The 54,950-nt window shown below is 71.8% G+C and carries 56 protein-coding genes (1 of these 56 running past the window's edge); 21 read left to right on the top strand and 35 right to left on the bottom strand.

Going from position 1 to position 54,950, the window contains the following annotated elements; all coding sequences use genetic code 11:
- The first annotated feature begins 509 nt into the window (after positions 1-509).
- Positions 510-1,748, top strand: coding sequence for a hypothetical protein (locus DB32_RS43850; RefSeq protein WP_053238633.1), 1,239 nt, complete (start codon positions 510-512; stop codon positions 1,746-1,748).
- Here DB32_RS43850 and DB32_RS43845 read toward each other — a convergent pair.
- Together DB32_RS43845 and DB32_RS43840 are read right to left on the bottom strand one after the other, a co-directional pair.
- The gene (locus DB32_RS43845) at positions 1,705-2,139 is read right to left on the bottom strand and encodes an LIC_13387 family protein (RefSeq protein WP_053238632.1); all 435 of its coding nucleotides are present in this window, start codon (positions 2,137-2,139) and stop codon (positions 1,705-1,707) included. The two genes, DB32_RS43850 and DB32_RS43845, sit on opposite strands and share 44 nt — an antisense overlap.
- A 13-nt stretch (positions 2,140-2,152) precedes the next feature.
- On the bottom strand, positions 2,153-2,515 hold the full coding sequence (locus tag DB32_RS43840) for a VOC family protein (protein ID WP_053238631.1): 363 nt from the start codon (positions 2,513-2,515) through the stop codon (positions 2,153-2,155).
- A gap of 100 nt (positions 2,516-2,615) precedes the next feature.
- Here DB32_RS43840 and DB32_RS43835 point away from each other — a divergent pair, with 100 nt between their 5' ends.
- Together DB32_RS43835 and DB32_RS43830 are read left to right on the top strand one after the other, a co-directional pair.
- Positions 2,616-2,963 (top strand): ArsR/SmtB family transcription factor, encoded by a 348-nt coding sequence (locus tag DB32_RS43835; RefSeq protein WP_053238630.1) that lies wholly within the window; start codon positions 2,616-2,618, stop codon positions 2,961-2,963.
- Positions 2,964-3,061: 98 nt separating this feature from the next.
- Entirely contained in the window at positions 3,062-3,553 is a 492-nt protein-coding gene (locus DB32_RS43830; protein ID WP_075097770.1) for an SRPBCC domain-containing protein, read from the top strand.
- A 7-nt stretch (positions 3,554-3,560) separates the two neighbouring features.
- On the opposite strand, the gene DB32_RS43825 is transcribed toward DB32_RS43830, so the two are convergent.
- The gene (locus tag DB32_RS43825) at positions 3,561-4,427 is read right to left on the bottom strand and encodes a M50 family metallopeptidase (protein WP_053238628.1); all 867 of its coding nucleotides are present in this window, start codon (positions 4,425-4,427) and stop codon (positions 3,561-3,563) included.
- 15 nt (positions 4,428-4,442) lie between these two features.
- Positions 4,443-4,925: a metallophosphoesterase family protein gene (locus DB32_RS43820; protein ID WP_053238627.1), complete on the bottom strand. Its 483-nt coding sequence runs from the start codon at positions 4,923-4,925 to the stop codon at positions 4,443-4,445.
- A gap of 146 nt (positions 4,926-5,071) precedes the next feature.
- Here DB32_RS43820 and DB32_RS43815 point away from each other — a divergent pair, with 146 nt between their 5' ends.
- Positions 5,072-6,034, top strand: a complete 963-nt coding sequence (locus DB32_RS43815) for a hypothetical protein (protein WP_053238626.1) — start codon at positions 5,072-5,074, stop codon at positions 6,032-6,034.
- Positions 6,035-6,131: 97 nt separating this feature from the next.
- Positions 6,132-7,130 (top strand): helix-turn-helix domain-containing protein, encoded by a 999-nt coding sequence (locus tag DB32_RS43810; RefSeq protein ID WP_053238625.1) that lies wholly within the window; start codon positions 6,132-6,134, stop codon positions 7,128-7,130.
- A gap of 3 nt (positions 7,131-7,133) precedes the next feature.
- Here DB32_RS43810 and DB32_RS43805 read toward each other — a convergent pair whose 3' ends face one another.
- From DB32_RS43805 to DB32_RS43795, 3 genes are read right to left on the bottom strand one after another with little or no spacing between them, the layout of a single operon-like run.
- Positions 7,134-7,589 carry an SRPBCC family protein gene (locus DB32_RS43805; RefSeq protein ID WP_053238624.1) on the bottom strand — a complete coding sequence of 152 codons (456 nt, stop codon included), beginning with the start codon at positions 7,587-7,589 and terminating at the stop codon, positions 7,134-7,136.
- Positions 7,586-7,921, bottom strand: a complete 336-nt coding sequence (locus tag DB32_RS43800) for an ArsR/SmtB family transcription factor (protein WP_053238623.1) — start codon at positions 7,919-7,921, stop codon at positions 7,586-7,588. Before DB32_RS43800 ends, DB32_RS43805 begins: the two co-directional genes overlap by 4 nt.
- Complete coding sequence (locus DB32_RS43795; RefSeq protein ID WP_053238622.1) at positions 7,918-8,619, bottom strand: glutathione S-transferase family protein; 702 nt, start codon at positions 8,617-8,619, stop codon at positions 7,918-7,920. The genes DB32_RS43800 and DB32_RS43795 overlap by 4 nt, the downstream gene beginning before the upstream one ends.
- Before the next feature lie 52 nt (positions 8,620-8,671).
- On the opposite strand from DB32_RS43795, the gene DB32_RS43790 reads away from it, so the two are divergent.
- Positions 8,672-9,607 carry a tetratricopeptide repeat protein gene (locus DB32_RS43790; RefSeq protein ID WP_053238621.1) on the top strand — a complete coding sequence of 312 codons (936 nt, stop codon included), beginning with the start codon at positions 8,672-8,674 and terminating at the stop codon, positions 9,605-9,607.
- Here DB32_RS43790 and DB32_RS43785 read toward each other — a convergent pair whose 3' ends face one another.
- A complete protein-coding gene (locus tag DB32_RS43785; RefSeq protein WP_053238620.1) occupies positions 9,608-10,063 on the bottom strand; it encodes a Fur family transcriptional regulator in 456 nt (151 codons plus the stop codon). It lies immediately after the preceding gene.
- Between the two features lie 98 nt (positions 10,064-10,161).
- On the opposite strand from DB32_RS43785, the gene DB32_RS43780 reads away from it, so the two are divergent.
- Complete coding sequence (locus DB32_RS43780; RefSeq protein ID WP_053238619.1) at positions 10,162-11,409, top strand: hypothetical protein; 1,248 nt, start codon at positions 10,162-10,164, stop codon at positions 11,407-11,409.
- A gap of 122 nt (positions 11,410-11,531) precedes the next feature.
- Here DB32_RS43780 and DB32_RS43775 read toward each other — a convergent pair whose 3' ends face one another.
- From DB32_RS43775 to rsgA, 4 genes are all read right to left on the bottom strand, one after another.
- On the bottom strand, positions 11,532-11,927 hold the full coding sequence (locus tag DB32_RS43775; RefSeq protein ID WP_053238618.1) for an STAS/SEC14 domain-containing protein: 396 nt from the start codon (positions 11,925-11,927) through the stop codon (positions 11,532-11,534).
- Between the two features lie 14 nt (positions 11,928-11,941).
- Positions 11,942-13,144, bottom strand: a complete 1,203-nt coding sequence (locus DB32_RS43770) for a hypothetical protein (RefSeq protein WP_053238617.1) — start codon at positions 13,142-13,144, stop codon at positions 11,942-11,944.
- Between the two features lie 305 nt (positions 13,145-13,449).
- Positions 13,450-14,655 carry a hypothetical protein gene (locus tag DB32_RS43765; protein ID WP_053238616.1) on the bottom strand — a complete coding sequence of 402 codons (1,206 nt, stop codon included), beginning with the start codon at positions 14,653-14,655 and terminating at the stop codon, positions 13,450-13,452.
- Between the two features lie 36 nt (positions 14,656-14,691).
- Positions 14,692-15,615: a ribosome small subunit-dependent GTPase A gene (gene rsgA, locus DB32_RS43760; RefSeq protein ID WP_053238615.1), complete on the bottom strand. Its 924-nt coding sequence runs from the start codon at positions 15,613-15,615 to the stop codon at positions 14,692-14,694.
- Positions 15,616-15,700: 85 nt separating this feature from the next.
- On the opposite strand from rsgA, the gene DB32_RS43755 reads away from it, so the two are divergent.
- Positions 15,701-16,066 carry a DnaJ family domain-containing protein gene (locus tag DB32_RS43755; protein ID WP_053238614.1) on the top strand — a complete coding sequence of 122 codons (366 nt, stop codon included), beginning with the start codon at positions 15,701-15,703 and terminating at the stop codon, positions 16,064-16,066.
- Positions 16,067-16,195: 129 nt separating this feature from the next.
- Entirely contained in the window at positions 16,196-16,444 is a 249-nt protein-coding gene (locus tag DB32_RS43750; RefSeq protein WP_053238613.1) for a hypothetical protein, read from the top strand.
- 3 nt (positions 16,445-16,447) lie between these two features.
- Here DB32_RS43750 and DB32_RS43745 read toward each other — a convergent pair whose 3' ends face one another.
- From DB32_RS43745 to DB32_RS43700, 10 genes are all read right to left on the bottom strand, one after another.
- Positions 16,448-17,623, bottom strand: coding sequence for a DUF4419 domain-containing protein (locus DB32_RS43745; RefSeq protein WP_053238612.1), 1,176 nt, complete (start codon positions 17,621-17,623; stop codon positions 16,448-16,450).
- A 21-nt stretch (positions 17,624-17,644) separates the two neighbouring features.
- Positions 17,645-18,709, bottom strand: coding sequence for a DUF4419 domain-containing protein (locus DB32_RS43740; RefSeq protein ID WP_053238611.1), 1,065 nt, complete (start codon positions 18,707-18,709; stop codon positions 17,645-17,647).
- Positions 18,710-18,757: 48 nt separating this feature from the next.
- Positions 18,758-21,703, bottom strand: coding sequence for an ArnT family glycosyltransferase (locus DB32_RS43735; RefSeq protein ID WP_053238610.1), 2,946 nt, complete (start codon positions 21,701-21,703; stop codon positions 18,758-18,760).
- A gap of 81 nt (positions 21,704-21,784) precedes the next feature.
- Positions 21,785-22,672, bottom strand: coding sequence for a hypothetical protein (locus DB32_RS43730; protein ID WP_053238609.1), 888 nt, complete (start codon positions 22,670-22,672; stop codon positions 21,785-21,787).
- Positions 22,672-23,145, bottom strand: coding sequence for a hypothetical protein (locus DB32_RS43725; protein WP_053238608.1), 474 nt, complete (start codon positions 23,143-23,145; stop codon positions 22,672-22,674). Before DB32_RS43725 ends, DB32_RS43730 begins: the two co-directional genes overlap by 1 nt.
- A 23-nt stretch (positions 23,146-23,168) precedes the next feature.
- A complete protein-coding gene (locus DB32_RS43720) occupies positions 23,169-24,431 on the bottom strand; it encodes an ABC transporter substrate-binding protein (RefSeq protein ID WP_053238607.1) in 1,263 nt (420 codons plus the stop codon).
- Positions 24,428-26,452 carry a serine/threonine-protein kinase gene (locus DB32_RS43715; protein ID WP_169791747.1) on the bottom strand — a complete coding sequence of 675 codons (2,025 nt, stop codon included), beginning with the start codon at positions 26,450-26,452 and terminating at the stop codon, positions 24,428-24,430. Before DB32_RS43715 ends, DB32_RS43720 begins: the two co-directional genes overlap by 4 nt.
- Before the next feature lie 225 nt (positions 26,453-26,677).
- Positions 26,678-28,348: an alpha-amylase family glycosyl hydrolase gene (locus DB32_RS43710; RefSeq protein WP_053238605.1), complete on the bottom strand. Its 1,671-nt coding sequence runs from the start codon at positions 28,346-28,348 to the stop codon at positions 26,678-26,680.
- A gap of 5 nt (positions 28,349-28,353) precedes the next feature.
- Positions 28,354-30,156: an acetate/propionate family kinase gene (locus tag DB32_RS43705; RefSeq protein WP_053238604.1), complete on the bottom strand. Its 1,803-nt coding sequence runs from the start codon at positions 30,154-30,156 to the stop codon at positions 28,354-28,356.
- A 683-nt stretch (positions 30,157-30,839) separates the two neighbouring features.
- Complete coding sequence (locus tag DB32_RS43700) at positions 30,840-31,607, bottom strand: metallophosphoesterase family protein (protein ID WP_053239166.1); 768 nt, start codon at positions 31,605-31,607, stop codon at positions 30,840-30,842.
- A gap of 103 nt (positions 31,608-31,710) precedes the next feature.
- On the opposite strand from DB32_RS43700, the gene DB32_RS43695 reads away from it, so the two are divergent.
- From DB32_RS43695 to DB32_RS43685, 3 genes are read left to right on the top strand one after another with little or no spacing between them, the layout of a single operon-like run.
- A complete protein-coding gene (locus DB32_RS43695; protein ID WP_053238603.1) occupies positions 31,711-32,523 on the top strand; it encodes a nucleotidyltransferase in 813 nt (270 codons plus the stop codon).
- A gap of 47 nt (positions 32,524-32,570) precedes the next feature.
- Positions 32,571-33,428, top strand: a complete 858-nt coding sequence (locus DB32_RS43690; RefSeq protein WP_157070398.1) for a YdcF family protein — start codon at positions 32,571-32,573, stop codon at positions 33,426-33,428.
- Complete coding sequence (locus DB32_RS43685) at positions 33,425-33,829, top strand: hypothetical protein (protein ID WP_053238601.1); 405 nt, start codon at positions 33,425-33,427, stop codon at positions 33,827-33,829. Before DB32_RS43690 ends, DB32_RS43685 begins: the two co-directional genes overlap by 4 nt.
- 2 nt (positions 33,830-33,831) lie before the next feature.
- Here the strand turns inward: DB32_RS43685 and DB32_RS43680 are convergent, their stop codons facing one another.
- Together DB32_RS43680 and DB32_RS43675 are read right to left on the bottom strand one after the other, a co-directional pair.
- Positions 33,832-34,143, bottom strand: a complete 312-nt coding sequence (locus DB32_RS43680; RefSeq protein WP_157070397.1) for a hypothetical protein — start codon at positions 34,141-34,143, stop codon at positions 33,832-33,834.
- A gap of 216 nt (positions 34,144-34,359) precedes the next feature.
- On the bottom strand, positions 34,360-36,720 hold the full coding sequence (locus DB32_RS43675; protein WP_083458434.1) for an alpha-amylase family glycosyl hydrolase: 2,361 nt from the start codon (positions 36,718-36,720) through the stop codon (positions 34,360-34,362).
- A 163-nt stretch (positions 36,721-36,883) separates the two neighbouring features.
- On the opposite strand from DB32_RS43675, the gene DB32_RS43670 reads away from it, so the two are divergent.
- A complete protein-coding gene (locus DB32_RS43670; RefSeq protein ID WP_053238598.1) occupies positions 36,884-38,356 on the top strand; it encodes a hypothetical protein in 1,473 nt (490 codons plus the stop codon).
- A 38-nt stretch (positions 38,357-38,394) separates the two neighbouring features.
- Positions 38,395-40,131: a pectate lyase family protein gene (locus DB32_RS43665; RefSeq protein WP_053238597.1), complete on the top strand. Its 1,737-nt coding sequence runs from the start codon at positions 38,395-38,397 to the stop codon at positions 40,129-40,131.
- Between the two features lie 12 nt (positions 40,132-40,143).
- On the opposite strand, the gene DB32_RS43660 is transcribed toward DB32_RS43665, so the two are convergent.
- The gene (locus DB32_RS43660; RefSeq protein WP_157070396.1) at positions 40,144-41,712 is read right to left on the bottom strand and encodes a hypothetical protein; all 1,569 of its coding nucleotides are present in this window, start codon (positions 41,710-41,712) and stop codon (positions 40,144-40,146) included.
- Between the two features lie 86 nt (positions 41,713-41,798).
- On the opposite strand from DB32_RS43660, the gene DB32_RS43655 reads away from it, so the two are divergent.
- Positions 41,799-43,724 carry a hypothetical protein gene (locus tag DB32_RS43655; RefSeq protein ID WP_053238595.1) on the top strand — a complete coding sequence of 642 codons (1,926 nt, stop codon included), beginning with the start codon at positions 41,799-41,801 and terminating at the stop codon, positions 43,722-43,724.
- Here the strand turns inward: DB32_RS43655 and DB32_RS43650 are convergent.
- A complete protein-coding gene (locus DB32_RS43650) occupies positions 43,721-44,131 on the bottom strand; it encodes a thiol-disulfide oxidoreductase DCC family protein (protein WP_053238594.1) in 411 nt (136 codons plus the stop codon). The two genes, DB32_RS43655 and DB32_RS43650, sit on opposite strands and share 4 nt — an antisense overlap.
- Before the next feature lie 93 nt (positions 44,132-44,224).
- On the opposite strand from DB32_RS43650, the gene DB32_RS43645 reads away from it, so the two are divergent.
- The 6 genes from DB32_RS43645 to DB32_RS43620 are packed head-to-tail and all read left to right on the top strand — an operon-like array spanning position 44,225 to position 48,540.
- Positions 44,225-44,965, top strand: a complete 741-nt coding sequence (locus DB32_RS43645) for a DNA-methyltransferase (protein ID WP_240481333.1) — start codon at positions 44,225-44,227, stop codon at positions 44,963-44,965.
- Positions 44,966-45,010: 45 nt separating this feature from the next.
- On the top strand, positions 45,011-45,484 hold the full coding sequence (locus DB32_RS43640) for a PD-(D/E)XK nuclease superfamily protein (protein WP_053238592.1): 474 nt from the start codon (positions 45,011-45,013) through the stop codon (positions 45,482-45,484).
- Positions 45,481-46,095 carry a GNAT family N-acetyltransferase gene (locus DB32_RS43635; protein ID WP_053238591.1) on the top strand — a complete coding sequence of 205 codons (615 nt, stop codon included), beginning with the start codon at positions 45,481-45,483 and terminating at the stop codon, positions 46,093-46,095. The genes DB32_RS43640 and DB32_RS43635 overlap by 4 nt, the downstream gene beginning before the upstream one ends.
- A 42-nt stretch (positions 46,096-46,137) precedes the next feature.
- A complete protein-coding gene (locus DB32_RS43630; protein ID WP_053238590.1) occupies positions 46,138-46,983 on the top strand; it encodes a lysophospholipid acyltransferase family protein in 846 nt (281 codons plus the stop codon).
- Positions 46,980-47,990, top strand: a complete 1,011-nt coding sequence (locus DB32_RS43625) for an NAD-dependent epimerase/dehydratase family protein (protein ID WP_053238589.1) — start codon at positions 46,980-46,982, stop codon at positions 47,988-47,990. The genes DB32_RS43630 and DB32_RS43625 overlap by 4 nt, the downstream gene beginning before the upstream one ends.
- Positions 47,991-48,003: 13 nt before the next feature.
- Positions 48,004-48,540 (top strand): P-loop NTPase family protein, encoded by a 537-nt coding sequence (locus DB32_RS43620; protein WP_053238588.1) that lies wholly within the window; start codon positions 48,004-48,006, stop codon positions 48,538-48,540.
- 4 nt (positions 48,541-48,544) lie between these two features.
- Here DB32_RS43620 and DB32_RS43615 read toward each other — a convergent pair whose 3' ends face one another.
- From DB32_RS43615 to tatB, 9 genes are all read right to left on the bottom strand, one after another.
- The gene (locus DB32_RS43615) at positions 48,545-48,919 is read right to left on the bottom strand and encodes a VOC family protein (RefSeq protein WP_053238587.1); all 375 of its coding nucleotides are present in this window, start codon (positions 48,917-48,919) and stop codon (positions 48,545-48,547) included.
- Between the two features lie 36 nt (positions 48,920-48,955).
- A complete protein-coding gene (locus DB32_RS43610; RefSeq protein WP_053238586.1) occupies positions 48,956-50,284 on the bottom strand; it encodes a HAMP domain-containing sensor histidine kinase in 1,329 nt (442 codons plus the stop codon).
- On the bottom strand, positions 50,277-50,975 hold the full coding sequence (locus DB32_RS43605) for a response regulator transcription factor (protein ID WP_053238585.1): 699 nt from the start codon (positions 50,973-50,975) through the stop codon (positions 50,277-50,279). Before DB32_RS43605 ends, DB32_RS43610 begins: the two co-directional genes overlap by 8 nt.
- Before the next feature lie 33 nt (positions 50,976-51,008).
- Positions 51,009-51,236 (bottom strand): hypothetical protein, encoded by a 228-nt coding sequence (locus DB32_RS43600; RefSeq protein WP_053238584.1) that lies wholly within the window; start codon positions 51,234-51,236, stop codon positions 51,009-51,011.
- 35 nt (positions 51,237-51,271) lie between these two features.
- Entirely contained in the window at positions 51,272-51,811 is a 540-nt protein-coding gene (locus DB32_RS43595; protein ID WP_053238583.1) for a periplasmic heavy metal sensor, read from the bottom strand.
- A 162-nt stretch (positions 51,812-51,973) separates the two neighbouring features.
- On the bottom strand, positions 51,974-52,648 hold the full coding sequence (locus DB32_RS43590; RefSeq protein ID WP_053238582.1) for a hypothetical protein: 675 nt from the start codon (positions 52,646-52,648) through the stop codon (positions 51,974-51,976).
- Between the two features lie 430 nt (positions 52,649-53,078).
- Positions 53,079-53,507 carry a response regulator gene (locus DB32_RS43585; RefSeq protein WP_053238581.1) on the bottom strand — a complete coding sequence of 143 codons (429 nt, stop codon included), beginning with the start codon at positions 53,505-53,507 and terminating at the stop codon, positions 53,079-53,081.
- Positions 53,504-54,364, bottom strand: a complete 861-nt coding sequence (gene tatC / locus DB32_RS43580; RefSeq protein WP_053238580.1) for a twin-arginine translocase subunit TatC — start codon at positions 54,362-54,364, stop codon at positions 53,504-53,506. The genes DB32_RS43585 and tatC overlap by 4 nt, the downstream gene beginning before the upstream one ends.
- Positions 54,364-54,950 carry the 3' portion of a Sec-independent protein translocase protein TatB gene (gene tatB, locus DB32_RS43575; RefSeq protein WP_053238579.1) on the bottom strand. Its footprint extends 58 nt past the window's final position, so the window shows 587 of its 645 coding nt (coding positions 59-645); its start codon lies beyond the right edge, outside the window; its stop codon occupies positions 54,364-54,366. The genes tatC and tatB overlap by 1 nt, the downstream gene beginning before the upstream one ends.

Genomic DNA, 54,950 nt, shown 5'->3' with positions numbered 1-54,950 from the left:
TTCGCCTTCGGCTTATACGGCGCGCTTCGCCCCGACGAGGGCTGCGCAGACGGGCCTCTCGTGTTCCGCGCTTCTCCGTGATCGCGTGCTGCGCCCCATACCCCGCCGAGACTCGATGCGCGCTCCGGAACAGACGCTTCGAGCGTGGCCTTCGCCGTGAAATGAGCGGCTCGGCTCTCGGATTGTTCATCTGACGAGGCTGCAGGCTTCACTTCATGTTGCGGCCCGCGATCTTGCTCCCCGCTGCACAGCTCTCGCTGCCTGACGGGCTTTCGACGCCCCGCTCGGGACGACGGGATCTCTCCCGACGCCCGGGGCCTGCTACTCGGCGCTCCGGCGCCTACCGAGGCGGGACTCTCACCCGCAGGAGAAGCGCAGCGCGCAGACGTCGGCCCTACGGCTCGACCTTCGTCTGCGTCACGACGCACCATCGCGCGCGAAGATAGCGCGAACGTGATGGCTTGCCGGCGAGGAGAAGACCGCCGCGCGCTCGGCGTACGCTCCGTCGCATGACGGATCTCGAGGCGCTCCTCGCCGGCGACCGGGCTGCGGTCGCCGCGCTGCACGAGGGCGACGCGACCGCCTGGAAGGCGCTGCTCGCGCACGTTCGGGCCGGCGATGCGGCGCCGGCGCCGCTGGTGGACGCGATGCTGGCGCTCGATCCCGAGCTCGCGTCGTGGCGGAGGCGCACGGCGCGTGGGATCGACGTCGCGATCGACACGATCTCCGCCGCAGCTGGACGGGAGGCGCGAGCGCGCGTGCAAGCGTGGATCGCCGAGGGCGTGCGGCGCGCGCGTCCCGCCGACGATCCCGCGGTGCTCGATCTCCGCCTCCAGGAGGCGAAGGCCCGCACCGGACCGGACGCGCTGCCCGCGCTGCGCGCGCTCGTCGCGGACCTGCGCGGCGCGAGCGCGACGATGCGGTTCGAGGCGCTGATGCTCGTCGCTCAGCGCGCGCACGAAGCGCGCGCGATCGACGAAGGGCTCACCGCGGTGCGCGAGGCCGCCGCGCTCGCGGGCGGAGAGCCGAGGCGAGCGGCGCGCGCGCTCCGACGCGAGGGCGCGCTCCTGCTCGTCGCGCGACGCGTGGACGACGCGATCGCGCTGCTGCGGCCCGCGATGGCGACCCCGGGCCCGCTCTTCGGCGGCGATGGCAAGATCGTGCTCGGCGCGCCTGCCGACGACGCCTTCGACGAAGCGCTCGACGAGGCCGCGACGATCGCGACGTGGGCGACCTGGAGGACCCCCGAGTGGGTGTGCGCGCTCGGCGGCATCGCCGAGACGTCGCGAGAGCGCGAGGACGCGCGACAGGCGCTCTTCGTCGAGGCACTCGATGCGATGACCGGCGCGTCGCAGACGCCGGTCGCCGATCTCGAGGTCGTGGTGCGACAGGCGTCGCAGCGCGGGCTGACGCGCACCGCGGACACCGCGGTGGCTCGCCTCGTCGAGCGGTTCGCCGACGATCTACGAGCCGCGTCGGTCGCGGGCGCGCACCTGCTCGCGACGGGCCGCGCGCGTGATGCGTGGCGCGTCCACGAGCGCGCGGCGCGCGCGACGGTCGATCGCGACGAGGCGTCGCTCGCGCTGCTGCGCGCGGCCGAGATCGCGTGCGGCACCGGCGACCTCGACGACGCCGAGCGTCTGCTCGCGCTCGTCCTGCCGCGTGACGAGGATCGCGACCGCGTGCGCCTCCTGCGGCTCGAGCTCAGCTCGCGCGCCGCGCGAGCGCGATCGCCGCAACCGTGCTGACGACGATCGCGACCGCGAACATCGTGGGCAGCGCGAAGAAGTAGAGCTGCGAGAGCACCGCATTGACGGCGAACGAGATCGCGATCGTCGCGGCGATCGGGCGCACCCGCAGCGCGTCCTCGCGCGCGAGCGTGCCGAGCTGCCAGAGCACGACGCCGAGCGCGATCATCAGCCCGCTGATGATCACGCCGAAGCCCACGTAGAAGTCCCAGTACGTGCGGATCGCCCCTTCGGCCTCGAAGCGCAGCGTCTGCATCTGCTCGATCACCGGGGCGTGCTCGGGCCCGAGCGCGGGCGTCCACGGATAGCCCGAGGTGTGGCCGAGCGCGTAGAGCACCGTCAGCACGGCGGCGAGGCGCAGGAAGAGCGTGGTCGTGAGGCGATCTCGCATCGTACCGCTCCTCTCAGCCGCGCGGCTGCGCCCAGAGCCCCACGCGATTGCCCTCGGGATCGCGGAGCACCGCGAACCGACCGAAGCCCGGCACGTCGTAGGGCTCCTGCAGCACCTCGCTCGCGCCGAGCTCGCGCGCCCGCGCGAGGTGCGCGTCGACGTCGTCGACCTGCACGTAGATCGCGAGGCCCGGCGCCAGCCCGGTGCTCGTCCCGCCGAGCCCGCCGTCGATGCCGCGGCCCTCCCCGGCGCGGATCATCGCGTAATCCATGCCTTCCTGGTCCTCGGCGCGCCAGCCGAAGAGCCCTGCGTAGAAGCGCTTCAGGCGCTCGGGGCTGTTTGCGATCAGCTCGAAGTGCATCACCGGATGGCTCATCTCGTCCTCCTCACTGGTTAGTCATGACTTACGTGTTCGCGCGGCGAGCGTCAAGCGAATCGTGGTTGCGAGCGCCACTTCGCTCCTCCACGCTGACGGCATGGACGTGGGAACCGTGATCGCCGCGATCGCCGATCCGACGCGTCGCGCGATCCTCGAGTCGGTGCGTCACGGGCCGCGCTCGGTGGGCGACATCGCGACCGACTTCGACGTGAGCCGCCCCGCGGTCTCGCAGCACCTGCGCGTGCTCGTCGACGCGCAGCTCGTGCGCCCGCAGCGCAGCGGCCGTCACAACTTCTACGGGCTCGATCTGCGCGGGCTGACGCTGCTGCGCGGCTACATCGAGGGCTACTGGGACGACGTGCTCACCGCGTTTCAGAACGCCGCGATCGCCGAGTCCGAGGCCGCGTCACGCGCGCCGACGCCCCGCGCGCCGAAGCGACGCTGAGCGCTCGCGCGATCCTCGAAACCGCGGGGGTCCTCGACCGGCGCGCGGCGCGGTCGATTTCGGGACATTCTAGGGGTCTCCAGGAGGAGACTTCGCGTATGTCGTTGCCCCCGCTCCGTCGTTCCGTGGACGTGCCGCTCGCCCGTGATGCCGCGTTCGATCTCTTCGTGCGGCGCCTGCCCGAGTGGTGGCCGCTGCGCACACGCTCGGTGGGCCTCGAGCGCGCGCTCTCGTGCCACGTGGAAGCGCGGGTCGGCGGTCGTCTCTACGAGCGATCGGACACCGGCGACGAGTCCGACTGGGGCCGCTTCCGCGTGCTCGAAGCGCCCGCGCGCGCGGTGTTCTCGTGGCACCCGGGTGCGCCCGAGACCGCCGCGACCGAGGTCGAGGTCCGCTTCACGTCGACCGGTGACACGTCGACGCGCGTCGAGCTCGAGCATCGCCAGTGGGAGCGGCTCGGCGCGCGTGCGTCGTTCGTGCGTGGCCTCTTCGAGGGCGGCTGGGGCCCGGTGCTCTCGCGCTTCGAGGCGCTCGCGCGCGGCGAGCACGATCTGCCGCCGGTCGAGGGCCCGGGCTGCGTGCCGCGCTGAGCGAGGCTCAACGCCGACGCGCGCCGACGAACGCGATCGCCGAGCCGATGCTCGCGACGATCGCCCACAGCGGCGCGACCGCGGTCCACGCGAGCGCGATCAGCGCGACGCGCGTCGCTCCGTCGAGCGCGCCGTCGCGCGCGCCGCGCAGGCCCACCGGGCCCACGATCGGCTCGGTTCCGTCGTGATCGTCGGGCGCGACCGACGAGATCAGGTTGCGCCACAGCCCGACCACCGCGCGCGCCGACACCGCGATCGCCTCGCCCACCCCGACTGCGCGCCGCTCGGGTCGGGCGCGCACTCCGATCACGGCGCGATCACCGATCGAGAGCGGCACGAGCGCGACCTCGCGCCGCGTCTCGCCGCGCCGGACCACGACCGGCGTCTCGATCCCGCCGCGCGCGCGCACGGCGTCGATCAACGACGCGAGGGTGTCGATCGCGCGTCCGTCGACCGACTCGACGACGTCGCCGGGCGCGATGCCCGCCACGTGCGCGGGGGATCCCTCCTCGACGAAGCCCACGACGAGCGGCGGACCGGGATCGATCTCCTCCGCGCCGCGCTCCACCACCGCGACGACGAGGATCGCCGCGGGCAGCAGCAACATCGCGATCGGGCCGACCGCGAGCGCGGCGACGGCGCGGCCGAGCCCGCCACGCACGTCGACGATGCGCGCCGAGACCCACACCGGGAGCGGCCGGAATTCGATCGGCCCCGGCTCGCGATCACGCGGCCCGATGCGTGGCCCGGTGCCGAGCACGAGGCGCGCCGGCACGCCGAGCATCGCCGCCGCGCCACGCTGCGCGAGCGCACCGACGAGCGAGAGGACGATCGCGGACAGCACGAGGCCGAGCACGGCGCGAGCGTACGCCATGCGCGGGCGGATGCATCAGCGCTTCCGAGCCCTGCCGCGCGGCGGTGCGACGTCGAGCGTCACGATGCGCGCGTCGCGCACCACGCCGCGCACGATCTCGATGCGCGCGATCGTGATCGGCAACGAGAACCGGCGCGGCCCCGCGCTGCCCGGGTCGATCCACGTGACTCCGTCGCGCGCTTCGATCGCGGGCCGATGCGAGTGACCCGTGACCACGAGCGCGACGTGCTCGTCGAGCGCGACGTGCGCGCGCTCGTGCACCACGTGGACGCGCGCGCCACCGAGCGTGATCGTCGCCCGCTCGGGCAGCGTGCGCCCGAACGCGTCGTCGTCGTTGTTGCCGCGCACCGCGGTCACCGGCGCGATCGCCGAGAGCGCGTCCAGAACGTGCCGTCCTCCGACGTCGCCCGCGTGCACGACGCGCGCGACGCCCGCGAGCGCGGCGAGCGCCTCGGGGCGCACCAGCCCGTGAGTGTCGGAGATCAGACCGACCTGCATCTCCAGCGATCTAAGGCCGCGATGGTGACGGACGTGCACGCTGGAGCGCGTCTGCGCGCCCTAAACGTGCATCTGCGTCGTTGACCCGCGCGCGCGAGTGGTCCACGCCAGAGGTCATGACGCGCTTTTTGCGACTCACGTGCTGCGTGCTCCTCCTCTCGGCGTGCGGCGACGACGACGGCGCCGCGACGCCCGACGCCTCGGTCGCGATCGACGCGGGCAGCGATGCCGGCGCGAGCGACGCGGGCGGCTCCGACGCGGGGAGCGACGCCGGCGGATGCGGCGCGCGCGTGACCGCGACGATCGGCCCCGAGGGCGGCACGCTCGCGCACTGCGACGGCGCGTCGCTCGTCGTCCCGCCGGGCGCGATGGCGAGCGCGGCCGAGCTCTCGATCGAGCGCGTCGCGAGCCCGCCGGCTCCGCTCGCGCCCCACGTGCTCGCGGGCCCCGCGTTCATCTTCGATGCGCCCGGCGTGCTGTTCTCGGACTCGGTCACCGTCGTGCTCCCGCACGACGGCGGACCGCGCATGGAGATGGCGGCGCAGACCGACGAAGGCTGGCTGCTGCTCGAGTCGTGCGAGGTGACCGAGACCACGATCTCGCAGAGCTTCCGCGCGCTCGGCACGTTCGTCGCGCTGCACGATCCGACGCCCTACCCCGAGCGCCTCACCGGCCTCGGTGAGGGTCGCATCGACTTCACGTTCGGCGGCATCGAGGACGAGATCGACGTCGACCCCGAGGGCCACGCGATCGACCAAGATCCGGGCGAGGGGCGCACGCTCACCCTGCTCTTCCGCCGCAGCGGCGACAGCGGGTTCGTGCAGGTCGATCTCCGCTTCACGATCTCGGCGGAGGGCGTGGTCGAGCCGCTGCAGATCCAGCACTACGACGGCAGCGTCGGCGAGATCTGGAGCGCGGACATCCTCGCGTGGCCGGACGATCTCGACGTGACGATCACCCGGGACGAGGCGGGCGTGATCGAGGGCACGATCGACGCGACGCTGCACTACGGGTCGGAGCAGACGCGGCCCTTCACCGCGACGTTCACCGCGCGCTCCGAGCTCTATCGCTACCCGCCGGAGCGCGCCTGCGAGCTCCCGGAAGGATGAGCACCCGCAGGAGTGCTCGTCCCGCCGGTCCCGACGGGAGCGCGCGAAGCGCGCGGACGGTAGGGCCCGGCGGGCGAGCCGATTCGTTCGATAGCCGATGACCACCGAGCGTACGTCGACGCCCTTCGATGCACGCGCCGCGAGCGCGGAGATCGTGCGCGCCCTGCGAGGCGCACGATCGCAGCGCGCGCTCTCGGCGCGGCTCGGCTACCGCGTCAACGTGCTGACCGGGTGGGAGTCCGGCAAGCGCGCGCCCCCCGCCCACGAAGTGCTGCGGCTCGCGCGTCGCGTGGGTCGTGACGTGCGCGCCGCGCTGGTCGCGTTCGATGCGCGCCTCGACGCGGTGATCGCGGCGCGCGAGCCCGCGGGCCCCGAGCTCGTCGCGTCGATCCTGCGCACGCTGATCGACGAGCGCACGCACACCGAGGTCGCGCGTGCGCTCGGCGAGACGCGCACCACCGTCGCGCGCTGGGCCCTCGGTCGCACCGCGCCGCGCTTCGGCGATCTGCTGCGCATCGTCGATCTCACGACGCACCGGCTCGTCGACTTCGTCGCGTGCTTCGCCGATCCCGCCGCGATCCCCGCGGTCGCGCACGAGCACGCGCGCATCGAGGCACAGCGCGCGCTGCTCCGCGAAGATCCCGCGTTCGCGGTGGTGCTCCCGGTGCTCACGCTGCGCGACTACCGGCGGCTCGCGCGGCATCGCGAGGGATGGATCGCGAAGCGCGTCGGCATCGACGTCGCACAGGAGCGACGCGCGCTCGAGCTGCTCGAGGCCGCAGGCGCGATCCGCAGACATCGCGGCAAGTGGGAGGTGCTCCACGATCGCCGCGTCGACGTGCGGCACGATCGGGCGACCGTCGCGCGCCTGCAGCAGCACTGGGCGCGCGTCGCCGCCGATCGCACCGCGCGGGTGCCGGGCGACGTCACGCGCTTCCACCTCGTGTCGGTCGCGGAGTCCGATCTCGAGACGCTGCGCCGCGGGCTCGCCGAGCTCTACGAGCGGCTCGACGCGACGCTCGCCGGCGCGCGCGATCCCGAGCGCGTGGTGCTCGTCGGCGTGATGCTGCAGGTGCTCGATCGCGCGCCGGAGTGAGCGTCACGCGCCGTCGAGCATCGCGACCAGCTGATCGAGCCCGATCTCGGTGCCGCGGCGGCGCTCCTCGACGTCGCCGTGACCGTCGAAGAACACGACCTGCTCGGTGAACCGCATCCGTGTCTTCGCACCCGACGGCGCGAGCTCCACCGTCACGAGCGACGCCGAGGTGCGCGCGTCGCCGACCCGCATCTCGTACGCGTAGACGACGCGCTCGAGGGGCACGATGTCGAGGTAGCGCGCGCGGAACGCGTGCACGACTCCGTCGGGCCGACGCACGTCGCGGATCTCCGCGCCGTCGACGCGGAAGTCGAGGCGATCGTCGATCAGCCTCCAATCGTCGTGGCACGACATCCAGCGCCGCTTCTTCTCGGGATCCGACCACGCCGCGAACGCCCGCGCCGGGGACGCGGCGAGCACGCGCTCGATCACGAACGTCGAATGATCGGCCGATCTCATGACTCCTCGTCCTCCTCGGCGAGCATCCGATCGAGGCGATCGAAGCACGCGTTCCACGCATCGCGCCGCTGCGCGACCCAGCGATCGATCGCGGCGAGCGCATCGGGCTGCAGTCGATACGTGCGCACGCGGCCGGCCTTCTCCGAGCGAACGACGCCGCCCTCCTCGAGCACCTTGAGGTGCTTCAGCACCGAGGGCAGCGCCATCGTGAGCGGCGCCGCGAGCTCGGTGACCGACGCCGGCCCGCGGCTCAGCCGCTCCACCATGCCGAGCCGCGTGGGATCACCGAGCGCGTGGAACGTGCGCTCGAGCGAGACGACCGCCGCGCTCATTCGCATGCCGCGAGCAGGCGCGCCGGCATCTGGTCGCGCAGTGGATAGAGCCCGAGGTACGGCTTCGCCTCGCGCAGCACGCGCGCGAACGACGGGCGCTTCAGGAGACGCTCGAGGTACGCGGCCACCCTCGGGTGCGTGCTCGAGAACGGCTCGGCGATCTCCGCGTAGAAGAGCACGGGCGCCGCGGCGCAGTCCGCGAGCCCGAACGAGTCGCCCGCGGCCCAGGTGCGCGTGGCCATGCGCTGCTCGAGCATCGAGTACGCGGTGCGCAGCGCGGCCCTCGCCTCGTCGACGCCCAGCGGATCGCGCCGGTCGGTCGGGCGGAGCCGCTCGAGCACGATCCGCTGCATCGGCACCCCCACGTAGAGATCGAAGAAGCGATCCCAGAGCCGCGCCTCGAGCGCGAGCGCGGGATCGCTCGGGATCAACGCACGCGCGCCCGCGTGATGCAGCGCGAGGTGCTCGACGATGATCGTGGTCTCGGGCACGAGGTGATCGCCGTCGCGCAGCAGCGGGATCTTGCCCACCGGCCAGAGCTCGAAGAGCTCCGCGCTCGACGCGGGATCGGCGAAGTCGACGAGGCGGGGCTCGAAGTCGATCTCGCTCTCGTACAACGCGACCAGCACCTTGTGACAGAAGGACGCGAGCGGGTGGTAGTAGAGCGTCGGACGCGCGCCCGAGCGTTTGTTAGCCATACAGCTTACTATTCGCGGGAGCCCACGTTTGCAAGCGAAATCTGCGGAGACGATGGTGATCGACCCCGAGCTCGATGCGATCGACGCACGATGGGACACCGGTGATCGCGAGGGCGCGCTCGCGGCCCTCGACGCGCTGATCGAGACCGGCGGCGAGCGCGTCGATCGACTGCGTCGACGCGGCGTGTGGCTCGTGGCGCTCGGACGTCACGGCGATGCGCTCACCGCGTTCCGCCGCGTGATCGCGCTCGAGCCCTCGTACGTCGATCACTACGACGCCGGCAACGCGCTCCTCGCGCTCGGCCGGCCCGACGACGCGATCGCTCACTACGACGCGAGCCTCGCGCTCCACGCGCGCCATCCCGAGGCGCACACGAACCGCGGCATCGCGCTCTTCCAGAGCCGCCGGCAGGACGACGCGCGCGCCGCGTTCGGGGCCGCGCTCGCGATCGATCGCGACTTCGTGCCCGCGCTGCGCTGCAGCGCGATCCTCGAGCGGCACCTCGGCCGCATGGACGCGAGCGAGACGCTGCTCCGCCGCATCACGGCGCTGCGACCGCGCGATCCCGGCGCCGCGCTCGATCTCGCCGATTGCCTCGCCGCGTTGCCCCCGCGCGGCGAGCTCGACATCACGCCGCACGGCCGCACGTGGCGCGCGATCGAAGCCGCGCGCATCGCGCGCGAGCTCGCGCCCGAGGATCCGCGACCGCTGCGCGTCGAGGCGCGCGTGCTCTCGCGCGCGATGCACGTGAACGTGTCGTTCTCCACCGCGCGCGTGCGCCCCGATGGGACGCTCGGGTTCGACCTCGAGCGCGGCCCGCTGCGCGCTCCCTCGTTCTCCGACGAGCTGGTCGCGCTGTGCGAGGCCGCGATGGCGCGGTTCCCGAGCGATCCGACGTTCCCGCAGCTGCTCGGCGATGCCCACGATCTCGCGGGCCGCGCCGAGGACGCGAAGCGGATGTGGCAGCGCGCGAGCGAGCTCGAGTGATCAGCTCTTCTTGCGCGGATCGACCTCGGTCTCGCTGCCGATCGGCACGCCGTAGAGCTCGAGGCGATGATCGATCAGGCGGAACCCGAGCTGCTCGGCGACCTTCTTCTGGAGCGCCTCGATCTCCGGGCTCGTGAACTCGATGACGCGCCCGCTCTGCACGTCGATCAGGTGATCGTGGTGCTCCTCGGGCGCCTCTTCGTAGCGCGCGCGGCCGTCACCGAAGTCGTGGCGCTCGAGGATGCTCGCTTCCTCGAACAGGCGCAGCGTGCGGTACACCGTCGCGAGCCCGATGCGCTTGTCCACCGCGCTCGCGCGCGCGTAGACGGTCTCGACGTCCGGGTGATCGTCGGACTCCGAGAGCACGCGCGCGATGATGCGGCGCTGCTCGGTCATCCGAAGCCCCTTCTCGATGCAGCGTCGCTCGATTCGCGAGATCGTGGTGTTCGAAGTCATCGTTCCAACGCAGTGCGTACGATCGGGGCACCCTACCACGGAATGCGTGGCGCGGCGGGCTCGACCGGCGCACGCGCGCGCGTCAGGCTCGCGCCGCCATGGGCACCGCGATCCTGCTGCGTGGAGCGTGTCGTGAGAGCGGCGCGCTCGATGCGATCGAGGCCTTCGCGACCTCGCGTGGAGGCGCGTTCGTGCCGCTCGCGAGCCGCGCCGAGGACGAAGACGGACGACCTCTGCTCGCGCTCGCGATCCATCCCGCGGCCGAGCCGCTGCGCGTGATCGATGTCGGGCGCGGCCGGATCGTGGTCGAGGCGACCACCGGCACCGCGGGGCCCGGCTACCACGCGCACGTCGCGGAGCTGCTCCACGCGGCGAGCGACGCGCTCGGCATCGCGTGGGATCACGTCGAGGACGAGAGCGGCTACTTCGAGTCGCGCGATCGCCGCGCGCTCGAGGACGCGACGAAGATCTGGCTCGCGACCACCGCGATGGAGATCCTCTCGCTTCACGCGCGCGGCGTCCGCGGCGTGCAGCTCTCGCTGCCGGAGGGCACGATCTTCGAGCACCCGGGCGTGCTCGCCACGCCGATGGGACCGCGCGACGTCGCGTGGATCGAGCGCGTCGCGCGCACGCCCGGCGACGGCATCGACGTCTTCCCGTGGTGGGAGCACGGCGAGACCGCGAAGACGCTGCGCGACGCGGCGATCGCGGCGATGTGGATCGACGTGCGGTGGCGCCCTCCGATCCTCGACGCCGAGCGCGCGCTCTTCGAGCGCGTCCTCGGCTGGCTCGATCGTGGGCAGACGCTCGCGCCCGACCTCGAGTGGCCGTGGCGCGAGCAGAGCGAGCTGCTCGAGCGCCTCGGCGAGGACTCGCTGCGCGCGACGCGCGTGCACCTGCGCGCGAGCGCGCTGCCTCCCGCGGCGGCGATCGGCTACCGCCGCAACCCGGTGCGCGTGACGCTCTCGGGCGGCTGGTCGATGCGCGTGCCCGGCGAGCTCGCGGAGCGCTGGGAAGAGCGCGGCACCTGGGTCGCGTGGGACGCGTCGCGATCGGTGTGGTTCAACTCGCTCGAGGTCGAGGGCACGACGAGCAGCGACAAGACGCTCGCTGCGCTCCCGGAGATCGAGGGCGAGGGCGACCTGATGGGCTTCGATCGCGGTCCGCTGCGCGCGGTCGCGCGCTTCGCGGACGGCGAAGAGGACGGGCAGCGGCTCGTGCAGCTCCACGCGCACGCCGCGCTCGGCGCGCACGCCGCGTTCGGCACGGTCGTGATCACGAAGGACGACGATCGCGAGTGGGCGCTCGAGACGTGGAGCTCGCTCGTCCACGTCGAAGAGCGCTGAGCTTGCGCCCCTCCCCCGACCGGCGAAGCCGGATCGGGGCCGCCACCCCAAACACGACGCGCGGGCCCCCACCCCGCTTGCTCGTGCTCGAGACGCCGCGAGCCGCGACCCGAAAACGCGTCTCACGCGGCGCGATCGGCCGCGAGCTGCTCGCGCAGCCACGTCTCCGCCTCGCCGCGACGCGCGAACACGCGCTGCGCGTAGGGCGGAGGCGCGAGCCAGTTGATCGCGGTGATGATCCCGCGCACGACCGGCGAGTCCGCGACGATCGCGGTCGCGACGATCACCTTCGCGAGCATGCGCTCGTTCGTCTTCGCGAACTCGCTCATGCGCTTTCGCTGCAGCGACGTGAGCCCGGTCGCGCGCATCCCGAGGTGCAGCGTGATCTGACGGCCCCGTGGCCAGCCAGCGGTGCACTTCGCGATCCACTGCTCGAGCTCGGCGTCGGTGATCTCGCCGTCGGGCCACTCCGTCACGACGAGCGGGAACTGCGAGTCGTCGAAGCGGATGGATGCCACGTCCGGCGACGGTACTACGGCGGCGTGTAGTTGCGCGAGTAGAGGAGCCGCACGGTCTCGAGGATCGCGGGGCTCGGGGTCCAGAACCGATACGGATCGTGCGACGAGAGGCCGTTCCGGCCGAGCAGGAAGTCGCGCACCTGGCTGCGCAGCTCCGACTTCATCGGCACGCCCGCGAACACCGCGTGGATGTGCGGCGCCTGGCTCGAGGGCCATCCGTCGCTGCCCGGCTTGCGGTACCACGCCGCGAAGCCGTGGGTGCCGAGGCGATCGAGCAGCACGCGGATCTCGCTCTCGCTCATGTCGCGCGTGCGCAGATCGATCGCGGCGGTGTACGGCATTCCGTCGGCGGTTCCGTCGGACGCGTGGAAGCCCGCGGAGGCGGCCGCGTTGCCGATCGTCTGGGTGATGCGGTCCGCGGTGATGCCGGCGCAGCGCAGGCGATCCGAGGCCTCGGGGTGGATGCCGTAGTGCAGCAGCGCGCGGTGCGGGCAGTCGGGCCAGCCGGGATCCGCGGGCGTTCCGCGATCCTCGTTGCACGCGTCGGCGGTGCCGGTGGGCGCTTCGTGGCAGCCCTCCTCGCACTCGCTCTGCACGATCCACGTCGTGCCGTCGCACCCGAGCACGTCGTCGTCGTGATCGGCCGCGAGCGGGACGCGGCACGGCGGGTCGAGCGTGAGGCCGTGACGCGCGGCGCTCGCGCCGCACCACGCGCTCCGCACGAAGCACTCGCACTCCGGCAGCGCGCACGCTGCGCTCGCGCCGCTCTCGCCGATCTCGCATCCGTTCGCGCACGCCTCGCCGGCGCGCCATCCCGACGCGTCGCACGCGAAGACACGCGCTCCTTCGGCGCCCACGTCGCCGACGACGCAGCCCTCCGCGGCCGCGCGCGCGGCGATCGATGCTTCGCAGTACGTGCCTTCGCCGTCGAAGCACGGACACGTCGGAGGCGCGCTCGCGTCGATCGGATCGGACGCGCCCGCGTCGTCGTCGCGCGCCGCGTCCTGCGCAGCTGGGACGGTGGCGTCGAGCTCGGTGCTCGGCGTCGTTCCGCAGCCGAGCGCGAGCGCCACGAGCGAGCTCGCGAGCGACGCGCGCTGCGACCACCACGCCGCAGCGCCGTGCCTCCATCGCGCGGTCGCCGACCAGGTCTCGATCGCGGAGCGCGCGCTCTCGACGCGCGATCTCGGCGATTCTCCTGCGATTCCGAAGTGCATGCGGACCCTGCTCCGCACGCCGCGTGCCGATCAGTCCAGCTGGAGTGCTCGCTGGCGCAGGGCCCGCACGGCAGCGTGCGCCGCACGCGTACGGGAGGGCTCTGCGCCGGCGAGCCGATCAGTCCAGCTGGAGTGCTCGCTGGCGCAGCGCCCGCACGGCAGCGTGCGCTGCACGCGTACGGGAGGGCTCTGCGCGGGCGAGCCGATCAGTCCAGCTGGAGTGCTCGCTGGCGCAGCGCCCGCACGGCAGCGTGCGCCGCACGCGTACGGAGGGCTCTGCGCCGGCGAGCGACTTGGACACTCGCTCAGTCGAGGCGCGGATCGCAGCCCAGCGCGATGTCGAGCCGCGCGTCGGGATCGGCCTGCACCGTGCGGCACACGTCGGGGCAGAGCGACATCGTGGTGGGCGCGACGGGATCGTCGAAGTACCAGCCGCTCGCAGTGCACGCACCCGCTCCGTCCACGCGGGTCAGCTCGGCGCGCACGGCGTCGCCCGAGCGATAGGTCACGCCGATCGCGTCGAGATCGAGCGTGAGGCCCTCGGGCGGATCGGGCACTTCGAACTCGCACACGACCGGCACGCCCGCGACGACGCCGCGCGCGATGTCCTCGAAGATCACCGTCCAGTCGGTCTCGCAGACGCGCCCACGGCTGCCGCTGATGCAGCCGGCGATCGGCGCATCGCCGTCGGTGAGACAGGCCGCGAGGCGCAGGTAGGTCGTGCCGACGTTCGCGAGCGTGTCGCAGGTGCCGGTGTCCTCGTCCGACCAGTCCGCGGGCGCGTCGCCGTAGAACCCGACGATCGCGTCGTGGATCGTCCGCTCGAACATCCCCGCAGGCTCGAGGTCGGCGAGCGCGGCGCGGAACTCGTCGGCCGTGTACTCGTCCGCTTCGTCGTCGGTGATCCACAGGAACACCTTCGCGGCCTCGGCGCGCAGGAAGTCGCGGTACTCGGGGTAGTGCTCGAGCACGAGGTCGGGCGCGTCGTGCGAGCCGACGGACTCGTGGATCGCGAGCAAGCGTCCCTCGGGCCCGCTCGCGCAGTCGGGCTCGCCGGAGCCGAGCGGCTCGGGGACGCACACGCCGGTGTCGCCGTCCTCGCGGCTGATGAGCACGACGCGATAGTCGAGCCCGCTCGCCGCGATGATCTCGGCGAAGCGATTGATGTTGCGGCGCACCTCGGCCGCCTCGTCGTCCATGGAGCCCGAGTTGTCGATCACGATGATGATGTCGACCGGGATCGACTCCACCGTGGACTCGGCGTTGATCGCGCGGCACGGCCCGGCGTCGTTGCCGGTCGGCCGCATCGCGTCGCCGGTGATCGCCGCGTCGCTCGCGCCGCCGTCGTCGCGAGGCGCGCACCGCCCCTCGACGCACACCTCGCCGTCGTCGCACTCGGGCGTGGTCGCGCATGGACCGCCACCGGTATCGCCCGAGCAGTCGCAGCCCGAGACGAGCGCCAGCGAGAGCGTCGTCGTGATCATCGCGCCGGTCCAGGGACGTCCGAGCAAGGCCCACCTCCAGCGGACCAGCGTATCTCGTCGACGTCAGGCGCGCAGATCTTCGCCCCGGAGCTGGCGCAGGTAGCTGTCGTATCGCTCGGGCGCGATCTCGCCGCGCTCGACGGCGGCGCGCACCGCGCACTCGGGCTCGCGATCGTGCACGCAGTCGCCGAACGCGCAGTCGCCGAGGAACGGGCGCAGATCGACGAAGCAGCGCGCGAGCTCGCGCGGCGGGATGGCGAACGACGCGAGCTCTCGGATGCCCGGCGTGTCCGCGACGAAGCCGTCCTCGGCGCCCTCGAGCGGATGCAGCTCGGCGACGCGCGTGGTGTGACGACCCTTGCGGACCATGTCGCCGATCTCGCCGACCGCGAGCGCGAGCCCGGGCTGCACCGCGTTGAGCATGCTGCTCTTGCCCGCGCCGGAAGGTCCGGTGAGCGCGGAGATGCGCCCCGCGAGACGCGCGCGCACCGAGTCGACGCCGACGCCTTCCTTCGCGCTCGTGTAGAGCACCGGATAGCCGATGCGCTCGTAGACACCGAAGCGCTCGCGCGCGTCGTGCGCCTCGGGCTCGTCCATCTTCGTCGCGACGATCACCGCGGCGACGTCGTTGTGCTCGGCGACGACGAGGAACCGATCGACGAGCCGCGGGTTCATGCGCGGAAGGCTCGCCGAGAACACGAGCAGCACCTGATCGAGGTTCGCGACGAGCACGTCCTCGATCGCACGCCCGCGCGAGGTCGGATGCAGCCGCGAGAACTTCGTCCCGCGCGGCTCGACCTCGACGATGACCCCGGTGTCGCCGCTCTTCTCGATCGCGACGAGATCGCCGATCACCGCGAGATCGGTGTCCGCGCGCTCCTTCTTGAGGCGACCGCGCATGCGGCACTCGACGTCGCCCTCGGCGGTGCGCACGCGGAAGAACCCCGCCGTCGCGCGCAGCACCCGCCCCGTGATCCGATCGCTCATTCGTCGCGCAGGCTACGAGACGCGAAGCCGCGTGGCCACGTGGGCGCGTGCTGACGAGACGCGCCGCGCGCCTCATGCTCTGCGCATGCGGTGGGTCGATCTGATCGAAGCGCGCATCCGCGAGGCGAGAGCGCGCGGGGTCTTCGATCGACTGCGCGGTCGTGGTCGTCCGATGCAGGACGACGATCTCTCGGGGCTGCCCGCGGAGGCGCGGATGGACGCGCGCGTCGCGGCGAGCGTCGGCGGCGCGCCGCCGGAGGTCGATCGCATGATCGAGGTCGAGCAGCTGCGCGGCGCGCTCGCGAACGCGACGAGCGACGACGAGCGCTCGGAGCTGCGGCGTGCGCTGCGCGACGCGGAAATCGAGCGGAACGTCCTCCTGGAGCGCACCGGTCGAGCGATCCTGCTCGCGCCCGAGCGCGGAAATCTCCCCGACGAAGACGACCACTGAACACACACGCGCCGTGAGCGAGGCGAATTCATGCCTGAATTCAAGAGCTTCGACGCGATGTTCAGTAGCCGCGAGCACTGAACGCACAAAACTGGACTCGTGTTCAGGTGCGCGGGTAGGGTCCGACGCATGGACAAGAACACGATGGTCTCGGTGCTGGTGGTCCTCTTCGAGCTCGCGCGTGCGAATCGGCCGGCGAACGTGGAGCGCATCGCGCGTCGTCTGGACCTCGGCGTCGAGGAGACGCGCGCCGCGCTGCGCGGGCTCGAGGTGCGCGGGCTCGCAGACGCGGTGCGCTGCCGGCTGACGTTGGTCGGTCTCGCGCTCGCGTCGTCGGCGGCGCAGGGGCGCGAGATCCATCTCGCGGCCGCGGCGTGACCGTCAGCGCGGCGCCGGTCGCACCGCCCAGCCGAGCTCGGGTCGCACCCGCATCGTCGCGGGGTCTTGCCCGACGCCCACGAAGCCGCCGAGGAATTCCATGCGGTGCTCGGTCGCGAGGAACTTCCAGAGGAAGGGCACGCACGAGAGCCCGGAGGGCAACGCGTCGGTGGTCGGGCCTCCGCCGAGCGGCGAGGACAGGCCCTGCTGCCAGGACTCGACCGCGGAATTGCGGATCGTCGCGTCGCGCGCGAGGAGCTCCGCGATCACGCGCGCCCGCTCGGCCTTGCTCGCGCCCGCCAGCTCGGCCTTGCTGAACCGCCCGCGGCGCGCCTCGTCACGCCCGCCCACGTACGGGAGCAGCACGTTGATCCATCCGGTCACGTACGGGCCGCCCGACGCGTTCTTCAGCTTGTAGAGCGACTCCCAGAACGCGACGTCGACATCGCCCTGCGATGCGCGGGTGAATTGCGCGAGCACGGGCGCGAGCGCGTCCGTCCACCACGAGAGATCGAAGCGCGAGAGCGCGGCGGCGCGTCGCTCGATCGCCCGCCAGTCGTCGGTCGTCCCGGTGAGCGTGATCTCCGGGATGCCGCAAAGCGAGTGCATCTGGTAGCCGAAGTACGGCTGCGCGGCCGCGAGCAGCGCGATCTCGCTCGCCGCGCGCGACGTCGCGTCGGTGGTCGAGAAGTCGCTCACCACGAGCGCGTGGAGATCCCCCGTGCGCTCCGCGACCTGCGTCGAGAGCGCGGTGAACACCTCGGGCCACGGGTTGTCGGGCGAGCCGAGCACGAAGTCGTCGCGCCGCACCACGATCGTCTCTCGCCCTTCGTGCGACACGAGCTGCGCGCGGAGTCGGTCCGCGTTCGTCTGCACGTGCGTCGCGAAGCCCTGCGCGATGCAGAGCCACACCGCGTCCGGCGACAGCTCGAGCGGCCGGTGCTGGTCGAACGCCGCGTGCACCGCCGCGACGAACGGGTGGATCGCGACGTGGCGCTCGACCCACGCGCCATCGACGAGCTCGGGTCGCGACTCGAACGCGCGCGCGACCGCCCACGATGGACGCGACCACGCCTCGACGCGCGATCGCGAGAGCGACTCGATCGCATCGCGCGCGTCGATCGTCGGAAGTGGCGATCCCGCGCGCTCCACCCGGCTCACCGCGAACGTCGTGCCCATGCCGGCGATGCTACGCGACGATCACGGCGCGCGACGCACGGCCCATCCGAGCTCGGGCCGGACGCAGCCGGTGTGGGGATGCTGGCCGACCGCGGCGTGGCCACCGACGAACTCCATGCGGTACTCGCTGCCCATGTACTTCCAGAGGAACGGCACGCAGCAGATCCCCGACGGCAGTCGCTCGGTCGTGGGACCGTGGCCGTCACGCCACGCACGAAGCGCAGCGTTGCGCTCCGGTCTTCCGTCGCGACCCACGAGGTACGGGAGCAGCACGTTGACCCACCCGGTGATGCGCGGACCGCCCGACCCGTCGCTCAGCTTGTAGAACGACTGCCAGAACGCGACGTCGACGTCGCCCTGCGATGCGCGCGTGAAATGCGCGAGCACGGGCGCGAGCGCGTCCGTCCACCACGACAGATCGAAGCGTGAGAGCGCGGCCGCGCGACGCTCGATCGCGCGCCAGTCGTCGGGCGTACCGGTCAGCGTGATCGCGGGGATGCCGCACCGCGTGTGCACCTGATAGCCGAAGAACGGCTGCATCGCGGCGAGGAGCGTGATCTCGCTCGCCGCGCGCGACACGGGATCCGTGGTGGAGAAGTCGCTCACCACGAGGGCGTGGAGCTCGCCGGTGCGCGCCGCGACCTGCGCCGACATCGCGGCGAACACGTCGGGCCAGGGGTTCCGCGGCGAGCCGAGCACGAAGTCGTCGCGCCGCACGATGATCGTCTCGCGCCCTTCGCGGGCGACCAGCTCGGCGCGGAGCTCGCGCGCGTGGGTCTGCACGTGCGTCGCGAAGCCCTGCGCGATGCAGAGCCACACGGCATCGGGCGAGAGCTCGAGCGGCCGATGCTCGTCGAACGCAGCGTGCGCCGCCGCGACGAACGGATGGAGCGCGACGTGCTCGTCGCGCCGCTGGCCGTCGGCGTAGACCGTACGCCGCTCGAGCATGCGCACGACGGGCCACGAAGGGGTCCACCAAGCCTCGACCGGTGCGCGGAGGAGCAGCTCGATCGCGCCGCGCGCATCGAAGCTCGGCAAACGCGAGCCCGCGGGCTCGACGCGGCTGACCGAGAATGTGATCGACATGCCGAGAGCGTAAGCCGGCGGCGCCGGCGAATCACTCGTCAGCCCGTCTCAGTCGCGCGCTCGATCGCGCACCGGGCCCGCCGCGCCCGGCAGGTCCGCGCTCACCAGCACGAACTTGTTGTCCAGCCGCTCGTCGGTGACTTCCTCGATCGTCGCGCCGCGCAGCACGCTGCGCAGGTTCGCGAGCCGCTGGTGCTCGAGGACGAAGTACACGCGCTGTCCGGGATGCGCGCGCACCCACTCGTTCAGCCGGCGGTTGTCGAGGTCGACGAACGCGTACACCGCGTTGCCGGTGTAGAAGTTCTCGCCCTTCCAGTTCATCTGCCACGCGATCAGCGGCTCGTCGGCGCTGCGTCGCTGCTCGTAGTACGCACGAACGAGCTCGCGCTGGCCCCAGTGCGGCGAGAGGTCGATCAGGTACACGTCGAGGCACCACACCGCGAAGAAGAACGCGACCCCGAGGAACGCGCGCAGCGCGACCTGACGCACGATCGGCAGCGCCGCGACGCCGATCACCACGCCCGCGGTGATCGCGAAGCCGGTGAGGATCGGCCGGTAGTCGAAGTGCTCCGGCCACGCGCGCTGGTAGTTGTAGACGAACAGGTGGATGAGCCGCTCGTAGCCGTGCGGGCGCGCAGACGTGACCCACGACAGATCGCGACCCACCATCGCGAGGATCGCCGGCGCCGCGAAGAGCCCGGCGGTCGCCGCAGAGGGCGCCCAGCGCGGCGTCTCGCCGTCCTCCGCGATCCGATCACGGGGCTCGTCACGCAGCAGCCACCACGCCGCCGCCGCGAGCGCGACACCGAGCAGCACGAGCGGGATCGTGTGCTCGCCGAACCACGGATGACGCAGCACCCAGTCGCGCATCCGGTTCGCGGGCACGTCCTCGGGCACCACGCCGCGAACGTCGCCCCACATCCCGGCGACACCGATCACGATCGGCAGCGATGCGACCGCCGCGAGCACCGTGCCCGCGATCTTCTTCGCGTCGAAGCGCTCGAGATCGCTGCGCGGCCCGAAGAGCGCGTCCACCGCGATGCCGACGAGCGCGCCCGCCGCGGGTACCGCCGGGAAGATGTAGTGGTGGAACTTCGTGGTCATCCCGCTGAAGAGCACGAACGCGCCCGTGCCCCAGAGCCCGATGAACGCGAGCAGCTCGCGCTGCAGCTGCGCGTCGACGAGGAGACCCGTCGCGACCTTCGGTGCGGTCGTCGGAGCCGGCGGCTGCAGCGGCATCTCGAGCTCGTCCGCGACCCGCTGCGTCGACGCCGACACCGTCGCGGGGGCTCGCTCGCTCTCGCGCGTGCGACCCGCGATCACGACCCATCCAGCGATCGCGAGCGGCGCGAGCGCGACCCACGGGAACAAGCCGTAGCCGAGCTGCTCGAGGAAGTACTCCGCGCTCCCGGTGTCGCCGTGCACGCCCGACGTGAGGCGGTTGATGTGATCGTGCACCAGCAGGCGATCGGTGAAGCCCTGCCCGTGCCGGATGTACATCGCGACGTACCAGGGAAGGCCCACCGTCGCGACCACGAGGATGCCGGCCGCGACGCGCAGCTGCCCTTCGAGCAGCAGATCCCAGCGCCGCGTCGCGATGAGCCAGAAGAGCGCGACCATGCCCGGCAGCGCGAAGCCGGGGATGCCCTTCGCCATGAACGAGAGCGCGCAGAAGAAGTAGAACGCGACCATCAGGAGCGAGCGCGCGCGGCGCTCGTTCCGCAGGAGCCACACGACCGCGGCGAAGCCCGCGAGCCACAGCAGGCCCTGCACGAACGGCTGCGCGAGGATGCCGTCGAACGCGGGCGCGACCTCGCGCGCCTCGGCGTTGCCGGGGTTCCCCGCGTTGCCCGCGGAGCCGAACATGAAGCGATCGCGGTGCCACGCGAAGCCGCCCGTCACGAGCGTCACGTTGCGCGTGATCAGCAGCATGATCTGCGGGATGCACGTCATCGCGAGCGCGCCGATCAGCGCGTGCTGTCCCGAGACCTCGAGCGATCCGAGGCGATAGCGCGTGACCTCGCGATCGGCGGGCGTCGCGATCGCGAGGCCCAGCATGCCCATCGCCATCGTCATCGTGCTGACGAAGGGCATGTCGGTGATCGCCTGGTGCGCGAGGAAGAAGAAGTACGGCATCGTCGCGAGCACGAACGCGGCGACGACACCGGCGCGACGACCGAACCCGCGCGCCACGACCGCGTAGATCGCGAGCAGCGCGCCCATCGTCAGCAGGAAGTGCGGGAGGCGCAGCGCCCACTCGGGGTGCGCGGGGTTCGCGTCGGGCTGGAAGTCGACCCCGAGCGCGCTCATCGAGAGCGCCTCGATCCAGAAGATGAAGATCGGCTTCGACCAGAACCAGTCCTCCTGGGCCCACCACAGGCTGATCCAGTCGTCGCGCGCGAGGATCTCGCGGGCGACCTCGCCGTAGTGCGTCTCCCAGGGATCCCAGAGCCCGTACGCGCCGAGGAACGGCAGCACGATCGCGGCGCCGAGCACGAAGACGAGCATCGCCGGGCGACGCAGCGCCGAGAGCGCGAGCGGCACCAGCGCGGCGACGATCACGATCGGGAGCGCGTCGACGCCGCCGACCATCGCGCCGAGCACCGCGATGGCGATCGCGAGCGGCACCGTGATCACCGGCGCGAGGAAGATCGGCTCGCCCGCGCGCGCCCAGAGCGCGGTGTCGCGCCACGCGATCGCGCCTGGCTCGCTGCGAGGGGCGAAGAGCCCGAGCAGATCGAGCAGCCCGAGCGTCGCGACGAGCGTCGTGATCATCCCGACGAGCGCGCCGTGCGACACCTGCTCGTGGAACGCCATCAGCGCGAACGTCGCGATGATGCCCACGCCGAAGATCGCGCCGCCGCGCACGCGATGCGACGCGCCGCCGCTCGACGCGGGCTTCGCGGGCTCGGCGCCGGTCTTCTGGCTCGACTTGCGGCCCTTCGGGCCATCGCCCGTCGAGCTGCTGCCCGCTTCCTCGTCGCGCTCGCTCATGCTGGAAAAACCGAGGCGCGGAGCATAGTCGGGTGGTCCGGAAGGGTCCACCGGCGCGCGTGCCCTGTCGTCCGGCAGCGCTCAGGGAATGCCGAAGGACACGCCCGTCTGCACCGGCACGTGGCTCGACTGATCGATCAGCACGCCCGCGACCACGCCGCCCGCGACCAACACCACGCCCGCGCTGATGATCCAGAAGAGGGGGTCCTCGAGGATCGAGCCTCCCCCGCCTTCCTGCGCGCCTCCGCCGCCCGCGCCACCACCGCCGCCGCCCGGCACCGCGACCGCGGCGACACGACCGACCGTGCGCGGCTCGAACTCGCTGCCCACCAGCACGACCTGGTTGCCGTACGGATCGAGCACCTCGACCCAGTACTCGATGCGATCCGCGTTCGCGGCGCCGTCGAGCGGCGCGAGCACCTCGGCCTCGGCCTCGGCCTCGACGTCGGTGTACTGCACCTGGCCTTCGATGCGCGCGTGCACGCGCACCGTGCGCGCCATCTGGAACGGATCGATCAGCGCCACGCGGATCGCGCTCTGCGCGCGCGCGATGCCGACCTCGACGCCGAGCTGCTCGGGACGCGCGCTCACGATGCCGCGCGCCTCGAGGTACGGCGCGCGAAGACGCGGCGGCACCGTGTCGTCGAGCTGCGCCTCGGGATCGACGGCGAGCATGCGCTGGAAGAAGTCGCGCGCGCCCTCGGCATCACCGAGCGCGGCCGCGCTCACGCCGAGCAGCATGTAGATGCGCACCAGTCGATCGGGCGTGTGACCGCCCGCCTGGAGCGCGGCGCCCGCGTGCTCGAGCGTCTGCTCGAAGTCGACCTCGGTGTACGCCTGCTCGGCCGCGGTGAGGGGATCGACCGGCTCGCTCCCACGACGCCGGCGCTGCGCGTCGGCGCTGCTCGCCGAGATCACCACGCCGATCAGCAGCGCGACGGCGACGAACGTTCGCTGGCTCGCGCGCATCACGTTCCTCCCGCCGCGCAGTACGACTCGGGCGTGCCCGGTGCGGCGGTCGCCGCGTCGAAGTCCATCGTGGGATGCAGCTGCACCTGCACGTCGGGCCCGTCGACGTAGATCTCGCCGATGCTGCAGCCCTGAAGGATGCGGCGGTTGCCCGCGCTGAAGATCTCGACGACGTACGCGTGCGGGCCCTCGCCGAATTCCGGCAGCGACATGCCGCCGCGGATCGCGCACACGCTCCTCAGGTCGGAGTCGTAGACCGGCTCGATCGAGAACGACTGCGTCGGCAGCTCGTCGAGCAGCTGCGGGCACGCGCCGAGCTGCTCGGTCGTGCTCTCGAGCGGGAACACGAGGACGCGCGCCTGCTCGCTGCGCATGAACGCCTCGGTCGTCGGGAAATTCACGTCGACCGTCACCGGCGAGGGCGCGCACGCACCGAGCAGGAGCGACGCGAGGAGGAGAGATCGTCGTGTCATCGGAGAAGCCGCCGTCTTACCGCTCATTCGAGGATCCGCACGCGCTCGAAGGTCTCCCCGTCCGCCTCGAAGCGCCACAGCTCGTACGCGAGCTCGGCGTCTCCGAACGCATCGATGTCGGAGGGCCCGGCCGCGCCTTCGTAGTTGATCGGGCGCCCCTCGCGGATCAGGCGCAGGCCCTCCGCGAGGCGTCCCGCCTGCACGACCACGCCCGAGGCATCGTTGAGCTGGAACACCGCGTCGCGGATCGCGTTCGGATCGTCGGCGGTGCCCGCCTTCGCGATCGCGAGCAGCACGAGCGCGGCCGCGTCGTAGACGGTCGAGGAGAACGCGACGGGATCGTTGCCGAACGTCGCGAAGAACTGATCGTGGAACCGGTTGTACGCCGGCGTCTCGGGGTCGGTGACCGGCGCCGTGCCGTAGAAGTCGTCGATCAGCGCGGTGTTGCCGACCTCGGTCGCGAAGCCCGGCTGGCGCACGCCGTCGGTGCCGAACCACGTGACCTCGGGCTTCGTCGAGAGCGAGTCCCAGTCACGCATGATGATGCCGGCCGACGCGGGATAGCCGATCAGCGCGACGCAGTCGGGCGGCGGCTGCGCCGACGCGATCGCCATCACCTCGTCGCGGTACGAGCTGAGCTCCTCCGTGTACGGGACGCCGGCCGCGGGCGTGACCATGCCGCCGAGCGCGGTGAAGCGCATCGACGTCCGCTCGTAGAACGGGCGACCGTAGTCGTTGTCCGCGAAGAGCACGCTCACGTTGCGGCAGCCCTGGGAGTACATCGCCTCGGCGAGCGCCGGGGCCTGGCGATCGTCGGGCGGCACGGTGCGCAGGAAGAAGCGCTGCGCGGGCTCGAGCGCGCCGTTGATCTCGGTGAGCAGAGGAGACGTCGAGAGGCCGCTCGCGAGGAGCACGCCCGCGGGACGCGTCACCTCGTAGACCGCGATCGTCGCGCTCGACGCGGAGTCGCCGATGATCGCGACCACGCCGTCGTCGATCATGTCCTGCGCGACCGCGACCCCGATGTCGGAGCGGCTCTCGCCGTCCGCGATGATCAGCTCGACGCGTCGTCCCGGGAGCACGCCGCCCGCGGAGTTCACTTCGCGCACCGCGAGGCGCGCGGAGTCGCGCCAGTCGGGCCCGTCGGCGCCGAGCTCGCCCGAGAGCGGGGCGATCATGCCGATGCGCACCGTCGCGGTGTCGTCGGTCGGAAGCGTTCGTTCGGGGGCGCATCCGAGGAGCGCGAGCAAGAGCGTGGCGAACACCACCAGCGATCTCGCGTTCATCGCAGGCCCAACCTCCGCGTCGTGGTCTCACCCGCCCGGATGTCGACCTCGTAGGTCTCGGTGATCCCGGCTTCGTCGTTCACGAGGCGCAGCACGTGACGTCCCGCCGGGAGTCGCACGCGCACCAGCGGCGTGGTCCCGAGGTCGCGACCGTTGAGCGACACCGTCGTCCACGGCGAGGTCACGAGCGACAGAAAACCGTCCTCGCCGGTCGCCGCGGGCGTCGGGGTCGTCGTCGGGGTCGCGCCGGTCGTGCCGGTGCTCGTCGTCGTGGTCGTCGCGGTCTCGGTGCCGCGCCCGCCGCGGGGGCGACGCGATCCACCGCGGCTGCCGGTCGCGGCGCGCGTGGGCTCGTCGGCGGCGACCTCCGGATCCGCCGGCGGCGGGTCGGCGGGCGGCGCGTCGGGAGCGACCGCGATCGGGTCGGCCGTGACGGGCACGATCGGATCGGGCGCCGGCGGGGTCGGCTGTGTCGGCGTCGCGACCGGCGGCACCGCGACCGCACCGGTCGACGCGGTGGGCGCGGCCTCGTCGGCTCCGCGCGGGATCACGATGGCCACCGCGACCGCGAGCAACGCCACCGCGGCGACGACCACGAGCTGCCATCCGAGCGCGCGGCGCTTCTGCTCGCGCGGCTCCGCCGTCCCCGGGTGCGTGACCGCGCCGGGCTGCGCGAACGTGCCGTGCTGCGAAGGCGCCGACGGCGTGTACTGACCCGACGGCGTGTACTGACCCGACGGCGTGTACTGACCCGACGGCGTGTACTGACCCGACGGCGTGTACTGACCCGACGCGCCGTAGGGCGACGGCGTCGGCGTCACGCTCGATCCGGTCGACACCACGCGCGACGCCGTCGAGGGCGTCATGTGCGCGAACTGACCCGAGATTCCGGCGTCGGGCATCGCCGTCCCCGGCGAGCTCGGATCGACGAGGCGCTGGATCGAGCTCGCCCCGACCTCGAGCGACGCGAGGCACGCCGCGAGCTTCTCCTTGTGCGCCTTCTGCACTTCCTCGAAGCGCGTCTGCATCAGCTGCGCGATCGTCGCGCGCGTCGGCGCGTTCGGCTGCGACGCGAGCCAGCGCTCGAGGTCGGTGCGGAACTCCTTCGCGCTCTGGTAGCGCGCCGACACGTCGCGCTGCAGCGCGCGCATCACGATCGCGTCGAGCTCCGGCGGCACCGCCGGATTGTGGATGCTGGGCAGTCGGATCTCGCCCTGCAGCGTCTCCTGCAGCGTCGCGAGCTCGTTGACGCTCTTGAAGAGACGTCGCGACGTCAGCGCCTCCCAGAGCACGACACCCATGCTCCAGAGGTCCGCGCGCTGATCGACGTTGTTCGTGAGGGCCTGCTCGGGCGCGATGTACGCGTACTTGCCCTTCACCACGCCGGTGCGCGTCTCGACGACGTTCGACTCGGCCTTCGCGATGCCGAAGTCGAGCAGCTTCACCACGCCGTTGTACGTGACGTAGATGTTCTGCGGGCTGACGTCGCGGTGCACGACGCCGAGCGCGCGGCCTTCGTAGCTCGTGAGGTCGTGCGCGTAGCCGAGCCCGTCGAGCGCGTCGGCGATCATGCGCGCCGCGAGCGGCACCGGCAGCATCGTGCCCATCTGCGCGCTCGATCGGAGGAGGCGCTCGAGGCCCTGGCCGTCGAGGTACTCCATCGCGAGGAAGTGATGGCCGGAGGCCTCGCCCACCTCGAGCGTCTGCACGCAGTGCGGGTGATCGAGCTGCGCCGCGAGGCGCGCCTCGTCGAGGAACATGTCGATGAAGCCGGGCTCGGCCTCGAGCTGCTGGTGCAGCCGCTTGAGCACCACGAGCTTCCGGAAGCCGCCCTTGCCCGCCATGACGGCGAGAAGGACCTCCGCCATGCCGCCGTGCCCGAGCTTGCCGATCAGCGTGTACTTGCCGAACGGCTGAGGAGGGATCGCCTGCAGCGTGTAGGCTCGCGTCTCTTCCCCACTGAGGGTGCCCGAGGCGCGGTTCGAACTGGCTCCAGGGCTCGTCATTCCTCCCCGAGTCACGAGTCTCGGATCGTCGACGTTGCCGTGTCAACGTCCGAACGCAGTGTTTCCAAGTTCGATCACCGAGTTTCCCCGTACGAAACGTGCACATCACGCTCGGAGACGGCGGGTCGGTTTGCAGCCCGATTGGATCGCCGATGTGCGATGGGGGCTCGGAGCGACGCGTGGTGTCGACGACGAGAGTGCCAGTCGCGACACCGGAGAGTGCCAATCAGATTGGCACTCTCACGGAATCGGGAACAGCACCACCGACTCGCGGGGCGGGATCGCGAGCTCGATCGTTCCGTCGGGCGCGACCTCGAACGTGAGCGCACCGCCGAGGCGATCTTCGAGCACCGTGCCGGGCGAAAAGCTCGTCGCGACGCGGGCGCGCGACGTCTGCAGCGGATGGGTGTTGAGCCCGACGAGCACGCGCTCGTCGTCGTGCGTGCGCTCCCACGCGAGCATGCCCGCGTCGGGCGTGGGCGACTCGAGCTCGATGCCGCCGACGTCGCTCGCGTGGCGCAGGACGAGCGTGCCGCGACGCAGCGCGATCGAGTTCCGGCGCAGCGTGGCGAGGCGCTGGATCAGCGCGAAGCTCGGGAGATCCTCGCGGAACTCCGACTCCCACATCACCTCGCGCGCCTCGTGGTGCGAGCGTCCGGTGAATTCCTGCTCGGTGCCGTAGTAGATGCCGGGGATCGAATCGAGCACGAACATCGCGACGAGCGCTTGGTCCACGGCGAACGCGTCGGGGACCTCGGCGCGGACGCGCGGTAGGTCGTGGTTGTCGGCGATCGTGACGCGCGCCTGCCACGGCGAGAGACCGATGCCGAGCGGCTGCGGCACGTCGCGGAACAGCGCGCGGTTCGTCTCGAGCGCGGCGCGCGCAGTGGAGGGCGGCGCGCCGCCGAGGATCACTCCGTCGATCAGCGTCATCTTCGCGGGGAAGTCGAAGCCCGCGTCGAGCGCGCCTTCCGCGGTGTGACGCGCGATCTCGCGCGGGTCGCCCTCGTAGATCTCGCCGAGCAGGAAGAACCGCTCTTTTCCGTGCGCGGCGAGGCGACGCCGCAGTCCGTCGCAGAACGCCTGCCAGAACGGGAGCTCGACGTGCGGGACCGCGTCGATGCGGAAGCCGTCGACGTCGGTCGTGAGGATCCAGTGCGCGTACGTCTCGATCATCGCCTCGACGACGTCGTCACGCGCGGTGTCGAGGTCGCGCAGGCCGGTGGGGAAGTCGCCGTAGCGGCGCTCTTCGTAGTCGCCGAGGTTGCCGATGCCGCGGCGGTGGAAGTGCTCGCGGCCGAGCTCGACGATCGCGCCGTCCGCGGCGAAGACGCGCAGCGGCCCGTCGTGCCAGAGGATCGGGGCGTCGTATCCCTCGCGTCGATACGGCGGCAGGTCCTCGTCGGGATCGAGCGCTCCGTCGCGGTCGAGGTCGTACGCGAAGACGCGGCCCGCGTGGTTCGTGACGATGTCGACGATCACGACGATGTCGCGCGCGTGCGCGGCGGCGACGAGCGACTGGAGCTCCTCGAGCGTGCCGAAGCGCGGGTTGTGCGCGGTGAAGTCGCTCGCCCAGTAGCCGTGGTATCCGTCCTCGCTCTCGATGCGCGGCACGTTCGCGACGATCGGCGAGATCCAGATCGCGCTCATGCCGAGTCGCGCGACGTAGTCGAGGCGGTCCTCGACGCCGCGCCAGTCGCCGCCCTGCACGCGCGAGAGATCGCCGGGCACCGGCGCGATGCCGTCGGCGTCGTCGTTGCTCGGATCGCCGTTTTCGAAGCGGTCGACGAGGATCTGGTAGATGACGCGATCGCGCCAGTCGTCGACGTGGGTCGCGACGGGCGGAGCGGGATCGGGATCACACGCAGCGGCGCAGAGCGCGAGCAGCGCGACGGCAGATCGGCGGATCATCCGACCTACTCGCGCGGCTCCTGCACGCCTTCGAACGCGACGACGCTGTCGCTGGTGAGGCCCGCGGCGTTCGCCTCGTCGGTGTCGACGTGCATGTCGAGCGTGAACTCGGGGTGCACCCGCACGATCACGTCGCCCATCGTCATCTCGCGATCTCCGTCGACGCGCACCTTGATCACGTCGCGATCGTTCACGCCGAAGTCGCGCGCCTCGTCGGGCGACATGTGCACGTGGCGATGCGCGAGGATGACGCCGCTCGGGATCTCCACCGAGCCCGCGGGGCCGCGCAGCGTGAGGCCCGGCGTGCCCTCGAGCTTGCCCGACTCGCGCAGCGGCGGGCTCACGCCGAGCGTGATGGCGTCGGTGCGCGCGACCTCGACCTGCGTCTGCTTGCGCAGCGGGTTGATGATCGCGACGCGGCGGATCTCGCCCTTGGGGCCCACGAGATCGACGGTCTCGCGGGTGACGTACTGGCCGGGCTGTGTGACGTCGCGCTTCTTCGTGAGCTCGTAGCCGGGACCGAAGAGCGCGTCGCAGTCGGCGCGCGAGAGGTGCACGTGGCGCACGCTCACGCCGACCGGGATCGGACGGGCGCGCACGCTGCGGATGGTCGCGGTGGGGCCGACCACGCAGCGCATCACCTCGCGCGCGATCATGCGCTCTTCGTCGGTGCGCACGACGAGCACCTTGGTCGGCGCGCGGTGCGCGGAAATCTCGACGATGCCGCCGTGATCGGCGGCGCGCTTCGTCTCGTTCGCGCGCTCGTCGAGGGCGACGCCCATGAAGATCAGGCCCTCGCAGACCTTGCTGCGCACGAGCGCGGAGTTCTCGCCGATGCCGCCGGTGAACACGATCGCGTCGGCGCCGCCGAGCGTCGCGGCGTACGCGCCGACGTACTTGCGGAGGCGATGCACGAACACTTCGATCGCGAGGCGCGCGCGAGGATCGCCGCCCTCCGCGGCCTGCTGGATGTCGCGGAAGTCGGCGCCGATGCCCGAGAGCCCCGCGAGACCGGAGCGACGATTGAGCAGCTCGTCGATGTCGCCCGCGGCCATGCCCTGCTTCGCGAGGAGCATCGGGATCGCGGGGTCGAGATCGCCGGCGCGCGTGCCCATCACCAGGCCTTCGAGGGGCGTCATGCCCATCGAGGTCTCGACGGACACGCCGTGCTCGATCGCGCTCACGCTCGCGCCGCCGCCGAGATGACAGGTGATGAGCTTGAGGCGCGAGAGGTGCGTCCCGAGGTGCTCGGCCGCGGAGAGCGCCATGTACTGGTGGCTCGGGCCGTGGAAGCCGTAACGACGGATGCCCTTCTCGAGATAGAGCTCGTGCGGGATCGCGTAGCTGTAGGCGTGCGGTGGGAGCTGCGCGTGGAACGCGGTGTCGAACACCGCGACGTGCGGGACCTGCGAGAACACGGCGCGCGCGGCGCGGATCCCCGCGAGGTTCACCGGGTTGTGCAGCGGCGCGTAGGCGGCGCACTCCTCGATGATGCGCTCGGCGCGCTCGTCGACCGGCGTGGGCGTGACGAGCTGCTCGCCGCCGTGCACGACGCGATGACCGACCGCGGCGAGCGCCGTGGGATCGGGCAGCGGGCCGCCTTCGCGCGTGAGGTGCGCGAGGATCGCTCGGAGCGCGCCGGTGACGTCGCGTCCGTCGATGCGATCGCTGCCGCCCTCGTGGATGTGCGTCGCGTCCGCGGTGCCGACGCGCTCGACGCGCCCGGCGGCGAGGCGCGCCTCGGTGTCCATCTCGTAGAGGTTGTATTTGACGGAGGTCGATCCGACGTTGACGACGAGGACTCGCATCGATCGGGGATCATAGACGGATCGGCGTCGACGAGGGGCGAGGGTGAGGGGGTCCGGCGCTCGGGGTGATCGCGGCTGCTCGTCAGCGGCGGCGCGAGCGTCGGGGGAGGCGGAGGGTCGATCGCGGCGCGCGCGTTGCGCTCTGCCGCGCTCGACCTGATCAGTCTGTGGTCGGCGTCGTACGGCCCGCGCTCACGAGAGCGCCGGACCCCCTCACCCTCGCCCGGTACGCTGCGTCTGCCGTCTCGAGAGCTTAGGCTGGGGAGAGCTCGCGACCGATCCGCGCTGTTCGCGCGGCTCTGACGCTCGCGAGTAGCAGCGCGCGGCGAGGCCGCGCGACTGGAGCCTGATGCGGAGCAGTGCGCGATGCGCGCGCTGTGGTGGAGTCGATCTCGACTCACAGCGCGTTGCGCACGCGATTGATGCCTCGAGCGCACGCCCAGCGCGCGGTCGAGCCGCGCGATTTGGCGGAAGCGAAGGCGATCGCGCACTGCGCGCCTCTGGAAGCTCGGGCTCCGAGGCTCCGACGCTCCGAACTTCCTACGCTCGACGTCCGAAGTGCGACCTCAGACGTCTCCTCTCTCGCTCTCCCCTCCTGCTCCTCCTGCTCTCCTGAGCGGCAATTCTCCTCCTCTCCTCAGCGAAGCTCTCGCCAGGAGCCGTGCTCGCGCGAGGCGGGAGGCTCAGCGCACGAGGGGCATCTCTTCGATCGGCTCGTGGAGCGGCTCGAGCTCGACGACGTGGAAGCCGGGGTGCTCGGCGTGGAGGCGGCGCATCAGCGGGAGCGCGACGTTGTGCACCGGGATGCCGTTCTCCGTGCGCGCGGTCGGAGAGCCGTGGTGCGCGTGGCCGTGGAACACGACGTCGACCGGATATCGATGCAGCGGCTCTTCGAGCCGGCCGCAGCCGCAGTACGCGAAGATCTCCGGAGGCTCGCCCTCGACGGTCCCGCGCACCGGCGCGTAGTGCATGATCGCGATGCGGCGCTCGGTGCGCAGGCGCTGCAGCGCCGCCTCGAGCTTGAGCGCCTCGTCGATCGCTTCCTGCACGAACGCCTTGATCATGCGCTCGCCCCACGGGCCGAGCGTGCCGCGGCCGAAGCCTCCGACGAAGCCCTTCACGCCCGCGATGCCGATGCCGTGGATCTCGATCGCGTCGCCGTCGAGGATCTGCACGCCGGCGTCGGTGAGGATCTTCGTGATCTCCTGCTGCGCGCCGCCTTCGTAGTCGTGGTTGCCGAGCACTCCGGCCATCGGCACGCGCGCGACCGCGAGCTCCTTCGCGAGCACGTGTGCTTCTTCCGGCGTGCCGTAGTCCGTGAGATCGCCGCAGAGCAGCAGCATGTCGGCGTGCTCGTTCACGCGCGAGAGGAGCGGCGCGATCGTGCCCGCAGACGTCTTGCGACAGTGCAGGTCGCCGACCGCGGCGACGCGAATGGGGCGTTGTGTCATCTCGAAGAGCTCCGTGCGCCTCGAGGGGTGCAATGCATGCGCCGCGAGCAGCGCGTCCTGGCGCATCGATTGCTGTCTGGACGTGACAGGGAGGTGAACCACGATGCGCCTCGCGTCCCGAGCATCGCCCGAGCGTCCGCCCGAGGATCCCGAGCTCGCCTTCTACGCGAAGGTGATCCGCACGCTGAACCGCGCGCACGTGCCCTTCCTCGTCGCAGGCGCGGCAGTCCTGCAGCACCACACGGGGCTCTGTCGCGACACCAAGGATCTCGATCTCTTCATCCACGAGCGCGATCTCGAGCGTGCGCTGAGCACGCTCGAGGCGAGCGGGCTCGAGACCGAGGTCGCGTTCCCGCACTGGCTCGCGAAGGCGCACGAGCACGGGAAGTTCGTCGATCTCATCTACAACTCCGGCAACGGCGCGACGCCGGTGGACGACCTCTGGTTCGAGCACGCGTCGCCCGGAACGCTGCTCGGCGAGCCGGTGTCGTTCTGCCCGGTCGAGGAGACGATCTGGTCGAAGTCGTTCGTGCAGGAGCGCGAGCGCTACGACGGCGCGGACGTGGCGCACCTGCTCGCGGCGCGCGCGAAGGACCTCGACTGGAAGCGGCTCGTGTGGCGCTACGGACGCTTCTGGCGCGTCCTGCTCTCGCACCTGGTGCTGTTCGGCTTCATCTACCCCGATCTGGCGCGAAACGTCCCGGACGACGTCATGGACGAGCTGCTCGAGCGATTGCGGGTGGAGAGGCAGATCGTCACGCGCGAGCGCTTGTGCCTCGGGACGCTGCTCTCGCGCGAGCAGTACCTCGTCGACATCGAAGCAGGTCGACGCGACGGACGGCTGCCGCCGACGGGACGCATGCATCCCGTCGACGTCGCCGCGTGGACTGCGGCGATCCATCGGCGCGAGGAGTAGTCGAGCGCGAGCACGGGCTGGGCGCGTCGCGAGTGTAGATGCGCCGCGTGCCGCGCCGTGTCATGCCCGCGCGCGTGTCCGCGCCGCCCGAGCCTTCGCTCCGCGTCGTGATCGTGCAGCGCGCGTTGCCCGCCGCGAGCGCGGGCGCGCTCGCGTTCGTCGTCGCGGATCGGCTCGGGCTCGTGACGCTGCTCGGTCTGCGGCGCCTGCTCGACCTCGAGGACGCGTGGCTGGTCTTCGCGTTCGCGATCGTCAGCGGCGCGATCGCGGCGACACGCGCACGCGCGCTGCCGTGGATCGCGTTCGCCGCGCTGGGCGTGCTCTACGTGCTCGTCGCGTTCACACCGCTCTTCGACGCGCAGTACGACGCGTGGTTGCTCCGCGACGCACCCCGCGCCGCCGACGCGATCGTCGTGCTCTCGTCCGACGTGACGAGCGAAGGGCGTCTCAGCAGCAACGGCCTGTCGCGCTTGGTCGCCGGGCTCGCCCTCGCGCGCGACGGGCACGCACCGCTGCTGGTGCGCACCGATCTCGGCGCCGGTCACGCCGACGACACCGGCGACGCGCTGGAGATCGCGGAAGGCACGAGCGTCGAGGTCGTGCGCGTCGGTCCGGTCGCGAGCACGCGCGACGAAGCGCTGCGCGTGGACGAGCTCGCCGCCGCGCGCCCGCTGCGCCGGGTGATCGTCGTCACCGACGCCATGCACGAGCGCCGCGCGGCCGCGACGTTCCGCGCGATGGGCCTCGAGGTGATCGCGGTGCCCGCGCCGGAGCGCGACTTCTCGCTCCCGCCGCGTGACCCCGACGATCGTGTGCGCGCGTTCGAGGAATGGATCACGGAGCGCGCGGCTTGGACGCTGTACGCGATGCGTGGATGGATCGACGAGGGAGACCAGGCACGATGATCGGCGCGATCGAGCTGCGCTGCGCGCACTACCTGCTGGCGGTCGGCGCGGAGGATCTCGAGCTCCACGACGACGGCACGTCGACATGGCGCGCGCTGTTCGCGCTGCTCGCCGACGGCACGCGTGTGGTCGTGCGCGGCTCGCTCGGTGAGCGCGAGATCGCGGAGCTCGGGAAGCGCATCGACGAGCTGCTCCGCGGCGAGCGCGCGGCGGTGAGCTTCTTGACCGGCGACGGCACGCTCTACGTCGCGCTCGAGCGGCGCAAGGGCGACGAGCTCGGGCTCTCGGTGCGGCTCGTGAGCGATCGTGATCGCGGCGTGTACTCGTGCGCCGAGACGCGCGCCTCACGGTCGCGGGTCGCGCAGCTCGCGCGCGACGCGCTGGGCTTCCCGTACGGCTGAGCTCACGTCGGGGCGCGCCGGGTGCGCGTGCTGCCCGAGCGCTTCGTGCGCGGCTTCGTCGTGCGGCGTGCCGCGCTCTTCGCGCGGCGCTTGGTGCCGGGCGCGGCGAGGTGCTGCGCCGCGCTGCGACGCGATCGGGGATGGCGCTCCTGCCATCGGTCGAGCTGCTCCTCGCGCGCGTCGACGAAGCGCTGCTCGCTCGAGGTGCGCTTCGAGGCGGTCTTCTTGCGGCAGCTGCCCTTCTCGCCGGCGCGCTTGCCGGGCACCGGCTCGTATCCGGGCCAACAGCGCCTCGTGGTCGTCCTTCGCGCCATGAGGAGAGGCCGAGCAATCGGGATGCCTCTCAGGAGAGCAGGAGTCGGAAGAGGCAGAGATTTTGAGGAGCGCAGGAGGACACGGGGCTCGGCGCGAGTGTCGGCTCGGGGCGCGAGATGTGTCCGTTCTCCATTCGTCTCCAGCGCGGTGCGCTCGAGCAGAGAGGAACGGAACGCTCTTCGACGTGGTGTTCCGATCGGTCCTGGTCTCCTCGCTCAGTCGGGCACGTAGATGCAGCTCGACAGCGCCGGCACGTTGCCGCCGGTGCAGTTGCCGAGCGCGTCGACGTAGCCGCTCACCGGCGGGGACCACGAGCGCCCGCCGCCGCGGTTGAGCACGACGTACACGTCCTCGGCGCCCGGGTGGCTCACCCGGTACGCCCAGAAGTCCGTCTCGACGAGCACGCTCTCGCGGCGACCACGACGCAGCGCCTCGTGCTCGGCGCGCGCGCGGCCCGCGCGCTGCGCGTTCAGCAGCGAGCGCTGCTCCTCCGTGCTCAGGCCGGTGAAGCGCATGAACGCGCGGTTGTCGGGATCCTGCCCGCCGAGCGTGCCGATGTCGTCGCCCTGGTAGAGCATCGGGACGTTGTACGGCGACGTGAAGAGGAACGTCTGCGCGAGCCGCAGCCGCGCATATCCCTGGGCCGTCGCGCCGCCCGCTTCGGTCAGCGCGCGCCACTGGTCGTGGTTCCCGAAGAAGTTGCCCATGACCGCGCCGGGGTAGCCGCCGACCCCGCCCATCGTGCTCTGCGGCGAGCGATACGCGGTGTCGTTGCCGATCGCGAAGCCCGCGAGGCTCGAGAGGCTGTCGCTGAACGTCAGCAGCGATGCCTTCGCGCGGTTGTAATACCCCTCGTCGACCTGGCCCTGCACCATGTCCTCGCGGACGTGGTAACGCGCCCATCCGCCGAGCGACTCGCCGACCATGTAGAACGACGCGGGCTCGAACGGGCGCGCGTGATCGTGCACCGTCGTCTCGACCTGCTCGACGATCGCGGCGCGCAGCTCGCGCGTGAACACGTCGTCCATGTGCTTCAGGGCGTCGGCGCGGAAGCCGTCGAAGTCGAACTCCTGGATCATCCAGATCGCGTGCGCGACCACCGCGTCGACGGCCGCGGGGTTCCCGCCGTAGTCGACGTCGGGCATCAGCGAGGTGAACCAGCACTCGACGCGAAGGCGGTCCCAGTTGTCGTGGCACATCTCGTAGTCGAAGAACCACTCGGGGTGCCGGTCGTAGATGTTCGCCTCGATCTGCACGTGGTTCGCCACGAAGTCGGGGATCACGCGGATGCCTCGCGCGTGCGCTTCGTTGACGAGCTCGTGCAGCTCTTCGGGCGTGCCGAACGCGGGCTCGATCGGGTTCGGATAGCCGTAGTCGTCGAGGTGCGTGTGGCCCGTCGCGATCGGGTGGTACGAGTGGTAGCTCGAGAACCGGCGCGTATCCCCGGGATCGACGGCCGGCTGCGAGCCGTGCGAGTTGAGGATCGGCGAGCTGATCCACAGCGCGTTGATGCCCATCTCCTCGAAGTAGCCGTCGCGGATCTGCTGGGTGATCCCCGCGAAGTCTCCGCCCTGCCACTGGCTGCGACGATCGGTGACCTGCGCGAGCGTGCCCTCGCCGTTGTCGATGTCGTTGCTCGGATCGCCGTTCGCGAAGCGGTCGGTGAAGATCTGGTAGACGATGCCGTCGGTCCACGAGAAGCCGCCATAGCGGTAGTCGTCACCGATCCAGATCGGCAGGAAGAGCGGCGTGAGGTTCGCCCCGCCCGTCGTGCGCAGGCGCAGCAGGTAGCTGTACTTGTTGGGCGCGAGGCCGGTGCGCGAGATCGTGAACGTGCGCGTCGACGCGTCGTAGACCGAGCTCAGATCGACGTCCTCGCCGTTGAGGCGCGTGGTGCTCCCTGCGAGATCGAGCGTGCCGCTGCCGACGTAGCGGATCGTGACGTCGTATCCGTCGCTCTCCCGCTCGACGCGGTACTCGAGATCACCGACGCGACCCTCGACGGGACCGGTCGGCACCACGTCGCACACCGAGAGGACGCTGTTGCAGCCGGCGCCGTCGGGCTGGCACCCGCCGCCCGTGATCGTGTCCCACTCGCGCTGGTCGTTCCCGGGATCGGCGATCCAGGTCGTGCCGTCGACGATGAACTTGTAGAGATGACGACCGACCGGCTCGACGAGGTGGGTCACGCTCCAGTTGCCACTGCCGTCGTCGACCATCTCGAGCGCGCCCGCTTCGGGCGTGCCCGGCCAGACGCTGCTCGCGTCGGCGAGGAAGCTGCCGCTCACCCAGACGCTGCTCGCGCCCGGGCGCCGCAGCGTGAACGTGATCTCGTTGCAAGGCGGAGGCGGCGGTCCGGCGTCCTCCTCGGGCATCGGCACTTCGCCGTCGCCGCACGACGCGTCACCGCTCGTCCCGCCGTCACCGCCGCAGGGCGGGCGGAACGAGGGCCCCGGCGATCCGTCGCGCCGATAGCCTGGGCCGGCGTCCACGGCGAGGGTGCCGGGATCCGAGGCGCACGCGGTCGCGAGCAGCAGAAGTAAAGCGGATACAGCGGTGGAACTGCGGCGCGGCATGCGCGAATCCTCCCGTCGTTCTCACGCGAGATCAAGACGTCACGCATCGATGGGTGTCGCACTGGCGTACATAGCTTCCGACTATGGCTCCGATGAGGAATCGGTATGAGCGCTATGGGACGGCAATCGGCAGTCTGACCAGCGACGAAGGAGGTCCGACTCGATGCACAGGCCCCTGCTCTTCACTTCGCTGCTGCTCTCGCTGACCGGCTGTTACTCGAGCGGGACCGCCGATCCCGCGCCCCTCCCCGCGCCCGCCGTCTCGCTCGATCTCGCGTGCGCGCCGAGCTCGCTCGACGTGGCGTGGGTGAGCGAGGATCCCGGGCTCCACGGCAGCTTCCATCCCGTCTCGCTCGAGGTCGCGCCGGGTGACGCGCTGCTGATGCGCGGCAGTGGCTTCGGCGGCGACGTGGTGCGGATGCGCGACGGCGCGCAGATCGCGACGACGAGCTCACCGCCGATCGATGCCGCGTGGGCGCGATCGGTCATCGTCGATCCGGAGACGCGCGAGGTGATCGTGCGCGAGCTCGCGACGGGCGCGACGGTGCGCACGATCGCGAGCGGTGCCGACACGCGCGAGGGCTGGTGGGGCGAGACCATCGCGCGGCTGAGCGACGACGGGGCGCGCGCGCTGGTGCTCGACTGCGATCAGTCGGGCGACGCGACCCACGCGCGGCTGCGCGGCGTCGACCTCGCGAGCGGCGCGATCGACGACGTGACGCTGCCGCTCGGGTGCAGCGAGCTCTGGCCGCGGCGCACCGAGCTGCGCGCGCTCGCGGGCGGCACGGCGGCGCTCGTGATCGGTCTGCGACCGCGAGGACCGGCGTGGATCGACGACGTGCGCACGCCCGCGAACGTGATCGCGCGCGTGGACCTCGCGCGCGGCGGGGTGAGCACGGTGGTCGCGGTGAGCGACGCGCGTCCTCCGCTCGCGTTGGATCTCGCGTTCGACGTGCTCGACGCGGCGATCTCGGACGACGAGCGCGTGCTCGCGGTGACCGGACGCGACGGCGTGCTGCGGCGGTTCGACACCACGACGCTCCAGCCGATCGGCGAGCCGATCGAGGTCGGGATGGCGATCGCGAACCCGGTGTCGTACCTGCCGAGCATCGAGTCGGCGGTCGCGCTCTCGCCGACCGGCGCGTGGATCGCGCACGTCGACACGGAGGGCGCGATCGTGGTGCGCGACGCGGCGAGCGGCGCGATCGCCGCGGAGCTCGCGATGCCCTTCGACCGACGCGAGGACGGGTCGGGGTTCGGACCGCCGGTCGCGATGGCGCTGCGCTTCGTCGACGACGGGCTCATCGTCGGCGCGTCGAGCGGCGTGGCGCGCTTCGGGTGCGGCGGCGTGACGGCGGAGCCGGTGCGACCGAGCGGCGATCTGGTCGTGCGGGCGAGCGCGCCCGAGGTCGTGCGCAGCGGCGAGCCCGCGCGCTTCACGATCGACGTCGAAGGCGCGGCGCTCCCGGTGGTGCGCGCGGTGCGCTTCGGCGACAGCGCGATGGGCGCGATCGGGCGCGACCTCGAGGTGTGGATGCCCGGCCCGGGCACGACGACGGTGGAGATCGTCGTCGACGACGGCGTGCGCACCGCGCGCGCCGAGGCGCGCCTCGAGGTCCTGCCCGCCGCCGAGTGAAATTGACCCGAGCGCGGACGGAGGGCCCACTGTCCGACGTGGCCCTCCGAATCCGCACCGTCCTGGGTTGGCTCGCGATCGTCGTGACCTTGCTCGCCTGCGGCGACGACGGAGCGACGACCGAGCTCGACGCGAGCGCCCCACGCGATGCGAGCACGCGCGCCGACGCGTCGAGCAGCGAGCCCGACGCGTCGCCGAGCCCGCCCGACGGCGCGACGCGCGACGAGGACGGCGGCACCACGCCGGGCCCGACGCTGCCCGCCTTCTGCGACGCGCTCCCGCCCGCCGATCGCAGCGGCACGTGGCAGTCGTCGCGCGTCTTCTACGGCGACGACGGGCGGCTCGAGTACGCGAGCGATGCGCAGGGCAATCGCGTGCCGGACTTCGGCTACGCCGGTTATCGATACGGCGGCGTCGCGCTGCCCGAGGTGCCCGAGGTCGAGCGCGTCGCGCCAGGCGACGGCGACGACACCGCGCGCATCCAGGCCGCGATCGACGAGGTCGCGGTGCGACCGCTCGCGGAGCGCGGCGCGGTGGTGCTCGAGGCGGGCACCTACGAGATCGCGGGCACGCTGCGCATCGAGGAGAGCGGCATCGTGCTGCGCGGCGCGGGCGACGGCAGCGATGCGGCGAGCGACACGATCCTCCGCGCGACGGGCGACACGCCGCACCAGCGCACGGTCATCGTCGTCGGCAGCGGCGCGTCGAACGCGTGGTCGCGGCTGCGCAGCGGGAGCACCGTGGACGTCACGACCGAGCGCGTGCTGGTCGGCGCTCGCACGATCGAGGTGGAGGACGCGTCGGGCCTCGCGGTCGGCGATCCGGTGCTGCTGCGCCGTCCGTCGACGTCGGCGTGGATCGGCGCGCTCGGCGGCGGCGGTGGATCCAGCGCGTGGACCGCGGGCGAGATCGATCTCGTGCACCTGCGCTACGTGCACGCGATCGACGGGCGCGACGTGACGCTCGACGTGCCGGTGTTCGACACGCTCGATCGCGCGCACGGCGTCTCGACGCTGTCGGTGATCGAAGGGCCCGACGTCGCGCGCGAGGTCGGGGTCGAGTCGCTGCGCATCGACATCCAGACCGCGGGCGGCGAGGACGAAGATCACGCGTGGAGCGCGATCGGCGTGGTGGGCGCGGAGGACGCGTGGGTGCGCGACGTGACCGCGCTGCACTTCGGCTTCGCGGGCGTGCGCGTGACCGCGTCGACGCGGGTGACGGTGCGCGACGTGCGCGCGATCGAGCCGGTCGCGATCGTGACCGGCTCGCGCATGTACAACTTCGCGGTGGAGCGCGGCGCGCAGCAGGTGCTCTTCGAAGACGTCGAAGCGCAGGGCGGTCGCCACCACTTCGTCTCGAACGGGATCGCCGAGGTCTCGGGCGTGGTGTTCCTTCGTGGTCGCTCGAGCGGCGCGCGCGCGTCGAGCGAGGGGCATCGCCGCTGGTCGCAGGGGCTGCTCTTCGACTCGATCGTGGAGACCGCGCCCGCGACGCAGATCGTCGTCGGGCTCTACAACCGCGGCGACTACGGCACGCTGCACGGCTGGTCGTCGGTGCACTCGGTGCTGTGGCGCTACGACGTCGGCGGGCGGCGCGCCGTCGTGCAGCGCCCTCCGCTCGGGCAGAACTACGCGATCGGCACCGTCGGCACGGTGACCGGCGACGGGCCGTTCGACGGGCCCGCGGGGCACTTCGAGCGCGACGAGGGCACGCTGCTGCCGGGGTCGCTCTACGAAGCGCAGCTCTGCGATCGGCTGCGGCGCGAAGCGATCTGAGATCGTTGGAGCTCAAACGATCTCGATCGCGATCGCGAGCGACGTGATCACGAGGAGCACGCCGATCGCGAGGCCCAGCCGGGTGAGCGACGGGAACAGCGCGCGCACGTGCGCGGTCGCGGCGCGCTGGGGATCGCCCCACACCGCGAGCGCGCCCGCGGGCCACGGCGTGTGCGCGTCGCGCAGCGTGACGCCGCCGAGGCGGGCGCCGTGGGATCGCACCAGCACCGGCGTGCCCTCGAGCAGCGCGGGCGGCAGCGTCGGATCGATCGCGACCGCCGCGACCGGCTCGTCGGGCAGCGCGATGCGCAGCGCGCCGCCGTCCGCCTCGATCCACGCGCCTCCCGCGGCGTGCACACCGCGAGCACCGACGAGCACGGGCGAGCCGCGCGTCCGCAGCACGCCGCGCACGAGCTCGCCCTCGCGCTCCGGGCTCAGCACCGCGAGCACCTCTCGCACCCGCGCCTGCGCGCGCCCGTTGCGCGCCGCGAACACCACGCCGAGCGAGCACGCGAGCACCAAGAGCGCGACGATCCCCGCGGGGAGCCGCCGCTCGATGCGATCGCGCAGCCCGTCGTCGACGCGGCGTCCCGAGGGGTCGATCACCAGCTCGCACGACTCGTGATAGTCGTTGCCGAGCCGCACGACGATCACCTCGCGCCCATCGCGCGTCGCATGGCGCGCCGAGGCACGATCGATCGAGAGGAAGGGCCCGACGTAGTAGTGCTCGCTCGCGCCGTCCTCGCGCGTGACGTCGACCCAGCGCCAGTCGTACGCGATGTGCACGCGGGTCCCGGGCACGATCCACGGCGCGCGCTCGGTCGGCGTGCCGCCGACGATCGGCCCATCCTCGCGGAGCGGGAGCGGCGTGCTCAGCGCGAGCACGATCGTCGCGACGAGCAGCGCGAGCGGCGCGATCGCGAACCGGCCGAGCCGGGAGAGCGTGGCCGCGGAGCGCGCGGCGTCGTCGATCGACGCGAGCGCCCGATCCGCGGTGCGCGCGATGGCGCGGAGGGCCCACGGCGCGAGGGCGACGTCGATGACGACCCCCACGGGCACCGCGAGCACCGCGACGGCCTCGTCGACGAACGCGCCGACGATCGCGAGCGCGAACGGCAGCGCGCCGAGCGCGCCCAGCATCGCGCCGAGCACCAGCGTGCGCCCGACCCCGACGTGCGCGGCGAGCTCGATCGCGCGCACTGCCAGCGAGGGCCCGACGGTGCGGAGCACGAGCGACGGCGCGAGCACGAACGGCGCGAAGAGCAGCGCGGAGATCATCGGCGCGAGCAGCGCGACGACCGCCGCCGCGCGATCGTCGTCGCCGACGAGGTGCTCGATCGGATCGACGATCACGGCACCGAGCACGAGCCCGAAGAGCACCGCGGGCGCGAGCACGACGATCGCGACCGCGCCCGCGCGAGCGCGGCGCTGCGACGAGAGCGCCGCACCGAGCGGCAGGTCGTGACCCCACGCGAGCAGCTCGCCCACGCCCGACGCGAGCAGCGGCAGGCCGATGAGCAGCGGCGCGAGCGCCAGCCCGAGCGACGTGGAGAGCCACGCGGAGAGCGGAGGCGCGCGCACCACACCAGGGTAGACGAGCGGCCGCATCTCCGCGACGAGCACGCGTCCGCTTGCCGGGGCGCGCCCTGCCCTCACCCTTGCCAGCGATGTCGCTCCGTCCGTGGCTCGCGGTCCTCGTCTGTACGCTGTTCGTCACGCTGGTCGGCTGCCCGGGAGACCTGGAGTTCGGATCGCGATGCGAGCGCACCTCGCAGTGCCCCGAGCCGTTCGCGTGCGTGCTCGGGCGGTGCCGCTCGGAGTGCGTCGAGCAGCGCGACTGTCCCCTCGCGAGCGAGTGCGTGCTCGTCGACGGCGCAGGGGTCTGCACGCTGCCGCAGGACGCATGCGAGGACGACTCGGAGTGCCCGCAGCCGCTGGTGTGCGGCGAGGAGCGATGCCGCGCGACGTGCGTGGACGACGACGACTGCGCGCGCGGCGCGCAGTGCGACGCGCGCGACGGACGCAACGTGTGCGTCGCGGGCGCGAGCGTGCCGCCCGACGGAGGCGACGAGACGCCGATCGACGCGGGCGTGGACGCCGGCGCCGACGGCGGCACGTCGCGCTGCAGCGATCCCGGCGACGGAACGGTCCGGCCCGGGCTCGACGGTTGGTGCATCGAGAGCAGCGGGCTGACCGACGTCGACACGCGCGTCGGCGCGATCGTGTGGGGTGATCGTCACGCGCTCGAGATCGATCTTCGCGGCGCGCCGGCGGGCAGCTGGGTCCGCGCGTACCAGGAGCTCGCGCTCGACGAGAGCGTCTCGCACACCGCGCTGGTGCCCGAGCTGGACGTCGCAGGCGGCGCGGCGATCTTCGCGCTCGAGGCGCTCGACGCGAGCGGCGCGGTGATCGCGCGGCGCGCGTACGTGCACGGCGCCACGCCCGGCGACGACGATGCGTGCGACGCGACCGGGCGCGAGACGACGCGCTGCGATCACGTCGATCGGTACGACGACTACCTGCTCGCGACCGGCACGGCGCTCGGCGACATGCGGACCGACGTCGCGCGCGTCGTACGCGTGCGGCGGATGATCGAGCTCGTCGCGGGCGAGGGCTCGGAGGCGCGCCTGCTCTCGTCGGGGTTCACCGACGACGTGACGCCGTGCCCGATCGCGTGGTGGCGCAACGAGCCGGCGATCGCGCGCGCGTTCTTCGATCGTCCGGGCACGCGCCTCGACGCGCAGCTCGCGTGGGGCGGTGATCTCACCGCGGCGGTGCACCTCTCGCCGCGCGCGGCGTGTGGGAGCGCGATCGTGTTCGAGGGTGCGCGCTGGCTCGAGCGCAGCGCTGCGCTCCCCGAGGACGGCGGCGCAGCGACCGTCGAGCTGTGGTGGAGCGCGGAGCAGAGCTACGGAGGATCGCTCCCGCACGCGCTGCTCTGGCAGGCCGACGGAGATCTCGGCGTGATGATCCAGGGCAGGCGGCTCCGCGTCACCGCGGGCGCGTGCGGCGGCGATCCGTCGACGCCCGCGCTCGAGGTGATCGACGAGGCGCATCCGATCGTCGACTTCGACGTGCGCCCGCAGGAGATCGAGGTGCTCGTCGATCACCGGACGCCGCGCCTCTGCCTCGCGCGCGAGGGCGTGCGCATCGGATGCGACGACACCCCGGCGTGCGAGATGCCGGCGCGCGGCCGCGGCGCGCTGCGGATCGCGGCGGGCGCGCCCGGCGTGCACCAGCCCTTCCGCGGCACGCTCGACGAGCTGCGCGTCCGCGCCGGCGACGTGAGCCCCGATCCCGCGCGCGGCCGCACCGGCGCGTGTTACGTCGATCGCGTGTGCGCGACCGGCTCGGCGCGCTGGGTGCGCGACTCGGGCTCGCTCGAGTGCCGCCCGCCGACCGACTGCACGACCGTGTCGACGTGCCCGGCGCACGCGCGCGATGGGAGCGCCGAGTGCACGGGCGGAGGCGCCGATCTCGAGTGCGTGATCTCGCCCGACTGCTTCACGCTGACCGGCACCTGCGAGCAGGACTGCGTGAGCTCGGATCTCTGTCGCGAGTCGATCGCGATCGTGCGCGCCTGCGGGACCTAGGAGAGAAAGCGCGCGCGGAGCTCGGGCGTGGGGACGCGGCACTGCTCGGTGCGGCCGAACCATCGGTATCGATGGCGCGCGATGAATCGATACACCGCGTCGCGCACGAAGCGCGGGACGATCACGAACGCGTAGAGCACCGGCCAGAGCCCGCCCAGACGACGCGCGATGCGCAGCGCCGCGGTCGAGTGCTCGTAGAGGCGCCCGTCCTCGAGCAGCACGACGCTCTCGGGATCGCCCTCGGGGGGCGTGCGACCGTGCTCGCGCAGCATCGCGGCGGCGCGCTCCGACTGCAGCGACGCGAACTGGAAGGTGCCGCGCGGGTCGCGATCGACGATGAACTGCACCGCGCCGTGGCAGAGGTTGCAGACTCCGTCGAAGAGCACGATCGGATGATCGGAGGTCACGCCCTGCGATCCTGAGGACGGCCGGGGCCGCCGGCAACACGTCAGTCCGAGACCCGAGGGCGCGACGAGGCCCCCGTGCTAATGCCTGACCCCGTGCCCGAGGCCGCCGTTCCGACCGCTTCGTATTGGCTCAGCCGGCTCGATGCCGTCGCGTGGCTGCGTGGCCTGCCGGACGCGTCGGTCGATCTCGTCGTGACCGACCCGCCGTACGAGTCGCTCGAGAAGCACCGCGCGGTGGGCACGACGACGCGGCTCAAGCACAGCAAGTCGTCGAGCAACGACTGGTTCACGGTCTTCCCGAACGCGCGCTTCGAGGAGCTCTTCCGCGAGGTGCACCGCGTGATGCGGAAGAACACGCACTTCTATCTCTTCTGCGATCAGGAGACCGCGTTCCACGCCAAGCCGGTCGGCGAGAAGGTCGGGTTCAAGTTCTGGAAGCCGCTCATCTGGTCGAAGGTGACGATGGGCATGGGCTACCACTACCGGTCGACGTACGAGATGATCCTCTTCTTCGAGAAGGGGAAGCGCCGGCTCAACGACCTCGGGATCTCCGACGTGATCGTGGAGAAGCGCATCCACCGGGGCTATCCCACCGAGAAGCCGGTGCGCGTGAACCGCGTGCTGATCGAGCAGAGCACCGCGCCGGGTGAGATCGTCATCGACCCATTCATGGGCACCGGCTCCGCGGGGCTCGCGGCGATCGAGGTCGGGCGATCGTTCTGGGGCAACGACATCAGCGAGAAGGCGCTCGCGATCGCCGAGGAGCGGCTGGGGACGACGGGCGCGACGCGGCTCGGGGCGCCGCCTTTCCCGCGCACGCTCCTGGCGTTCTGACGCTCGCGGTGACGTCTCGAGCTTTGGGTGGTAAGCGCGGCACGCATGCCGCTCACCGGGACGCAGTACGCGAACCTGATCGCGTCGTACGTGGTGCACAACTTCGGGCACCGCGGGATCACGGTCTATCGCGAGGTCTATCTCGGCAAGACGATCATCGGGAAGAACCGGCGGCTCGACATCTTGATCCTCGAGGAGCAGACGCGCGTCGCGATGGGCCTCGAGTGCAAGTACCAGGACACGGCGGGCACTGCGGACGAGAAGATCCCCTACGCGCTCGCCGACATGGAGCAGCTCGACATGCCGGTGTGCCTCGTCTACGCGGGCAAGGGCTGGAGCGGTGGGATCCTGCACATGCTGCGCGCCTCGCCGCTCGCGGCGTACTGCGAGCCCGACGGAGACTCGCTCGCGCCGAGCGATCAGACGCGCGAGCTCGATGCGGCGCTCGCGATGACCTTCAAGTGGTGGGACCTTGTGGTGCGCGGAAAGTCGCCGTTCACGATCGGGAAGAAGGCATGAGCTGGCGCATCGAGGCGATGCGTGATCACGAAGGACGCGCGGCGGGCGAGATGCTCGGACGTGCGTTCTCCGAGAACCCGGTCGCGAGGGCGTGCCTCTCGTTCTGCGATCGCGATACACGCCTCTCGCGCGTCGCGTGGCTCAACCGCGGGCTCGTCGAGGCGGCGCGCCGCGCGGGGACGATCGAGGTCGTGCGCGAGGGCGAGCGCATCGTCGGCGCGCAGCTCTCGTTCGCGCCGGGTGCATGGCCGCTGCGCGCGAGCGTGTATCCGTGGATGGCGGGAGGCGCGCTCGGGACCGGCGTGCGCGGCGCATGGCGCTACGCGCGATACGACCACGAGGTGCATCCGTTCCATCCGCGGGAGCCGCACTTCTACCTCTGGGTGCTCGGGGTCGAGCCCGCGGTGCAGGGACGCGGCGTCGGAAGCGCGCTGCTGCGAGCGTTCTGTGCGCGCGCCGACCAGGCGCGGATGCTGGCGTACCTCGAGACCGATCGCCGCGAGAGCGTGCTGCTCTACCAGCGGCACGGGTTCGAGATCGCAGAGGAGGTCACGATCCCGGCGCTCGGGGATCTGCGGGCGTGGATGATGCGTCGCGCCCCGCGAGCGTGACCGGATTGCGCGATCACACGTCGGTGCGCACGTGCGAGGGACATGAGCCTCGCCGGCCACGTCTCGCGCGCAGTGACGCGCGCGCTCTTGCCCGCCGCGCAGCGAGAGCGCCTCGCCGGGCTGCAGCTGCGCGATGCAGGGCACGGCTGGGACCGGCTGGGCATGCACCCGGACTCGGTGAAGCTCTCGGCCGCGACCACACGCTTCCTCTACGACGTGTGGTTCCGCGTGGACTCGCGCGGCGCCGAGCACGTCCCGAGCACGGGCCCTGCGATCCTCGCCGCGAACCACGCGGGCCTCTTGCCGCTCGACGGAATGATGCTGTGGGCCGACGTGCTGCGGCAGACGAGCCCGCCGCGCGTCGCGCGCATGGTCGCCGACACGTTCGTGCCGCGACTGCCGTTCGTCGGCACCGCGTTCAGCCGCAGCGGCGTGGTCGGCGGCACGCGCGGGACGGTCGACCGCCTGCTCGACGACGGAGAGCTCCTCGGCATCTTCCCCGAGGGCGTGCCCGGGATCGCGAAGCCCTTCGCGGAGCGCTACCAGCTGCGCCCGTTCCGCGTCGGCCACGCCGAGCTCGCGATCCAACACGGTGCGCCGATCGTGCCGGTCGGCATCATCGGGTCCGAGGAGCAGTGGCCCGAGCTCGCGCGCATCGAGTCGTTCCACGCGTGGGGCGCGCCCTACCTGCCCATCCCCGCGACGCCGATCCCGCTGCCGGTGCGCTACCGCATCCGCTACGGCGCGCCGATCGATCCGCGCGGGCGCTTCTCGGCGCGACAGGCCGACGATCCCGCCGCGGCACGAACGCTCGCGCGCGAGGTGCAGGCCGCGGTGCAGGCGCTCGTCGACGAGGGACTGCGCGAGCGAAAGGGGATCTTCCGATGACCGGCGTGCTGGTGACGGGCGCGACGACGCTCTTCGGTCGCGCGCTGGTGGAGCGCCTCCTCGCGCGGCGCGACGGCACCACGGTGCTCGCCGTCGCCGCGGAGCGGACGTGGCCCGGCGTGCAGGATCGACGGCTGCACTACTTGCCGCTCGACCTCACGCGCTCGCGCGACGTGCGCGAGCTGCTCTTCGGTCCCGCGCGCGATCTCGCGATCGACGCCGTCGTGCACTCCGCGCATCACCGCAGCGTGCGCGCCGAGGGCCGTCGCGTGCACGCGCTGAACGTCGACGCGACGCGCGAGATGCTTCAGCTCGCCGAGCGCCACCCGACGATCCGTCGCTTCGTGTACGTCGGGTCCGCGGAGATCTATCGCGTCGATGCGCAGCTGCCCGCGCTGATCGGCGAAGATCATCCGATCGAGATGGGCCCCGAGATGCCGCAGCGGGTGCGTGATCGCGTCGAGGCGGACCTCACGGTGTGCGTGCGCATGGGGCTCTCACCGCTCTCGATCGCGGTGCTGCGCCTCGCCGAGACCTTCGCGCCCGAGTGCGGCAGCCAGCTCTTCGACTACCTCTCGTCGCGCGTTTGTTATCGGCCCATCGGGCACGATCCGATGCTCGACGTGATCTCGATCGAGGACGCGACGCGCGCCACCGAGCTCGCGCTCGGATCGCGCGCCCAGGGCGTGTTCAACGTGCCCGGCGCGGACGTGCTCCCGCTGAGCGCGGCGATCGCGTACGCGAAGCGGATCGCGATCCCGATCGGCGCGTCGCTGATCGGTCCGCTCTACACGGCGCGCGCGCGGGTGCGCGGCACCGAGTTCGAGTGGTCGCTCAACCGCCGGCGCTTCCGGTGGAGCGGCGTGCTCGACGGCGCGCGCGCGAAGCGCGAGCTGGGCTACGAGCCTCAGCAACGGGTGCGCTGGACCGCGCCCGCCGACGAGACGACGAAGCCGACCCCGCGCGTGCACGTCGACGACACGCTGCGCGTCACGCCGCCGACGTGACACGATCGCGTCGATGCGCCGGGTGTGGATCGTCGGCTCGTCCGGCGCGGGCAAGACGACGCTCGCGCGCACGGTCGCGTCGTGCCTCGCGCTCCCCCACGTCGAGCTCGACGCGATCCACCACCAGGCCGATTGGCGCCCGCTTCCGACGCCCGAATTCCGCGCGCGGGTCGAGGCTCGGCTCGACGCGTCGGACGCGTGGGTCGTGTGCGGTCAGTACGTCTCGAAGCTCGGCGATGTCGTGCAGCGGCGCGCCGACACGGTCGTGTGGCTCGACCTGCCGCGCGGGCTCGTCATGCGCCGGCTCGTCGCGCGCAGCCTCCGCCGCGTGATCACGCGCGAAGAGCTGTGGAACGGAAACCGCGAGTCGTGGCGCGCGCTCGCGAGCCGCGAGCCCGAGGAGAACGTCGTGCTCTGGGCGTGGACGCGCTTCGACGACATCCGCGCGCGCTACGACGCGCTCTTCGAGACCGCCCCCACGCATCTCACGCTGCATCGACTGCGCTCACCGGCGGAGGTCGCGCGGTTCGTGCACGACCTCCGCCGGTGACCGATCAGCGCGTGTGCAGCCCGACGCGGTTGCCCTCGGTGTCGATCACGAACGCGATCTCGCCGATCTCGCCGATCGACGTCTTCGGGAGCGCGATCGTCCCGCCCGCGCGCTGCGCGCGCTCGAGCCACGCGTCGAGCTCGCCGCGCGCGTCGAGGTACACGACCGTGCCTTTGCCCGACGGCGCGTTGTTCGGATCGGCGACCAGCGCGCCGCCGACGTCCACGTCCTCCGACGACGCGAGCATCGCGTGCGGAACGCCGACGAACTCCATGCGGCGCAGCTTCGTGCCGGTCATCGCCTCGTAGAAGCGCGCAGCACGATCGAGGTCGGCGCAGGGGATCTCGAACCAGGTGATCACACTCTTCGACTTGCTCATGCGAGCATCGTGGAGCGGACCTCTGTCAGCATGATGTCAGGTTTGTCGCGGCGCGACCCGGAACGCGACGCGCGCCCCGCCGCCCCGACGGTTCTCGGCCCACGCGCGACCGCCGTGTGCCTGCGCGATGCGCCGCACCAGCGAGAGCCCGAGCCCGAGCGATCCCGCGCTCGCGCCCGCGCGTCGCTCGCCGCGATAGAACGGATCGAACACCTTCTCGATCTCGTCGCCCGCGAACCCCGGCCCGTCGTCGTCGACCGCGAACACCAAGCCGCCCTGCACGTCGCGCTCGATCACCAGGCGCACGATGCCGCCCGCGTGTCGCTTCGCGTTCTCGAGCAGGTTCGCGAGCGCGCGCCCGAGCAGCGTCGCATCGCCGTCGAACGGCACGCTCTCCTCGTCGCTCTCCAGCAGATCGATCGAGAGCCCGGCGCGCTCCAGCGCGCGCGCACCGAGATCGAGCGCCTCGAGCGGGCGTCGCTCGATCGCGTCGAAGCTCAATCGTGAGCTCGCGAGCAGCTCGCCCACCAGATCGTCGATCTCGAGCACCTCGCGCTCGAGCTCGTCGCACGTCTTCGTCCCGAGCGGCTCGCCGCGCTCCGCTCCGTCGCGCGCGGTCTCGAGCAGGATCCGGATGTGCCCGAGCGGCGTGCGGATCTCGTGGCTCACCGCCGCGAGGAGCTCGCGCTGATCGCGCAGCTGCTTCTCGATGCGCGCCGCCATGTCGTCGATCGCGTCGGCGAGCACGCCGAGCTCGCCGGTGCGGTGGTGCCCGATGCGCACGCGCGATCCGAGCTTGCCCGTGCCCACGTCGCGCGCGACCTGCACCACGTGCGAGAGCGGGCGCACCAACCTCCGCGCGATCACGCCCGACGCCGCCCAGAGCGTGCCGCACGCGACGACGACGCCGAGGATGAGCAACCATCCGGGCCGCGGCGCCGCGCGCTCCGCGCACACCTCGACGCGGCCGACCTCGCGCCCACCGCGGATCACCGGCGCCTCGAAGCGCGGATGACGACACTCGCGCGCGCCGAAGCGCGACAGCTCGTGCCCGCGCGCGTCCTCGAGCACGACCTGCACGTCGAGCTGATCCGACGTGGTGCGCGCGAGCTCGTCGCGCGCCGCGGGATCGTCCCAGACCACCGCGTACTGGTGCCCCACGAAGTGGCGCAGCCGCTCCCAGTCCTCGTGCCAGCCGCGATAGGGCGCGGACGCGAGGGAGAGCACGAGCCACACGCTCGCGCCGGTCATCACGATCGACGCGCCGAACCACGCGAAGATGCGGCGATGCAGCTTCGCGCGGACCCAGTACGTCAGCCCGCGACCGAAGGGCGGCGGCGTGGGCCTGCAGCGCTCTTCACGCACCGTTGACGCCTTCGCGCGAGAGCACGTAGCCGACGCCGCGCACCGTCTTGATGCGCTGCGGCGGATCGTCGCCGAGCTTCTTGCGCAGCCGCGAGATGTGCACGTCGACCGTGCGCTCGCCGACCACGACGTCGTCGCGCCCCGCCTCCGCGAGCAGCGCGTTGCGGGGAATGACGCGCCCCGCGCGCTTGAGCAGCGCGACGAGGATGTCGAACTCGAGCCCGGTGAGCTCGACGACGCGCCCGTCGACGCTCACCTCGCGCGTGCCGAGATCCGCGCTGATGCCCGCGGCCGAGATGCGCTGATCGCTCGTCTCGGGGCGACCACGACGCATCACGGCGCGCAGGCGCGCGAGCAGCTCGCGCGGCGAGAACGGCTTCGGCACGTAGTCGTCCGCGCCGAGCTCGAGGCCGACCACACGATCGGTCTCGTCACCGCGCGCCGTCAGCATGATCACCGGGAGCGCGCCCTTCTCGACCCGGATGCGGCGCAGCACCTCGAGCCCGTCCATCTGCGGCATCATCACGTCGAGCAGCACGGCGTCGTACGCGCCGCTCTGACCTCCACCGAGCGCAGCGAGCCCCTTGGGCCCGTCGGGCGCATACGCGAGCGTCACGCCGTTCTGCGCGAGATACGTCTCGAGCAGCTCGAAGAGCCGTCGATCGTCGTCGATCAGGAGCACCCGGATCATCGGTGGAGGCCCGCCTCGGTCACGCGCTCGATCTTACTCGCTGTGCGCCCAGCGTGCGTCGTGGCGCGCCTCGTGGCGCTCACCTTCGTACACGCGATGCGCGGCGCGCGTGCACACGTCGGCGACGTGCGCCTCGAACGCGTCGCGACGCGCCTCGTGCCCGCGGCGCGCGCAGTGCGCGAAGCTCGCGAAGCCGCTCGCGTACCCAGCGACGGTGCCGAACGCGAGCAGACCGATCAGCAGCTTTCGTCCGAAGAACATCGTGATCTCTCCTCGTCTCGAAGAAGGTCTCTCGCTCACGCCCAGTCGCTGCGGCCGCGATACGGCCCGCCGCCGAAACGACCCCAGCCGCCGCCCGCGGCGAGGCCACGGTCGATCAGATCCGCGAGCTGCTTGCGCTGCGTCTCGTCGAGCGCGTCGCTCACGCGCGCGAGCGCGCCGACCATCGCCTTGCGCACCTCGCGCAGCTTCTCGTCGTGGCGCGCGAAGAGCTCGCCCATCTGCACCTCGTCGACGATGCCGGCGCGCAGCGCGGCCGCGATGTCACGGCGCGTGTCGTCGAGCTCGGTGCGCAGCGAGCGCGTCGAAGCGAAGATCTCCTCGACCGACTGCTTGATCACCTTCTCCTGACCGGGCGAGGTGTCGAGCCGCTCGAAGAGCCCGCGCATCCACCCGCCGCCCCAGCCGCCGCGGCGCCAACCACCACCCCAGCCGTGATGATCGTGGTGGTGCCAGCCATGACGGTGATGGCCGAAGCCGCGCCCGCACGCGCCGCCACCGCGGACCACCTTCACCAGACCGATCAGACACGCAGTTCCGACCAGGAATCCCAACATCGTCGCGTCCTCCGTGGGCGGCCACGCACGATGCGGGCATCGCCTTCGGAGAACGAAGATGCGGTGCGATGTTTGAGCGACGCCGGGGACCGCGGTGAAGAAACATGAAGCCGGCGCTCGCTTCGTCAGCGAGGCCGGCTTCGTCGCGCGATCAGCGGTCGATCACTCCCAGTCGGGGCGATCTTCGGCCGGCGCCGCAGCAGGCTCGACCGACGACTGCACCGCGGGCGGCGGCGGCGCCGACGCGGCGGGCGCGGGCGCGAACGCCGGCGTCGTGCCGAGCGCGTCGAAGTAGTAGCGGAACCCGGCGCCGCCCACGAGACCGGTGTTGCCGAAGCCCATGACGAAGTCGGGCTGCGGCGTGCCGAAGTCGGAGTCGTCGGGCCAGATCTGGGTGCCGATGCCGACCTGGAAATTGATCACGCAGTGATCGTCGAGGCGGTGCTCGACGCGCAGGTCCGCTTCGATCGTGAACGCGGCGTTCGTGTCGAGCTCGCCCGCGACGCTCTGGCTGTCGACGAGCACGCCGATGCGCCCGCCGATCTGCAGGTTCGTCTGCGTCGCGTCGGTGAGCGTGTAGAACACGCCCGCCGCGCCGCCGAAGTTCGGCGTGAGCACGCCGCCCTCGGGCAGGTTGAGCGAGAGCCCGAGGATGAAGTCGAGCTCCAGGCGGCCGAGGCCGACCGAGAGCGCGAATCCGCTCGGGCCGCCGAGCGAGACGTCGGCGCCGACGGCGAGCCCGTTGACGTCGTAGGCGTGCGCGGTGCGGGGCGCGAACGAGAGCGCGGCGACGCAGAGCGCGGCGGCCGCCAGGACGCGTGTGTGGTTGCGATCCATGAGGTCCTCCGTGCGCGGGACTCTCGCGGAGGCCGCGGAGAACACCAAGAAAACGGCGGTGTCCGGTGCGATCGCCGTCGCGCGCCGTCCGACGATCCGCGCGCCTGCTGAGGAGAGCCGGAGAATTTTTGAGGAGAGCAGGAGGGTTAGGAAGGCCACGTCATCGGGATTTCCTGTCGACTCACCGCACGCGGAGCGCTCGGACGAAGCGATCCGTTCGCGGCGATCGCACGCGGTGAGTCGGCAGGCAGCGCGACGACCCGAGCTTCGACTGCTCCGCCCGAAAACCCGACTCGGGCACGACGCGCAAATCCGAGCCTCACCACGCGCACGGCGACGTGGTGTTCCTAACGCGCCTGCTCTCCTCGAAAATTCTCTTCGGGCGCGCGCATCACGCGCATCCGAGCCCCACCACGCGCACTCACCTGATTCAGCGGGACGGAGGCGGCGGGCGGCTGGTCGGGCGGTCGCGGTGGGCGCTCGCGAAGCGCACCGCGACGTCGCGCAGGTCGTCCAGGTCGAACGGCTTCGCCAGCGATGCGTCGACCTCGAGCCGCTTCGCGACCTCGGCGCGCGAGTAGGCTGCGCTGATCAGCGCGATCTTCGGCATCGCGTCGCCCCTGAACGCAGCGCGCAGCGCGCAGAGCAGCTCTTCGCCGTCCATGTGCGGCATCATCAGGTCGACGAGCACGAGGCACGGCTTCACACGCGTCGCGATCTCCAGCGCGTGCCGGGGATCGGTCGTGGCTTCGACGAGCCAGCCCGCGTGCTCGAGCACCTTCCGCGCGAGCGTCACCACGTCTGCGTCGTCGTCGACGACGAGGATCGGACAGCGCTCGGCCAGCGGTACTCGGTTCACTCCACCTCGTCGTCGTCCCCGGTCGCGGCCGTTTCCACCACCGCGGGCGGCGGCTTCGGACCGAAGACCCAGGCGAGGAAGATGGACACGAAGTAGAGCAGGACCAACGGCACCAGCATCATCAGCTGCGAGCCGACGTCCGGCGGCGTGAGCAGCGCCGCGATCACCGCCGAGATCACGATCCACCACCGCGCGAACCCGAGCAGCTGCTTCCAGTTCACGATCCCCGCGAACGAGAGGAACGTGATCACCACCGGGACCTCGAACGTGATTCCGAACGCGAGGAGCATCCGCACCGAGAAGTCGAGGTACTCCGACATCATCAGCGTGGGCTGGATGCGGAGCTCGGAGTCCGGGAGCATCCCCGCGAAGCCGAGGAACGTCTCGAACGCGGCGGGGAACACCACGAGGTAGCCGAAGAACGATCCTCCCGCGAAGAAGATCGTCGACGCGAGCACGAAGGGCAGCGCGAGGCGCTTCTCGCTTCGATACAGGCCCGGCGCGATGAACTGCCAGAGCTGCCAGAAGAGCCACGGGCTCCCGAAGATCAGCCCGCACACGAAGGCGATCTTCATGTACGCGACGAACGGATCGATCGGGTTCGCGAAGTGCAGCTGGGGATCGCCCAGCCCGAGCTGACGCCACGCCTGCACGAGCGGGCGCGTGAGCAGATCGAGGATGCGCTCCTTGAACGCCCACGCGATGGCGACGCCCGGGATCAGCCCCCAGAGCGCCTTGACGAGGCGGTTGCGCAGCTCGCCGAGGTGCTCGAAGAACGTCATCTCGACGTCGTCCTCGGGGTCCGACGCGTCGCCGATCTTCTTCTCGAGCGCAGCCGTCTTCGCGGGCTTGCCCATCACGCCTCTCCGCTCGCCTTCGCCTTGATCGCAGCGAGCGTCGCGGCGCTCTCGTCGACCGACTTCGCGTCTCGCGTCTCGGGGAACGGCTTCGCCGCGAGCGCGTGCTGGATCTCCGAGAGGTCGACGCCGTCGAGCGGCATCTCCATCGTGCGCTGCTTGTACGTGAGCCCGCGCGCGCCCCCGCTCGATGCGGCCGCCGACGACGCGCCCATCGGCGCCGCCACCGGCACCGGCGCGACCGGCGCCTCGTCCTCGAGGGGCGGCGGCGGTGCGTGCGCCGAGACCATCGGCTTCGCGGGGGCGGTGCCCGACGACGCCAGCGCGGCCGAGGACGCGGCGGCCGAGGACGCGGCGGCCGAGGACGCTGCGGCCGCCGAGGCCGCGGGCGCGACCGGCTTCGGCGCGGGCTTCTGGCTCATCGCGAGCAGCTTCTGCTTCCGCAGCTCCGCGAGCTCTCGCAGCTCCTCGTCGCGCAGCAGATCGTCGATGCCGGTGCTCGCCCGGATCTCGTTCGCGGCGCGCCGGAACTGCCGGTACGTCTTCGCCACGGTCTTGACCATCGTGGGGAGCTTGTCGGGCCCGA

This window comes from Sandaracinus amylolyticus, assembly GCF_000737325.1.
Taxonomy (GTDB): domain Bacteria; phylum Myxococcota_A; class Polyangia; order Polyangiales; family Sandaracinaceae; genus Sandaracinus; species Sandaracinus amylolyticus.
The sequence above is the reverse complement of the archived record's forward strand: the minus strand, read 5'-3'. Positions and strand labels throughout refer to the sequence as shown.

Excerpts from the sequence above, each read along its gene's own strand:
- DB32_RS43850 (WP_053238633.1), top strand. The coding sequence starts at position 510 with ATGACGGATCTCGAGGCGCTCCTCGCCGGCGACCGGGCTGCGGTCGCC.
- DB32_RS43845 (WP_053238632.1), bottom strand. The coding sequence starts at position 2,139 with ATGCGAGATCGCCTCACGACCACGCTCTTCCTGCGCCTCGCCGCCGTG.
- DB32_RS43840 (WP_053238631.1), bottom strand. The coding sequence starts at position 2,515 with ATGAGCCATCCGGTGATGCACTTCGAGCTGATCGCAAACAGCCCCGAG.
- DB32_RS43835 (WP_053238630.1), top strand. The coding sequence starts at position 2,616 with ATGGACGTGGGAACCGTGATCGCCGCGATCGCCGATCCGACGCGTCGC.
- DB32_RS43830 (WP_075097770.1), top strand. The coding sequence starts at position 3,062 with ATGTCGTTGCCCCCGCTCCGTCGTTCCGTGGACGTGCCGCTCGCCCGT.
- DB32_RS43825 (WP_053238628.1), bottom strand. The coding sequence starts at position 4,427 with ATGGCGTACGCTCGCGCCGTGCTCGGCCTCGTGCTGTCCGCGATCGTC.
- DB32_RS43820 (WP_053238627.1), bottom strand. The coding sequence starts at position 4,925 with ATGCAGGTCGGTCTGATCTCCGACACTCACGGGCTGGTGCGCCCCGAG.
- DB32_RS43810 (WP_053238625.1), top strand. The coding sequence starts at position 6,132 with ATGACCACCGAGCGTACGTCGACGCCCTTCGATGCACGCGCCGCGAGC.
- DB32_RS43805 (WP_053238624.1), bottom strand. The coding sequence starts at position 7,589 with ATGAGATCGGCCGATCATTCGACGTTCGTGATCGAGCGCGTGCTCGCC.
- DB32_RS43800 (WP_053238623.1), bottom strand. The coding sequence starts at position 7,921 with ATGAGCGCGGCGGTCGTCTCGCTCGAGCGCACGTTCCACGCGCTCGGT.
- DB32_RS43795 (WP_053238622.1), bottom strand. The coding sequence starts at position 8,619 with ATGGCTAACAAACGCTCGGGCGCGCGTCCGACGCTCTACTACCACCCG.
- DB32_RS43790 (WP_053238621.1), top strand. The coding sequence starts at position 8,672 with ATGGTGATCGACCCCGAGCTCGATGCGATCGACGCACGATGGGACACC.
- DB32_RS43785 (WP_053238620.1), bottom strand. The coding sequence starts at position 10,063 with ATGACTTCGAACACCACGATCTCGCGAATCGAGCGACGCTGCATCGAG.
- DB32_RS43780 (WP_053238619.1), top strand. The coding sequence starts at position 10,162 with ATGGGCACCGCGATCCTGCTGCGTGGAGCGTGTCGTGAGAGCGGCGCG.
- DB32_RS43770 (WP_053238617.1), bottom strand. The coding sequence starts at position 13,144 with ATGCACTTCGGAATCGCAGGAGAATCGCCGAGATCGCGCGTCGAGAGC.
- rsgA (WP_053238615.1), bottom strand. The coding sequence starts at position 15,615 with ATGAGCGATCGGATCACGGGGCGGGTGCTGCGCGCGACGGCGGGGTTC.
- DB32_RS43755 (WP_053238614.1), top strand. The coding sequence starts at position 15,701 with ATGCGGTGGGTCGATCTGATCGAAGCGCGCATCCGCGAGGCGAGAGCG.
- DB32_RS43750 (WP_053238613.1), top strand. The coding sequence starts at position 16,196 with ATGGACAAGAACACGATGGTCTCGGTGCTGGTGGTCCTCTTCGAGCTC.
- DB32_RS43745 (WP_053238612.1), bottom strand. The coding sequence starts at position 17,623 with ATGGGCACGACGTTCGCGGTGAGCCGGGTGGAGCGCGCGGGATCGCCA.
- DB32_RS43740 (WP_053238611.1), bottom strand. The coding sequence starts at position 18,709 with ATGTCGATCACATTCTCGGTCAGCCGCGTCGAGCCCGCGGGCTCGCGT.
- DB32_RS43735 (WP_053238610.1), bottom strand. The coding sequence starts at position 21,703 with ATGAGCGAGCGCGACGAGGAAGCGGGCAGCAGCTCGACGGGCGATGGC.
- DB32_RS43730 (WP_053238609.1), bottom strand. The coding sequence starts at position 22,672 with ATGCGCGCGAGCCAGCGAACGTTCGTCGCCGTCGCGCTGCTGATCGGC.
- DB32_RS43725 (WP_053238608.1), bottom strand. The coding sequence starts at position 23,145 with ATGACACGACGATCTCTCCTCCTCGCGTCGCTCCTGCTCGGTGCGTGC.
- DB32_RS43720 (WP_053238607.1), bottom strand. The coding sequence starts at position 24,431 with ATGAACGCGAGATCGCTGGTGGTGTTCGCCACGCTCTTGCTCGCGCTC.
- DB32_RS43710 (WP_053238605.1), bottom strand. The coding sequence starts at position 28,348 with ATGATCCGCCGATCTGCCGTCGCGCTGCTCGCGCTCTGCGCCGCTGCG.
- DB32_RS43705 (WP_053238604.1), bottom strand. The coding sequence starts at position 30,156 with ATGCGAGTCCTCGTCGTCAACGTCGGATCGACCTCCGTCAAATACAAC.
- DB32_RS43700 (WP_053239166.1), bottom strand. The coding sequence starts at position 31,607 with ATGACACAACGCCCCATTCGCGTCGCCGCGGTCGGCGACCTGCACTGT.
- DB32_RS43695 (WP_053238603.1), top strand. The coding sequence starts at position 31,711 with ATGCGCCTCGCGTCCCGAGCATCGCCCGAGCGTCCGCCCGAGGATCCC.
- DB32_RS43685 (WP_053238601.1), top strand. The coding sequence starts at position 33,425 with ATGATCGGCGCGATCGAGCTGCGCTGCGCGCACTACCTGCTGGCGGTC.
- DB32_RS43680 (WP_157070397.1), bottom strand. The coding sequence starts at position 34,143 with ATGGCGCGAAGGACGACCACGAGGCGCTGTTGGCCCGGATACGAGCCG.
- DB32_RS43675 (WP_083458434.1), bottom strand. The coding sequence starts at position 36,720 with ATGCCGCGCCGCAGTTCCACCGCTGTATCCGCTTTACTTCTGCTGCTC.
- DB32_RS43670 (WP_053238598.1), top strand. The coding sequence starts at position 36,884 with ATGCACAGGCCCCTGCTCTTCACTTCGCTGCTGCTCTCGCTGACCGGC.
- DB32_RS43655 (WP_053238595.1), top strand. The coding sequence starts at position 41,799 with ATGTCGCTCCGTCCGTGGCTCGCGGTCCTCGTCTGTACGCTGTTCGTC.
- DB32_RS43640 (WP_053238592.1), top strand. The coding sequence starts at position 45,011 with ATGCCGCTCACCGGGACGCAGTACGCGAACCTGATCGCGTCGTACGTG.
- DB32_RS43635 (WP_053238591.1), top strand. The coding sequence starts at position 45,481 with ATGAGCTGGCGCATCGAGGCGATGCGTGATCACGAAGGACGCGCGGCG.
- DB32_RS43630 (WP_053238590.1), top strand. The coding sequence starts at position 46,138 with ATGAGCCTCGCCGGCCACGTCTCGCGCGCAGTGACGCGCGCGCTCTTG.
- DB32_RS43625 (WP_053238589.1), top strand. The coding sequence starts at position 46,980 with ATGACCGGCGTGCTGGTGACGGGCGCGACGACGCTCTTCGGTCGCGCG.
- DB32_RS43620 (WP_053238588.1), top strand. The coding sequence starts at position 48,004 with ATGCGCCGGGTGTGGATCGTCGGCTCGTCCGGCGCGGGCAAGACGACG.
- DB32_RS43615 (WP_053238587.1), bottom strand. The coding sequence starts at position 48,919 with ATGAGCAAGTCGAAGAGTGTGATCACCTGGTTCGAGATCCCCTGCGCC.
- DB32_RS43605 (WP_053238585.1), bottom strand. The coding sequence starts at position 50,975 with ATGATCCGGGTGCTCCTGATCGACGACGATCGACGGCTCTTCGAGCTG.
- DB32_RS43600 (WP_053238584.1), bottom strand. The coding sequence starts at position 51,236 with ATGTTCTTCGGACGAAAGCTGCTGATCGGTCTGCTCGCGTTCGGCACC.
- DB32_RS43595 (WP_053238583.1), bottom strand. The coding sequence starts at position 51,811 with ATGTTGGGATTCCTGGTCGGAACTGCGTGTCTGATCGGTCTGGTGAAG.
- DB32_RS43590 (WP_053238582.1), bottom strand. The coding sequence starts at position 52,648 with ATGGATCGCAACCACACACGCGTCCTGGCGGCCGCCGCGCTCTGCGTC.
- tatC (WP_053238580.1), bottom strand. The coding sequence starts at position 54,364 with ATGGGCAAGCCCGCGAAGACGGCTGCGCTCGAGAAGAAGATCGGCGAC.